Raw genomic sequence first — 55,789 nt, 5'->3', positions numbered from 1 at the left:
CCCGACTCGCTGTTGACCTTCATCAGCTTGTTGCCGGGTGTGACCAGCCGGAGCCACATGATCTGGCCGTATTTTGCATTGGTGAACTCGGTGAGGACATTGGGGCCAACCTCCGGGTTCATGGCTTCCCCCGAGAAACCGAGCCGGAACGTGGTTCCTTCATCCACCTTGTTGAGAATCACATCGTATTCCAGCGTGAACGGCTGCTTCTCGTAGCCCTTGACAAGCGTATAAGCATAGGCACCGGTACTGGGCTCGATAGCAAAATGGTACATCTGGAGCCCGGGGTCCCAGTAATCAAGGGACGGGTTGTTGGTCACCCATTTTGGATTACTCGAGAACGAGTTCTGGTACAGGACGGTAACCGGGCCGCCGGTCGCTCCCTGCGCAGGAACGCATACAAGGGCGAGCAGGCCGGCCATCAGGATCAGTGTCAGGATTCGCAGGCGCATAGTATCTCTCCGGCGTCAGATTTTCCCGGAAACGGTTGCTCCCGGTAAACGCGGTCTTCTCTGGATAGAGTTTGTTTTCTGCGGTATTAATACGAACCCGCGGACAACCGGGATATATTTATGGTAAACTCACCCAATAATTGAGAGCAGCAATACGTGCGATAATAGTCTAGCGGTAGGACAGGAGCTTCCCAAGCTTCTAACCCGGGTTCGATCCCCGGTTATCGCATCAGTCCTATGGAGTCTGAACCCGAACGGTCGGCAATACGGATCATCGCGGAGAACCGCAGGGGCGTCCTGCGGGATATCGCAACCGTGGTAGCCAACCATGACGCAAACATCGTCATGATCAACCAGGAGGTGTTCGACACCGGCCCGTACTGCGGCATGGCCGAACTCTATTTTGAGTATGACTGCGACGATTCCCGCGACCATGCCCAGTTCTTAAAGGACTTAAACGACATCGACTCGGTCAAGGACGTCAGGGCGTACCAGCCGTTTGGTCATATCTTCGGGTCGCGTGTCATCATCATAGGCGGTGGAGCGCAGGTGGCGCAGGTTGCCCTCGGTGCCGTTAACGAGGCTGACCGGCACAACATCCGGGGCGAGCGGATCTCGGTGGACACTATTCCCCTCGTCGGGGAGCGCACCCTTGCCCTCGCCGTGGACGCAGTAGCCCGCCTGCCCCGGGCCACTATCCTCGTCCTTGCGGGATCCATCATGGGCGGTGAGATCTCGAAAGCCGTTGACCGTGTCCGCGAGGCAGGGATACCGGTCATCGCGCTCAAGATGGCGGGTACCGTACCGGAGCATGCCGACCTTGTGGTGACCGATCCCATCCAAGCGGGAGTCTTTGCCGTCATGCACGTCAGTTCCAAGGCAGTCTTCGATATCAACCGTGTCAGGGGACGGGAATTCTGAGTATGGACATCATGAAAAAGGCCGTCTCTGTCCTGATGCATGACGGCCTCGTGGTCTACCCCACCGAGACGGTATACGGCCTTGGGGCCGATGCATTCTCCGAAGAGGCAATCCGGAAAGTATACGAAGCAAAGAAACGCCCGATTGCGATGCCGGTCTCGATCGCCGTCTCCGACCGGGATATGCTGGGAGCGGTCGTCCGCACCGAATCCTGGATGGACCGCTTCTTCGATACCTTCCTTCCCGGGCCGGTGACCGTTGTCCTCCCTGCACGGAACTGCGTCCCGGACGTCCTGACCGGGGGGACCGGCAGGATAGGAATACGGATGCCGGCCCACCCGCTTGCCCTGCAGCTGATCGCTGCATTCGATGGCCCGATCACGGCGACGAGCGCCAACCTCCACGGGGCAAAGGACCCGCAGACACCGGATGAATGCACAGTCCCCCACGAGTTACTCATTGACGGGGGAAGGCTGCCCGGAACCCCAAGTACGGTGGTCGACCTGGAGAAGAGGGAGATTATCCGGAGCGGGGCGGATATCGATAGAATCGCATCGTTCCTGCGATCCCGGTGATTCTGTATGCTGCCCGTCCGCCTGCGTGATTTTATCGAAGACCGGGATGGCTGGCTTTATGCGGTCTCCACGTACGACAATACCGACCGGATCGGCTGCGTTCTTCGGTATGTCCCTGAAGAGAGCGGTGCCCGCGTCCACCCTTCCGGGCGCCGTTACACCAAGTACGACTTCGAAGAGGCATATGCCCACATCGCACAGCATAAACCGGAATACGCGGGGCTCCTCCACCGTGTCCCCTACGAAGACGTGAATCGCATCCTCAAACCCGACCAGGAGATCAACAGGATTGCCGCCGCCCACCCCCGTGTGCGAAAACTCGTCAGCCTCTTTGCCCAGCCCCCGGGGACAGTCGGGTGCACCGGTTCCCTCCTTTGCGACCTTGCCAACGAGAGTTCGGATATTGACATGGTGGTGTACGGGAAGAACTGGTTTTCTGCCCAGGCTCTGGTCCGGCAGGGGATCCTTGACGGAAAGATCGAAGGGCTCTCGGAAGCAATGTGGCGCAAGGTATACGAGAAGCGCAAACCCGAGATCCCGTACGATTCCTTCGTGCTTCACGAACAGCGGAAGTGGAACCGCGGACAGATCGAAGGCACCTACTTCGATATCCTGTACACGCGCTCCTACGATGAGATAAAGAGCGCCACCTCCGGCCGGGGGACGGTGCTGGGAAAAGCAACCATCGAAGCTAAGGTAATTGACGCCTCGCTCGCCTTTGACAATCCCGCGGTATACGAGGTGGAGCACGAATCGGTCTCGCGGGTCCTCTCCTTCACCCACACGTACAGCGGTCAGGCGCTTGCCGGGGAGATTATCGAGGCATGCGGTGTCCTCGAAGAGCACGGCAGCGAGCAGTGGCTTGTCGTGGGGACTACCCGCGAGGCACGCGGGGAATATATTGTATCAAAGACACTTCTCGAATCTTAAAAAAGGAAATACAGGGGCATGCATCTTCCAGCAGGTCTTTGTTACCCGCTTATGGCGCAACTTCCCCGAGTCTCCCGGTTCCCCGGACTCTCCCGGATACCGGCATGGTGCCAGACCTCTACCGCATCCTCGTACTGGTCCGGGAATCGCGCAGTTCCGGGAACGAACCGGAACTTCCGCAGGATATGCTGCATGACCGGGCGGGGCATGACCACGCTCACATCGTACCCACCGGTCAGCCACTGGCAGATCAGCGCCTGCGTGTTTCCCTCGTTTTTGTGCCGGGATATGATATAGTGGAGGATGAGCCGGTTGCCCGCTTCCATCTCCAGCCAGCCGGAGAATAGGTCTTCGGTGAATCCCAGTGCATCGCCTTCAGAAGTACCGGTCTCGATACGGTGTACTGTCATCTGCTTCACTTCCTTTCTTTTCAGGATCCGGAGGATTGCACCCATTCCCGATTTAAGCGTGAGGAGGGGGGAGGGTGAAAGTGACGGGCGCGGGGAGGAGGGGGGTCGGACGGTGTACTGCTTTTCCAGTATGGCACCAGCAGGACACCTGCCATACCACAGAAATCCCCGGGGTCTAATAACCCGCCAGGTTTTTTTCCGCTCGTACCCTATACCCGGGTATGACCGGGAAATCCCCCTTCAGGACAACGCTCATTGCACCCTGCGGCATGAACTGTGCCATCTGCATGGCGTTCCTGCGGAAGAAGAAGCACTGCGGCGGGTGTTCTGCTTCGGACCGTCTGTGCAGCATCAACTGCACAATCTCTTCCTGCGATCGGGTGAAAGGACGATACCACCATACCTGTAGCGACTTTCCCTGCAAACGGCTGAAGCAGCTGGACAAGCGGTACCGGGCGAAATACCACATGAGCATGATCGAGAACCTGGAGGCGATCAAAAGGGATGGCATCCGCGCATTCGTGAAAAGCGAACGGGAACGCTGGAGCTGCAAAGCCTGCGGCGGGACGATTGATATCCACCACTTCCGCTGTTCAGTATGTAGCAGGGAACCGGAATAACCGTCCTTACAACAATTCCGACAGCCGCTTCCCCACGCTGCTTTCGCACTTCTCCTGGTGCCTGCAACGGTTGCAGGGCGCGTTGAGCGGGTGCTGTGGCATGGCACCCTCGCGTATTTCCCGTAATTTCCTTAGGGTGGCGATAACCTGCCGACGGTCACGGGGCTGGACCTCGTGGAAACGGGAGACGCCATCGGGGATGTATTCGATATTCCCGCCCTTCACTTCCGATCCGGTCATCTCTTCAAGGCAGAGCGCGATGGCAGCAACCCGGAGGCGGTCGGCGGCATAGGCACCAAACGGCATGGCACCCGATGCCCGGATGATGGAGAACGTCCCCTCGCCGTCAATGCGATCAATCATGCCGGCCAGTTTCTGGATATCGGAGACTACCCGGACATCGGTCTCCGATGCAGGCTTCCACGCAGTATTTTTGCAGGCCGTAATGCAGATGTCCAGAAATTCCTTCAGGGACGGGTCGATACCCGGGCGGACTGCCTTGACCTCCTGCCAGATAGCTTCGGCATCAAGCGGTGTTCCAAGGTGGTAGGATAACTGTTTGCAGACCGCGTAGCGGTCCGATTCCGCGAGAGTCTCGTGCCGCTCGTAATAATACCGGACCGGGCAGGCATGCACCCGTACCAGGTCGGAGATTGTGTAGTAGTCCGTGTGGGCAGCCAGGGCAATTCCTCTTACTAGCATGTGGGAACGGGAGAAGAAGATAGTTGCGGGACATCCAGACAGGAAAAGACGGATAATCTTTCAGGGAAAACACTAATTGCATGGCATCCCAGGAAATATCTGTCAATATCCCGCCCACGCTCGACCCCGTATACAGCAACATGATCCAGGTTGCGTACAAGGACGATGAGTTCACCTTCCTCTTCCTCCACCAGCTCCCGCAGGTGAACCAGGCGCGGGCAAAGGCCATCGTCTCCATCACACCCTCGCACGCGAAGAACCTCGTTGCGGTCCTCTCAAAGAGCGTTGCCGATTACGAGTCCAAGTTCGGCACCATCGCGCCCAAGGAGCAGCCGGCACAGCAGAACGTCACGACACTCTCCGGTTACTCGTAATCCACACATATTTTTATTAACGCAAAAGCCGATATTGTGAGGTATTGCGCCGCCGTGGCTTAGCGGTATAGCGGCTGATTCGTAATCAGCAGGTCGAGGGTTCAAGTCCCTCCGGCGGCTTCGTTCTTTTCCTGCAGTTTTCCTTTACCCACGCAGGTTTTTCGTCCCCACAATCTGCGCCCCGCCGGGTTTCATTTCCGGCCACGGCAGAGAGCACCGAGGATCATGAACAGGGGAATCCCCCACAGGATATGCGACAATAAAGAACGCCCCGACTGCCCGGAGGATTGGACCGGACCACGGGGTTTCGCTGCCCGGTGTGGTCATGAGCCCACAGGAGAAAACAAGGGCAGAGAGGAGCAGGTACAGGACAAGCCCGAGAAGCGCCCCCTTCCCATAATCCAGAACCAGCCGCCCGGCCTTTGAGTGCAGGGAGATCACCTCCTGCTGCATACGAACGATCTCAGGCCAGCTTCCGTTCCGAGAGATCGCGGATCGTGCTCATGACGGCAGGCATCCCGAAATACTCGGTGACACGGCTGCTGATCTCGACTTTCATCGCGCTGCCATCCTTCTTTCTGAGCTCCGACTCAAAGAGAATATGGCCCCGTGCCGTGAACTGTTTTACCTCGTCAGAAGGGAACATAGTGCCGGGAACAACGGCGAGATCGTAGAGGCTTTTGTTCATGAACTCCTTCTTCGTGTACCCGAGGTAGCGGCTTGCGATGACATTGGCCTCGAAAATCTTCCCGTCAATGTCATGAAGGATGATCGCGTCGCTTGCCCCGTCAAAAAGGGTGCGGTAGCGGAGCTCGGACTCGATCAGCTCGTCCTTCATCCGCTTGCCTTCCGTGATGTCCATGAACGAGAGCACGGTAAATCCCTCCTTGCTGACGGCTGCCGAGACAAGCACCCAGATCACGGTCCGGTCCTTCTTCCGCAGCGCGACCTCCATCTCCGCTATCGTCCCTTCGTCGCGGATCTTCTTGATGGCAGCAACCTCCTGTTTGGAGTCGAACCAGAGATCGCCAAAGTCGAGTCCCGAAAGTTCGTCACTTGCGTATCCTAGGATGGACGCGGCCTTCCGGTTGGCTGCCAGGATCTTCCGCGTCTCGCGGCTGATCGTCAGGATGCCGGCCTGCGAGGTCTCGAAGATCTCGCGGTATTTCCTCTCCTGCACGACCTGCGTTGAGAAGGCGGCAAGCACCACACCAAGCGAGACGAAGATATAGAAGAATGCCATGCTTGCTGCGTAGAGCTGGATGCTGGCCGGGCCGTACAGATAGACAATGCCGAGGAATACCCAGCCGAGGACAACGGTGAAATACACTGCATAGCGGGGGCAGCACCAGGCGATCATCAGGATGGGGAGGATGTAGAAGTACGGGAAGATGTCGGTAAAGCCATTTTTTAAAGAGTATATCGATATGAGGATGATCCCCAGGGTCAAAAGCCCCGTAACGGAGAGCCAGAGAGTGTTTCGCGGTGACACGGCATTCATATCGCTTCGGACCTGCACATTAATCTTCTGTTGAAGATGGAGTGCGGAATTTCTTATAAGTTGCCCCCGTTTTCGGATCCACCTCCCGGAACTACCCGGGGGATCCGTTCTCCGGGCCGGATCACACTTTTGTACGGAGGACAAGCCACTCTCTTTCCCCTGCTTTCTTAAACCGGATGAGAACGTATTTTCCGGTATACCGGCTGCCGCTTAAGTGAACTTCGATGCGCCCGGGCCCCCATTCGAGAGGTTCGTACGTCCCGGTATCGGCGATCTTCACTTCTCCTGCCCCGTAGTCCCCTTCCGGGATCGTTCCCTCAAAGCCGATATAGTCGAGGGGATGGTCTTCGACTGCGATCGCCAGCCGCCGTTCGCCGGCCTTCTCCGGCAGCCCTTTGGGCACTGCCCAGCTGGCAAGCACGCCGTCGTGCTCCAGCCGGAAGTCGAAGTGGTGGTGCCGGGCAAAATGCTCGTGCAGGACAAAACGCGGCGTGGTACCGCCCGTCATGGCGTTCCTCCCCGTGCGCGTTTCGATGCGGCAATGATCGCAGAAAGCCTGCGTGCCGCTGCCGTGATATCAGGCTGCGAGACAACCGCGGAGATGACCGCGATCCCGTCCGCTCCTGCTCCAATGACGTCAGCAGCATTGGCCGGTCCGATGCCGCCGATGCCGATGACCAATATGCTGACGGCAGACCGGATATCCTTCAGGGTGGCGAGCCCGTATCCCGGGCCTGCATCGGCTTTTGAGCCGGTGGGGAAGACCGGGCTGACTGCCACATAGTCGGCACCCTGCTGTTCTGCGGCAAGGGCTTCGTCAACGGACCCCACCGATATACCGATGATAAATCCGGCCGGGGAGAGCTGGCGGGCCGTGCCGCACCCCATATCATCCTGGCCGAGATGGACGCCGTCAGCCCCGCAGGTAAGAGCAATGTCCAGCCGGTCGTTGACGATGAAGAGCGTTCCGGCCTTCCGCGTAATTTCCCCTATCTCGCGGCCAACCCGCACCATCTCGCGGGAGGTGAGGGTCTTGTCCCGGAACTGGATGACGTCAGCACCACCAAGAACCGCCCGCCGGGCGATCTCGCTGTGCGGCAGGCCGCCTGCAAGGCCTTCGTCAGTGATAACGTACAGGTCAAGTTTCATGGGATTGCTATACGGTTTTCATCCTTGCTGCCCGGGCAAGGTCTTCCGGGGAGAGGGTGGCAAGCTCATCGAAGAGCCCTTTCTTGAAACTGCCGGGTCCCCGCGCCGATGCCGCTGACCGTTCGCCGGCAATGCCGAACGCGGCAAAGGCTGCAGCTGCTGCAAGGACCGGATCTTTTGATTCAGCCACAAAAACTCCGGTGACGGATGCTGCCATGCAGCCTGTTCCGGAGATGCTGCCCATCATCGGGTGGCCATTCTCCACGAGCAGCGTATGCTTCCCGTCGGTGATTACATCCGTTGCACCGCTGATGGCAACAGTCAGGCCGGCTGCCTCCGCATACTCCTGTGCAATGCAGACCGGGTCGCCGGACAATCCATGGGAGTCGACACCCCTGACGTTTGCTTCGGCACCGGCCAGCACACCGATCTCGCCGGCATTGCCCTTGAGGACCGTAATATCGAGCCGGTCCATGAGCCGCTGTGCGGTCTTTGTCCGGTACTGCGTTGCACCGACCCCCACCGGATCGAGGATGACCGGGATCTTCTGTTCGTTCGCCATGCTGCCGGCAAGTTCCATGGACTCGATCTGTACCCTGTTGAGTGTCCCGATGTTGAGGACAAGTGCGTTTGCTATCGCTGCCATCTCCACTGCTTCCTCCACGGCATCGGCCATGACCGGGGCACCGCCGGCACAGAGCGTGATGTTGGCACAGTCATTGACTGTCACGTAATTCGTGATATGGTGGACAAGCGGGCGTTTCTCCCTCACACGGGAGAAAATGTCAGCAATCTGCTGTTTCTTCATGGGCTATCACATCCGGATGGGCCGCATGGCCCGGTTGCGTGAAGATGTTTGGTGATTCCTACATATTAAATCATGATAAATAAATCCGGCACGGGAAGAACAGGAATACTCCACAAAAAAGGATGTGCAGAGCAAAAATTACCGGGTGATCTCTTCCATTGTTGCCAGGAAGAGATCCACTTCATCTATAGTATTGTACAACCCGAGGCTTGCCCGCACGGTCCCATTCGGAAGCCCGAGCCGGTCCATGAGAGGCATGCAGCAGTGGTGGCCGGACCGGACCATGATATCGGCCATCTCGTCAAGACGCTGGGCAACCTCGTGGGGGTGCAGTCCCTCGACCGTGAACGAGATCACCCCCACTCTCCTGTCAGGGGAATCGGGAACATAGACCGTAGTACGGGGCATTTTCTTGAGGCCGTCAATGACCCGCGTGGTGAGTGCCTGCTCGTGCCTCCGCACGCGCTCCATGCCGAGCCGGATGAGATAGTCAACCGCAACCCCGAGGCCAATCCCCCCTGCGATGTTACCGGTCCCGGCCTCGTATCGCTGGTACCCTTCCACCAGCGTATATCCTGACCGCGTGACGGACTCCACGATCCCTCCTCCCAGCAGGAGCGGCTCGATGACCGGCTCCTTCATCCAGAGAACGCCCGTGCCGGTGGGGCCGAGCATCTTGTGGCCGGAGAAAGCCGCAAAGTCGCAACCGAGCGCCATGATGTCAACGGGCATGTGAGGAACGCTCTGGGCCATGTCCACAAGGAGGAGGGCCCCGTGGTCGTGGCAGATCTTCGCGACCTCCTGCACGGGGGTAATGACACCCAGCACGTTCGAGGTATGGGTGATGGCGACAAGCCGCGTCCTGTCCGTGATGGCGGCCTCGAATGCTGCAAGGTCGAACGTGTAATCGTCCCTGATGTCCGCGAAGTCGACAGCAACGCCACGATCTTTCAGCCGGTACCAGGGCAGAAGGTTTGCGTGGTGCTCGAGAACAGTGGTGAGCACGCGGTCACCTGACTTCCACGCGAATCCCTGCGCCATCATGTTGATCGACTCGGTGGAGCTTTTCGTGAAGACGGTGACGCCACCTTTTGCGCCGATGAACTCCGCCACCTTCTCGTGGGCGTGCCAGTACCGCTGGGACGCGATCTGGGTGAGGCGGTGGATGCCGCGCCCCACGTTGGCACGGTAGTTACGCTCGAACTCGACAAGCGACTGGATGACCGGCTCCGGGGAGAGGCTGGTTGCTGCATTGTCGAAGTATACAACCTCGGAAACGAGCGGGAAGTCTTTCCTTATCCCGGTCAGATCGAGGTCCTCCGTAGGCTTTTCCTGCATTGCTGTCTTCATCGTTCTCTCTCTCCCGATATCAACCATTTCATCAGCCCTCTTCTTTGGCCCGGTCTGTTTCAGGGTGAAGTCCTCGTTCACTGCAATTCCCTTCTCCCGGCAGAGTTCCCGCATCTTCTTCGGGAGCGCTCTCCAGCGCCAGAGTCCCCACTGGCAGTACTCCTCCGGCAGCCCTTTCTTTGCAGCCCATCGTTCCACGAAGTCGTCCCAGCGCTTTGCGTACTCCGGGTGGGTGACCCGGATCTGCTCGTACTCGCTCTCCAGCATGGCCGGGCAGAGAAAGCAGCCGATCCGCTCGATGCCCTGTTCGTAGAGAGGGTTCATCTCTGCCTTCTGCCACCAGAGGTAGAGGAAGACCTCAAGGGCCCGCCAGTTCCGGATGGGCGAGACATTGAGCTGGAGCGGGTTGTCGGGGTTCTGGCTCGTCTCTTCGAGACTTGCCCGGTTCCAGGACTCGTACCACCGGTTGCCCTGGATTGTTACGCAGGGACCGACCTTTGCAAGGTAGAGTTTGAGCGGCCGGAGCTTCTGGAACTTGCAGCACCACCGGTTGTCCTTCCCCGGCGGCCCGGCCTTCTCCACAGCCTGCCAGAAGTCACCCGCACCCCCGACAATCTCGACTCCCTGCGACTTCACGAATGCGATTGTCTCGGGGAATTCAAGACCGGTATCGATAAAGAAGGCCTTTGTCACGCCGGCCTTCCGGGCAAGGTGGAGCACTGCCGTGCTGTCCTTGCCGCCGGAGAACGAGATATTCGCGGTGGGACGGTCGGTAATGTGGTGTTTTATCGCCCGGACCGCGTTCCGCTCCAGGTTCTTCAGATGGTACCGGTTCTTTTCGATCACCACATCCCAGTCCGGGTCCGGGCGGGTGCGGGGCTCAACGGCGGCAAGCTCCTTTACCTTGATCGACCCGTCATTTACCACGCCTGTCCCGTATTTTCCCTTGTATTTCACGATCACGGACCCGTTCGGGACCGGCCTTGTCAGGACAAGGCGTTTCCCGCCAACCCTCCCCTGTCCTTTTCTGATATCCGTTATAGCTTCCAGATCCAGCACACCCCGGGTTGCATACCGGATAATGAACGGGAGCACTTCGGGAGCGAGATCGAAGGCAAAACTCCGCTTCACCGGGTCGAACGTGAGCCAGCCGAACCGCTCCCCGTGCATGAGCACGAGGTCTGCCCGGTCGACACCCCCGGTCTTGTTCAGGAGGAGGACCTTTGCCACGGGAACATCGCCGAACTGCTCCTGCACAAGCCGCCGGATCAGTGCATGGTCCGCGGAGAGGGCGGGGCGGAGCTCGTAGGGCTGGAGGAGCTCGATCCTCTTTCCCTCGCGGCCACAGGCACAGCTCTTCGCGACCAGCGGGACGTTGCACTCGTCGCACCAGTACAGCACCTTCTTGACCGGTGGCTCCAGCATCACACTCAACAGTGGAACGCATCAGGAGATAAGGGAAACGATGGCAGGTGGCGTCGTGAAAAACGGATCAGGCATACTGCTCCACCGCACCCGACAGGCAGGTGACAACGCCCCGTATCCCGGACACCGTGAGCGTCATGAGGATGGCGTCCACGACCTCCTCTTTTGTCGCCCCGGCAGCCTTCGCCATGGGGACGTGGGCCCGGACCGCCATCGGATTTGCCTGCATGGTTATCACTCCACCGGTCTTGCTCCGGCAGCATATCAACCTGTGGCAGGCAGGGTGCAGGTGCGGGCCGGCCCTGTGCCGGATATAATGCACAAAGTATATGATTTTGCGAATCCTTGGGAAAATCTGGTGAGAGCACCATGGTGAAGCTGAACGCAGACATGAAAGAAGCATTCCCGAAGATGAAGGTCTTCCCGGTGGCAACGGCATCGAAGGACGGGACCCCAAACGTGGTCCCCCTTGCGATGGTCTCCCTCCACGATGACGAGACCATCTGGATCACGGACAACTTCATGAACAAGAGCATGACCAACATCCGCACCAACCCGAAGGTTGCCATTTATATCTGGGGGCCGGAGATCAAGGGTTGTTTCCAGATCAAGGGAGTCGCCTCGATCAAGAACAGCGGTAAGGAGTATGAGGAGATGAAGGCCGAGATCAACCGGAAGAGACCCGAACTTCCTGCACGGTCGCTGGTCATCGTGAAGATCACGGAAGTCTTCGAGTGCAAGCCCGGACCAACAGCGGGATCGAAGCTGATCTGATCTTTTTTTAAACTGATCATTCCGGTGTATATCGGGAGTGTGTGAAAAAAGTTATTTTGCACCAGGCTTCGATCCCGGGGCGGCTGCAACAACGTTCAGCGCCTCGACAAGTTCGGGCAAAATCTCGGCCGGAATGCCCATTACCATCTCCCCGTCCTCGATCCCGGAGAACTTCCGTGAACCATCGCACCCGAGCGAGAAGTTGACCTTCCCGTTCAGGTAGGTCTGGGCACATGCATCGGCGCAGACCGACTGAATGCCTGCGAATTCCGCATGGATCCTCCCGCCTACGCGGAACATAGTGCTCTGCGAAAGCTTAAGCATGGCCCACGGGCTTGCGACAATGATGACGACCTGCGGGTCGAACGGAGCCTTTTCGAGCGGAGCGTACATTGTCGCGTAGGTTTCACCGGGGTTTAAGTGGGCGACCCGGTCGATGGTCCGCTTGCAGGCAGCCGAACTCTCGAACTTGCCCAGCTTAAAGTAGAAATCGCCGGTCTTTAAGGTCTCGGTGAGCTCCTTCAAGCCCAGCGACCAGGCACCGCCATTGCATTCGTGGTTTTCCACCGTGGAATAGAAGATCTTCCCTTCATTCCTGGCAAGCCCGACCATGGAGCAGTGCCGGATCGTCTTGTCGAGCTTCTCCATGCCAGCAGGGATGTCCTCTTTCTTTGTCGCGAACCGGAACGCAACCGGGGAGCCTTTCAGCTTCAGGAGTTTCCTGAGCGATTCGGCCGCCTGTGCATAATTGATGGGTATCTTGACACCTGTTGCCATGATCATGACCTCCATCCATCAGGGGATGGCGTTATCTACACCATATCGGTGCTATCAGATAAATCCAGCGATAGTGTAGTGAGAAATTGGCGATCGTGATGATCCACCCTATTCCGGCTGTTCCTTCTGTTCGTGCATGAGGTCGTCGTTGTTCCCGAAATCATCCTTTTTCTTATTGAAGGTACAGAACTCCCCGCAGCGGTTGCACTTGCCTTCGCTGCATGGCTCGATATGGATCGTGACAGTTGAACGGGGATATTCGAGCATGAGATCATTTTCCAGGTGATCGGCAAAATCGTGCGACTCGATGACGGTGATCTCCCCGGACATCACAAGGTGGAACTCGATAAAGATCTCAGGGCCGGATCTGCGGGTTTTCAGGTCGTGGAACCCCGCGTAATCGCTTGCATGTTCGCAAATGATCTGCCGGATCCGCTGCTCATCCTTTTCAGGTATGCTGTGGTCGATGAGATCCGAGAAGGACCGTTTTGTCAGGTCGAATGCGGCTTTCATGATGATAACGGCAACCCCCAGCGCAAAGAGCGGATCGAAGAGGGGAATACCCGTCAGCCTGATGAGGATAAGCCCGGCCATGACTCCGAGGGAGGTATACACATCAGTCCGCAGGTGCCAGGCATCGCTCTCAAGCGCAATAGACTCTGTCTGCTTTGCGACTTTCATGAGCCGGCTTGAAACGTACCAGTTCACAAGGCCAGAGATGCCCATGATCGCAATACCGAGGATGAGCAGGTCGGGAGTGAAGTGCTCGGTAGGTTCGCCCAGCAGTTTCTTTACTGCCTCGATGATGATGAGAAACGCTGCAATGAAGATGAGGATGGCTTCAACAAGGCCGGAGATATCCTCGAACTTGCCGTGCCCGAAGGCATGGCCGGCATCCGGGGGTTCCGATGATTTTTTCACCGAGAAGAACGCGATGACCGCGGCAATGAGGTCCATCGATGAGTGGATCGCCTCGGAGATGATACTGACAGAGCCAATGGCAAACCCGATGACGAACTTCATCACGACAAGGATGGAGTTGGAGATGACCGAGAGGCGTGCGGTCTTCTGCTTGATGCGATCGGCCGATACCTTGTCCATGGGCTCGCTCATGGTGTTCTCTAGTACCCATCGGTGCCCGGGTTTCTTGAAGGTATGGGAAATTCATGGAGTATTGCGGAGGACACTCCAAATGAGTGGTTCTCCCCAAAGTCGGGTTATACTATGAGATAAAAAAGCCGGAACCGGAGAGGGGGGATCATTCTGGTGATCCCTTCCCTCCGGGCGTATCAGCCCGGAGTCACGATTCGTATCGCGCTGCGTTAGTGGACCCGGACCCGCGACCCGTTTTTGACCGGGTGGACCGTGCTGTTTGCCGTGTACCCGAGTCCCCCGGCGAATTCAGCATATCCTGCCGTCATCGTGATATCCGCATGGGCCGGAATGATGTGCTCGGGATTCAGGATCTGGAGAAACTCGTAATGGTCCTCCCGGTACGCATGGCCGCTGACATGCAGGTCCTCAAAAACCCGGGCGCCGGCGAATTTCAGCCGGTGCGTGAGGGCATACCGGCTCCCGATGTTCATCGGGTTCGGGATGATATTTGCCGAGAAGATCACCTTGTCTCCCTTCGAGATCTGGAAGGGCGTCTCCCCGAGTGCCATCCGCGTCAGTGTGGAGCCGGGTTCTCCCTGATGGCCGGTAACGATCGGCAGGAACTTGTCCTTTCCTTCCTTCATCATCTGGCGCATCATACGGTCAACGGTCTTCCGGTTCCCGTACACGCTCGCCGTTTTCGGGAACGAGACGAACTTCATCTGCTCAGCAGTGACAGAATACTTCTCCATCGACCGCCCGAGAAATACCGGTTTCCTGCCGATCTCGTGGGCGCATTCCGCGATGGTCTTTAAGCGGGAGATGTGGGACGAGAAGGTCGAGACCACGATGCCGTTTTTGTCATCCTCGAAACTGGTGATGACATCCCGGACAAGATCGCGGGCAATCCGCTCGCTCGGGCACCGGCCGGGACGGTGGATGTACGTGCTTTCCACGATAAGCGCGAGAACCCCCTCCTTTCCTATCTGCCGCATCCGTGCAAAATCCGGTGGTTCGCCGATGACCGGTGTCCGGTCGAACTTGAAGTCGCAGGCATACACCACGGCGCCGTGAGGGGTGTGGAGGACCGGGGTCACCGTATCGATGATCGAGTGCTGGGTGCGCACGAATTCCAGGACAAGGGTCGGGGAGATCGTGAATTTCTGGCCTGCCCGGAGCGCGACAAGGCGGTTGGCCACGCCGAATTTCTTCTCCCCCTCGATCTGCTGGCGGATCAGTTCCGTGGCATACGGGGTAGAGATGATCGGGGCCTTGTACCGGTGGGCGAGTTTCGGGATCGCCCCGATATGGTCGAGATGCCCGTGCGAGCAGACGATGGCTTTTACGGCCCCTTCGACTTTCTGGAGGACGGTGTCGTCCGGTATTGCCCGGATCTTGATCAGGTCGAGGGAATGCATCTCATCGACCTCGGCATCTTCGTGGATCATCAGCTGGTCCAGGCGAAGGCCCATGTCGAAGATGACAATGTCCTTGCCACAGCGGACCGCGGTCATGTTCCGTCCGACCTCGTCGTATCCGCCAACGGCTATGATTTCTATTTCCATGGTTGCTGTATCTCCTGATGGGACAATTTTCCGGGTTTCCTTGTGTATCTGTCCCGCTGATTATAGACTGGGACTGCTCTGCCCTACAGGCTGAAAAACAGCCTTTCACAGGGCAGGAGGGGAAAACCTTGCAGGCCCGTTACGGCGTACCGCTGAACATCTCTCGTCGTTTGTGCAGGACAATAGTCCTCGTACGGCAAAGGGCAGCAGGGGCCGTCACCACGTGACGGTGGATCATCGGGACTCCCGCCAGTTCTGCCGGGCCGGTTTCCGGCCCGGGATTATCGATATGTGTATTGTGTCCGTTTTATCCCTGGACGCCGTGATGGTATGCGGCAGGGAGAACCAGGCCAGCTAATCGGTACCCGGAATGGTGTTGGCATCTATTTGTGCCCATGACACATCAACTTATGTCTCGTGCTGGTCTTCCGGGATCGCGGGATCCACGCCCTTCTGCTGCAAGACGTAGGTATCCTGCAGGACGGACAGCTCTTTTAGGTGGAGGAATTTCCGCAGCAGGAGCCGTCTTCCCCGCCGCAGCTGCACTCCGTGTCCATGTCCTTTCCCCGGAGGGCTGCACCGATCATCGCCCAGGCACAGCCAACGCCGCTCTGCACCTCGATCGCCTGCACCGGACAGTTCTTCGCACAGGCACCGCATTCCATACAGGCCGCGGGCCGGGACAGGATGACATGCTCCCTGCCTTCGGTAAAGACCGCATGCGGGCACACCTGCATACAACGTTTGCAGTTGATGCAGCGATCGGCATGCAGTTCCAGGGATGTTTCAGTATACGAGTTGAACATGTCAGATCACCCCGAGGAGCCGGCTCACGCCAAGGATGATTGCCGCAAGCGATCCGGCTGCCGCCATCACTGCCATGACCGGCACGTACCGGAAGATCTCCTTCTTCACTCCGGTTCGTGACGTGAACGTAGTACTGCCCGTGAAGTTGAGGGCAAGGTATGCCGTGACCGCTGGCATGACGAGGACTGCTGCGAGAGCACCCGCAGCATTCGCCCAGGCCGGTACGCCGGCAGCAGTGCCGAAAGCGTACGCGAAGGGGATGGCGATGATAACGCCCAGCATCAGCCCCTTTGATGAGAAGTCGTGCGTGGGAATGAACGGGAGCAGGGCAGGGAAGAGAACGGTCCCGGCAAGGACAGCGGCAATGATCGCGAGCGCTGCAACCGGCCCGGCAAGGAACCAGAGGGCTGCCGCGAGAGCGGCTGTCGGGAGTATCGCGTGCATGAACTCTACCGGTGTCAGGACGAGCCGGTCAATGAACGGGAATTCAACCCGGCGCATGGCCGGCGTTGCCGCGTGCGTCTTCAGGTACTCCGGCAGGTCGCGGGCCCGGACCGGGCCGTATTCGACCAGGAACTTCGTCCTTCTCATAACCTCCGGCCAGGATATTCCCGGGGCCCCGAGCTGCGGGACAATGACCTTCCGGTGGCTGACAATACCGGCAAGGCCGGTGGACTCAATGCGCCGCACCAGTTCATCCGTCCCGAACGTCCCTTTTCCCGCAGCGCACCAGACATTGATCCCCTTTGTATCCAGCACAAGGATCCATGCATCTGTCCCGGCAAGTGCCGAGCGGAGGGCATCGAAGCTGAGCGTGTAGTTGGCCGATGCAAAGACCGGCGATTCCGTACCCGGGTTCCCGAGCCGGTACAGGCCGGGCTCCACCCGGTGCGCCTCCCGCTTCCAGCTCCAGCGGGCAAGGAAGTGGTCGAACCGGTTTGCGAAGGTGATCGTGCTATCAGTGGTCCGTATCCCTGCAGGCTTCAGAGCGGATTCCTGGCAGCCACATGACCGGGTCTGTAGTTCTGGCATGCAGGTGCATGGGTTTTTGGATTGTTCCATATCATTTCCCCCTTTCATACCAGCGGCGGCGAGAATGTCGCAAGCAGCAGGAGTCCGTTGTCTCCGGCAATCACCCGGTGGACGGTATCGGCAGGCATAATACCCATAACACCAGGGCTGTACGGGATCTCCCTTCCGGCCAGTATGCATCTCCCTTCGCCTGAGATGACATCATGGATCTCTACCTGTCCTGCATGGGCATGGTCGCCAATCTCACAACCCGGGTAGACGCGGACATGGTGGAGGCTCATCCGGCCACCGGTATCCCTCCCGGTTACGAGATGCCGTAAGAACACCCCGGAGAATTTCGGATGGGGATTCCATGGGAGGTCCTCCACCCTGCGCTTTTCTGCTTCCGTGGCAACGGTATCCTGCCCGGCTGGTGTATCAGTGTCAATGCAGCTCATGGTACCCTGTATTTCAAATTTTGTTGAATCATTGTGGACAGGGCAAGATTATATATTTTTTCATTTCAGATTATTTTGAAATGAGGCGCGTGACACACTCCTGCTGTAAAAAGACAGCCGGATGCAAACCGGAGGGAAAGGTACCGGATATTCCCGAGCAGATCCAGCAGGAGCTTGACAGGCTCGGCGGTCTGGATGCTCTCTTGGAGCGAATGCCCCCGGAAGATGAACTCGAAGAAACGAGCCGGGTCTACCACGCGCTCTCTGATCCCCTGCGGCTCTCGGTTCTCTACCTTATCCGCGACCAGCCGCTCTGTGTCTGCATCATCAACCGGTTCACGCGTCTCTCCGGTTCGAAACTATCCTACCACCTCAATATCCTGAAAGAAAGTGGTCTCATCGAGGGGGAGTACCACGGTAACTGGATCATCTACTCACTGACAGAGAAAGGGCAACAGTTCGTTGCCGAACCGAAATAAAAAAAGTAGTAACAGGTGAGCCCCACACCCCTCGCCGATCCAGATCTCTTCCTTATTCTTCGGGAATTGCTCCGTCCAGCGAAAGCCCTATGAGCTCACAACCCGATATCCGTAAAACCATGAGCAGTACGGGCCTCCCACCCACACTCTTCTCTTCTGGCCGGTGCGGGACCATTCTTGTTTTTTACTGCCTGAAATCCCGGGAGGTCTCCTGTGCCATCTCTTGACATCAGCGGGATCACGGGTCTTACAGCATCCTTTGCAGAAGAGCAGCTGAAAACAGAGGGATATAATGAACTTCCCTCCGGGTCGCACCGGGGCATCCTCCGCATCGTCCTCGAAGTAATCCATGAGCCGATGTTTCTCCTGCTCGTGGCAGCCGGCCTCATCTATTTCGTGCTCGGCGACCTTTCCGAAGGCCTGATGCTGATGAGTTTTGTTGTGCTCGTCATCGGCATCACAGTATACCAGGAGCGGAAGACCGAGAGGGCTCTTGAGGCACTCCGTAACCTGGCGAGCCCGCGGGCACTCGTGATCCGTGACGGCGTACAACAGCGCATCCCCGGAAGGGAGGTCGTAGCCGGCGACATGGTTATCCTGTGCGAGGGCGATCGCGTCCCTGCTGACGGCACCCTGATGATGGCAAACAATGTCCTGGTGGATGAATCCCTCCTGACAGGGGAATCTGTTCCGGTCCGGAAGATCGCAGATACCGGAGAGAGGGCGGCGGCAGCAGGGCGACCGGGTGGTGATGACCAGCCCTTCGTCTACTCGGGAACGCTCGTTGTCTCCGGGCAGGGGCTTGTACAGGTCCGTGCTACCGGTGCCCGGACCGAGATGGGAAAGATCGGGCTGGTGCTCCGGACCGTAGAGCGCTCCGAGACCCGGCTGAGGCGCGAGATCGACCGGATCGTCCGGGTCATTGCCCTTGCCGGCACAGCACTCTGCGCCGTCATTGTCATCGTGTACGGCCTGACGCGGGGCAACTGGATCGAGGGCTTCCTTGCGGGGATCACGCTCGCCATGGCCATCCTCCCCGAGGAATTCCCGGTGATCCTTACCGTCTTCCTCGCTCTCGGGGCATGGCGGATCTCCCGGCGATCGGTGCTGACCCGGCAGATCCCGGCAATCGAGACGCTGGGTTCCGCAACCGTGCTCTGCGTTGACAAGACCGGCACGCTCACCGAGAACCGTATGTCGGTTGCCCAGTTGTATGCCAACGGGGAACTCTGCGATTATAACCCGTCAGACCACCGCATGCTCACGGAGAGCTGCCATGAAGTAGCGGAGTACGCGATCCTGGCCTGCAAGAAGGATCCCTTCGACCCGATGGAGAAGGCCCTGCTCCAGCTGAAAGACGGGGCATTCGGGAAGACCGAGCACATCCATGCGGACTGGATCCTGGTGCAGGAATACCCGCTCTCGCCCGGTCTCCTTGCCATGTCCAATGTCTGGCGCTCGCCGGATGGCGACCGTTTCGTCATCGCGGCAAAGGGGGCGCCGGAGGCGATCGCCGACCTCTGCCATCTCGACACTACCGCGATACAGGAACTTGCCGGACGGGTAGATGGCATGGCATCATCCGGCCTCCGGGTGCTGGGGGTTGCGCGTGCATCGTTCTCGCTTGCCGGCCTCCCGACCCAGCAGCATGACTTCGCGTTCTCCTTTATCGGGCTCATCGGGTTTGCCGACCCGGTCCGTCCGCAGGTGCCTGATGCGGTCCGGGAATGTGAAGCTGCCGGTATCCGCGTCATCATGATCACCGGTGACTATCCGCAGACTGCAGCAAACATCGCCCGACAGATAGGCCTTAAAGATAGAGCAGGATGCATTACCGGCCCTGAGATCGACGTGATGGACGACAAAACGCTTCAGGCCCGGATACGCTCGGCCAGCGTCTTTGCCCGCGTTGTCCCCGAGCAGAAACTCCGGATCGTGAATGCCCTGAAAACAACCGGCGAAGTAGTGGCCATGACCGGTGACGGTGTGAACGATGCCCCGGCCCTGAAATCCGCGGACATCGGGATCGCCATGGGAGGCAGGGGGACAGACGTTGCCCGCGAGGCATCCTCGCTTGTCCTGCTTGACGACAACTTCATCTCGATTGTCGCAGCGGTCCGGCTGGGCCGGCGGATCTTCGACAACCTCAAGAAGGCGATGGCGTACGTCATCTCCGTTCACGCACCCATCGCCGGCATGTCGCTCATCCCTGTACTCTTCGGTTTGCCGCTTGTCCTCCTGCCGGTCCACATCGTCTTCCTTGAACTGATCATCGACCCGACCTGCTCGATCGTCTTCGAGTCCGAGAAAGAGGAGCCCGATATTATGAACCGCCCGCCCCGCCACCGTGACAAGGGACTCTTTACCCGGCGGACACTCGTGCTCAGCCTGCTGCAGGGCTTTGTTGTACTGGCTGTTGTTTTTGCGATCTACCTGGGTGCCCTCTCCCGCGGGCTTGCCGAATCCGAGGTCCGGGCCATAACCTTCACCACGATTGTCGTTGCCAACCTCTGCCTGATTTTAACCAACCGTTCGTGGACCGAGACCATCTGGGTATCACTGCGATCCCCGAACCGGGCGTTGGCAGTCGTCTTTGTACTGACCGCGATCTGCCTGTTGCTTGTGCTTTTCGTCCCTGCCTTACAGGAGTTGTTCCGGTTCTCCCCCCTCTCCCTGGCAGATATGGGCATCTGTGTGGCAGGTGGAATCATCAGCGTGCTCTGGTTCGAACTTCTGAAGTATGCCGGCAGGGCACTGCCTCCGGAACTGAGGTAAGACGGAGGACCACGGAACTGTTGTGGCCACCACTTCGAAGAACCCTCACGGGTTCTTCTCATCCTCACGGTCTTCGACATCTTGGAAAATCGAAGAACTCTCACGGGTTCTTCTCATCCTCACGGTCTTCGACATCTTGGAAAATCGAAGAACCCTCACGGGTTCTTCTCATCCTCACGGTCTTCGACCGTTCGGATCCCACAGATATCCAGGGCATTTCCTGCAATGAGGTCCGCAAGCCCCTTGATCTTCCGGTTCTCGAAGACCACAGCACCGCAGTAGGTAATGATCAGGATCCGGTGGTAAGGGATCTGCTTTTCTCCGGCAGGAGTCCGTATATTCAGATAGTAGGATTCGAGGCAGATAGCCGGTCCGTCAGCCACGGACCGGTCCTCCGGCGCCCCCCGGTCGATATACCAGACCCGCACCTGCCGGATATCATAGCGCGCATCATGCCAGTACTGCTGGAGGATCCGGTGGCTGGTCAGCATACACACCAGCCTGTCACCGGAACACCAGGTACTCGAGCGCTATGGCAACGACAAGGATTGCGATACCGGCAAGCGCAATCGGCAGCGTGTAGTTCTTCACCACCGTGTTGATGTCATCGCCCGTGGTCCGCTGGACGAGCCAGAAGTACGGGTCGGTGACGTATGAAACAATACAGGAGCCGGCACTGATCAGGAGGATAAGCGGGATGGGATGGATGGCCCCGACTACTGCGGATCCGGCCAACACTTCCGCTGTGATCACCGCAGTCACCACCCGCGACCCCTGCGCCGTCTCGATCACAGCAGCGAGAATGAAGGGGACAAGGATGACCGGGATCAGGAAGATCAGCTGCCCGAGCACTCCTTCAGTGAAGCCGCTCTTTACGATCACGTAACCGAGTGCACCGGCACCGCAGATATCGAAGATGATCATGCCGGCGTGTTTTGCGCTCTTTGTCAGGCCCGTTGCGCGTATCCCATTCGGCGCAAGGGCGATGGCAGTGACAGCACCCACAAGCATGATGAAGTTGATGATCCCGACATGCGAGAGACCGAGCAGGAAAAACGAGACCGGGATCGCAACAAGGATCGCAATGAACGGCGCCCACGCCCGCCAGTGAATGCCGTAACCTGAATCCTGCCGGATATCCCCGGGTTGCAATGGATTCGCGGCAAAAGACACCTCTGGACGGGCCCACCGGTAAAAGAGAATGGCTCCTGCAAGCACGGTAAGAGAGAGCGGGATCGCCACCGCATTGTACACCAGTGCGCTGGTTCCCGTTCCAAATGCTGTGAAGAGAGGAATGACAACAGGTGTCGGGAAGATCAGGGCATACGAGATGATGCTCCCGACCGCGGCAAGGTAAAGAAGGACATTCCGCCGGAGCTTGTCCGTCTCCAGGCAGTCGAGGATCGGCTGGAGCATGACGTATGCCGTAACGCAGCAGGTGATGGGGACTGCAAGGAGATACCCCGAGAAGCCAGCAAGGGCCGGCGGGTTCTTCACGATGCGCTGGATATCGGAAACAATCTCTTCAGCCTGGCGCTGCTCCTGCAACAGGATCGCAATCACGGCACCGCAGAGGATGATGAGGCCGAACGAGGCAAAGACCTTGCCAAGGCCGGACACAATCCCTTCGAGTGTGGCATCAAGGGTCATTCCCGAAAGGAGCCCGAAAAGGATCGCCCCGCCGACCAGTGTGAAGAACGGCGAGATCCGGTACCAGAGGCTGACTGCGGTGATGAGGGCGAGCGTGATGACAAAGGCGATGAGAAGATCCATTGCATCCTGTTCCACAGAAAACGAGAAAATACTTCCTTATCGTTTTCCCGATACTGTACTCTTGGGGATTGAGGAGGAAAACAGCATCCTCTTTTTTTCCGGGGAGTCCCTCACAATCCCGGACATCATGTGCCATGCATGTCATCACAAAAATATAGGATCACATAATAATGTACTGTGCATGGCTGAAGGATTGCGGGTTCTCTATGTCGATGACGAGCCCGAACTCCTCGAAATGGCAAAAATTTTCCTGGAAATGAACGGCGAGTTTCAGGTCGGCATTTCCACTTCAGCAAAAGAGGTTATCAGTCTCCCCCTTACCCGGTCTTACGATGCCATTGTCTCCGATTACGAGATGCCGGTGATGAACGGGATCGCATTTTTGAAACATGTCCGTGAGCAGTTCGGTGATATCCCGTTCATCCTCTTCACCGGCAGGGGCCGCGAGGAGGTTGTGATCGATGCCATCAACAATGGCGCCGACTTCTACCTCCAGAAAGGCGGCTCGGCGCAGGCGCAGTTTGCCGAACTTGCCCATAAGATCCGGCAGGCGGTTGTGAAACGGAGGGCGCAGGCCGAACTCCAAGAAGCGTACAACCGGATCACCGCTTCTGAAGAGGAACTGGCCCGGAGCGAGCAGCAGCTGCAGGAGAGCGAGGGCAAGTTCCGCGACTTTGCCGACCACCTGCCCCAGATAGTCTTCGAGACGGACATGGACCTCCGGATTACGTACGTGAACAAATACACTGTTGCCTCGTACGGTTTCCCTGCTGAAGTCGTGGGCAGCGGTCTGAGCATCCTCACCTTCATCCACCCCTCCCAGCACGCCACGTTCATGGTGAACGTCCACCACCTGCGATATGGCATCCCGTTCGAGCCCAGGGAGTACACCGCGTTCAACAAGGACGGGACACCATTCCCAGTCATCGTGTACTCCTCTCCCATCTTCCGGAACAAGCAGATGGTCGGGTTCCGCGGGGTGGTTGCAGACATCTCGGCAAGGAAGCAGGCTGAGGCGGCCCTGCGCGAAAGCGAGGAGAAGCACCGGACGTTTGCCGAGCTCCTGCCCCAGATCGTTTTCGAGACGGACTGTTCACTTGTACTCTCTTTTGTAAATAACCAGGCCTTAACCCAGCTCGGGTATACTCCTCAAGAGGTGGCATCGGGCTTCAACGCCCTTACCATCATTGACCCCTCCCAGCATGACCGCCTCAGGAAGAATATCGTAAGCTTTATGCGTGGCGAACCCTACACCCACGAGGAGTATACCCTGATCCGAAAGAATGGCACTACGTTCCCCGGGCTCATTTACGCGGATGTGGTCTATCGGAACGGACAGATGGCCGGCTTCAGGGGGATCATCATTGACATTTCTGAACAGAAGCAGGCCGAACAGGCGCTGCGTGAGAGTGAGCAGAAATACCGGACCCTTGTCGAGGTAATCCAGGATATTGTCTATTATCTGGATCCCCAAGGCACGATCGTCTACATAAGCCCCCAGGTCATGGATCAGCTGGGATACCATCCTGATGAGATCCTGGGAAAAAATTTTTCTGAATTCATCCACCAGGACGACGCCAGGGTGTTAACCAGTCATATCCGGACCAGCCGCCCGATTGGAACCCCTCTGCCGCAGGACCAGTTCCGGGTGCGAAGGAACGATGGAACATACCGTTGGTATGAGGATAAATCCATCCGGATTCTCAATGCAACGGGAGAGCAGGTTACTATCGGGACAATCAGGGATATTACAGAGAAAAAAATTGCTGAAGAGGCTGTGTTCCAGTCACAACAGATGCTCCAGACCGTGCTCGACACCATCCCGCAGAGAGTGTTCTGGAAGGACAGGAGCTCGGTCTTTTTAGGATGCAACAAGCCCCTCGCACAGGATGTCGGTTATTCCGATCCCGCTGACATGATCGGGAAGACCGATTATGACCATTCATCGGCTGCAACCGCTGAGCACTTCCAGGAGGATGACCGGGAGGTGATGGAGACCGGCCAGCCAAAGATCCATTTCGAAGAGCAGCAAATCCGGCCCAATGGCAGTACGTCATGGCTCCGCACCAGTAAAGTCCCTCTCCGCAATCGGGAGGGGGAGATCATCGGCGTGCTGGGAACCTACGAGGATATCACGGAGCAGAAGAAGGCACATGAAGCACTCCTTGAGAGCGAGGCACGGTTCCGCGACCTGACCGACCGCCTGCCCCAGATGGTCTTTGAAACTGACAGGGAGCTGCGGATCACCTACGCGAACCGGCATGCCGCATCGGTCACCGGTTTCTCCGTGAAGGAGCTCACCGAGGGAAAACCGGTCCTCTCCCTGATCAAACCTGCCCAGCACGCACGATTCATGGAGAGTGTGAAGAGCATCCTGGCCAATATCCCCTATGAGCCAAAGGAATACACTGCAATAAGGAAAGACGGGAGCACGTTCCCGGTGGTTGTCTATTCGTCCCTGGTCTACAGGAACCAGGAGATCATCGGTTTCCGCGGGGTCGCCATCGACATCTCCGGCCTGCGGAAGATGGAGGAGGGCATCCGCGAGAGCGAGGAGAAGTTCCGATCTCTTGTCGAGAACGCAAGCGACATCGTCTTCTCGCTGGACCCTGCGGGAAATTTCACCTACGTCTCGCCGCAATGGTCGGAGATTTTAGGGCACGACACCCGTGGACTCATCGGGTCACCGTCAGCGGCCCTGATCCATCCCGATGACCTGCCGGGGAATGTCCGGGCGTTCCACTCGGTCATGGAGAAGGGCACCCGGGTCCACGGTATCGAATACCGTGTCCTGCACAGGGACGGGACCTGGCGCTGGCACTCCCAGAGCGCTGCCCCTCTCCGGAACGCTTCAGGTGAGATTATCAGCTACATGGGGATCTGCCGGGACATCACGGACCAGAGAACGGCAGAAGAGGCGCTGCATGAGAGCGAGGTGCGCCTCCGTCTCCTTACGGACAATGTGAAGGACGTTATCTGGACCGCGGACATGGATATGCACCTCACGTACGTCACCCCGTCTGTCCATGAACTCCGGGGCATGATGCCGGAAGAGGCGATTGGCGAGCCCGTTGAAGAGGCACTGACCCCGGAATCGCTTGCCATTATCCGGGAACATTACCGCCATGCGACCAGCGACCTGCAGGAAGGGAAGATCATGCCGGCACCCCGTCCCCTGGAACTGGAGTTCCGGCGAAAGGACGGTTCCACGGTCTGGACCGAGGTGATCATCACCCCGATGCTGGGAACGGGCGGTATTCCCACCGGGGTCATCGGCCTTACCCGGGATATCAGCCAGCGGAGGGCGTCAGAAACGGCATTGCGGGAGTCCGAGAAGATGTTTTCCACGATCTTCCGGACCAGCCTCGTTGCCCTCACGCTGCTCTCCGTGAAAGACAATACCTTCTATGCCGTCAACGACGCGTTCATCAAAAACAGCGGGTACTCACGCGAAGAGGTGCTCGGGAAGACCCCATGGGAGATCGGGCTCCTTGTCGACAGGGAGATCGGGGAGCGTATCGCCACGGTTCTCAAAAAAGAGCGGCACATCGAGGCAGAGGAAGTCCCGTTCCGCGCAAAGGACGGGACAGTCCGTGTTTGCCTGTACTCGGCCACGCTGATAACCATGCAGGAGGAACTCTACCTTCTTTCAAGTGTCATCGATATCTCCGGCCGGAAGAACATGGAAGAGGCGCTGCGGCAGGCCAACCACAAGCTCAACATCCTCTCGGGCATAACGAGGCACGATATCAACAACCAGCTCCAGGCACTGGGCGGATATGTCGAACTGCTCCGTCGCAAGGTCCCCGAAACTGCGCATGCCGACGACTTTTCCCGCATCAGCCGGACGATCGAACAGATCTCGAACCTGATCCAGTTCACGAAGGAGTACGAGATGATCGGCGTGCACGAACCGGCCTGGCAGAACCTTCACGGGCTTGTCGCTGCTGCCGAAAAAGCTGCGCTGCCAAAGGCCATCCGGTGCGAGAACCTGCTTCCGGGCGACCTGGATATTTTCGCCGACCCCCTCATCTCCAAGGTCTTCTTCAACCTCCTGGACAATGCAAAGCGCCACGGGGGATCGATCCAACAGGTCCGGTTCACGCTGGAGGAGAATGACGGCGCCCGGATCGTTGTCTGCTCCGATGACGGAGTCGGCGTCCCTCCTGCCGACAAGGAACGGATCTTCGCGCCGGGCGTGGGTAAGAACACCGGGTTTGGCCTTGCCATATCCCGCGAGATCCTCGACATCACGGGCATCACGATCCGGGAGACCGGCACAAACGGGAACGGAGCACGATTCGAGATAACTGTGCCGGCCGGAAAGCACCGCATGGGCGTTTCGCAATAACGTTGGTTGCAAAGCTATGCGTGCCGGCCCATAATCCTGAATGCGGTGGCGAGGGCAACTCCGTGCCCTGTGCTGCGGGAAGATACCGGGGACAAAACCGCCTAAGCCCGGTGGCGCTGCGATGCCCCGCCACGGGTCCGTCTATGGAGGATCCTGCGGGTGCTCTGGTACTCGAGCATCGCAAGGCGCTGTTCGATCCTACCCAGAACATAGATATGCAGGAAGAGGACAGCGAGCACGACTGCCCAGAGGAGCCAGGATGCGATAGCCGATGCAATTGCCGCCACGATGACACCGCAGGCAAGGAGCAGGGTTGCCTTCTGGTTCTCCGTTTCCGGTGAGGTCATGTCAATACAGTAAAACGCGATGGCAAAGATCGACACGATGACTGCCATGAAAAGCCCGAAATAGAACTGCATCGTGACAACAGCAAAGAGGATGATGAGGGCATAGATGATCGTCAGTCCGATGGTATATCTCTGCTTCAGGGCCGTATCAAAAATATTTTCCATGATATATCTCCATCAAATGACACGTTATTCTCCTGAGGATAAAAACCGCGGGATCCTTTTCTCCCACACTGAACATACCCTCCCGGCTGCCACAACAAAACCAGAAACGAATTAAGCCGGGTGCAGATATCTGAGTCCTGAGTGCATAGACCACAGCCGTACAACCAGCAAGGATCGTGCAGAATGGCCCTGCCGTTATCTGATCACGGCCCGGCCAGCTGCCGGAAGAAGATACCGTGGGATCCCGTGACTCATGGAACTGGGAAGATATCAGGAGCGGCGCCCGGCGAACCATCATCGGCGCCAGGAAAAATATCGAAGACCCTTCACTCTTCCATAAGATCGCGCTCTTCCCCCTCCTTGCCTGGATAGGCCTTGGGGCCGACGGGGTCTCTTCATCGTCCTACGGTCCACCTGAAGCGTTCATCGCCCTTGGACCCTACACCTATCTTGCTGTTTTTCTTGCAATCGGAACCGCACTGACGGTCTTCATCATCTCGTATGCCTACACCCGCATCATCGAGCATTTCCCGGGTGGCGGCGGTGGCTATATCGTTGCTACCCACACCATCAGCGAACGGGCGGGAGTCGTTTCCGGCAGCGCCCTTCTCATTGACTACATGCTGACCATCACGGTTTCGATTGCCGCCTGCGGGGAGGCCGTCTTCTCGTTCCTGCCGTTGTCGTGGCAGCCCTGGAAGCTCCCGTTCGCCTGCCTCCTTATCCTCATCCTGATCGTCATCAATTTGCGGGGTGTCCGGGAATCCGTTCTCATTCTTGCCCCGATCTTCCTCGTATTCATCGCAGCCCACGCCATTCTGCTCGGGTACGGCCTCCTCGCCCACGCCCCGCAGATCGTCCCGGTTGCCGCGACGATCCAGTCCGGCTTCTCCCGCGACCTCGCTGCCATCGGCCTGGTCGGGATCCTGGCAGTCTTCTTCAGGGCCTACTCGCTCGGCGGCGGAACCTATACCGGGATCGAGGCAGTGGCAAACGGGATGCAGATCATGCGCGAGCCCCGGGTGAAGACCGGCAAGCGGACAATGCTGTACATGGCACTCTCACTGACGGCCCTCTCCGCAGGACTCTTTGCCTGCTACCTCCTCTGGGACATACGGCCGGTGGCGGGGCAGACACTGAACGCGGTCCTTGCCGGCAGCGTGTTTGCCGGCTGGCCTCTCGGGGGCCTTCTCGCCCTGATTACCATTTTTTCAGAAGCCGCCCTGCTCTGCGTGGCCGCCCAGACGGGGTTCATCGACGGGCCGCGGGTCATGGCAAACATGGCCATCGACTCCTGGCTCCCCCGCTCCTTTGCGCTGCTCTCGGAGCGCCTCACGATGACAAACGGCATCCTCCTGATGGGTGGCGCGGCGCTCCTTCTCATGCTTTTCACGCATGGTTCTGTTATGATCCTGATCACCATGTATGCCATCAACGTCTTCCTCACCTTCTCCATCTCCGAGTACGGCATGTCCCGGTTCTTCTACAAGAACCGGGTAACCGAGAAAGACTGGAAACAGCATATCCCGATCCACCTCATCGGGCTCGTGCTCTGCAGTACGATCCTCACCATCACCATCTTCGAGAAGCTGGGCGAGGGGGGCTGGCTCACGATCTTCCTGACATCGGCCCTTGTCGGGCTCTGTTTCCTGATCCACCGGCATTACCAGAAGGTCACGCGGGGCCTGCGGAAACTGGATTCCCTGCTTGATGTCATGCCCGTGGCCGGCACGAAGAACATCGATCCGGTAAATCCCCATAAGATGACCGCAGTCCAGCTGGTTACCGGTTTCCACGGCTTTGGTGTCAATACCTTTTACTCCGTGATCAAGAACTTCCCGGGGATCTACGAGAACTTCATCTTCGTCTCGATCGCGGTTGTCGACTCCGGCACGTTCAAGGGAGCAGCGGAACTGAAGGCGCTCTCGGAATCGACGAAGAAAGGGCTGGAAAAATATGTCGACCTGGCACGGGAGATGGGTTTTTCCGCGGACTACCGCATGGATATTGGCACCGATGTCGTGGATACAGCCGTACCGGTCTGCCGGGAGATTGCACGGGAGTTCCAGAATTCCACGTTCTTTACCGGGCAACTGGTGTTCCGGCATGAGAACCCGTTCCACAAGTACCTGCACAACGAGACGGCGTTTGCCATCCAGCGCCGGCTGCAGTACAGCGGCATCACCACCGTGATCATGCCGATCCGGGCAGAAAAGTAAGAGACCGTCCTGACTGGTGAACGGACAAGAGTCCGATGATGAACTATTGCCGGCAGGCTTTGTGTTTCAGCCGCGGTACCGGAAATATCTCTGCTGCGGGATATCCCGGATATAGACCGAATCACTGAACGCATCATATGTCCAGTTGGTGATCCCGCCGCTAGTCGATTGTGCGGAATAGAAGCCCCGCTCAATTTTTGTCCATGTCCCATATTCAGTGATCGCACCGCGGTTGAGGAAATAATTCTGCGTGAGATAGGAACGGTTCTCGTAAAAGACGATATGCATCTCTGACTGAGGAGGTTCGCCACTGATCCACTGGCCGATGACGGGATCGGGCGTATCACTGATGATGTGGTAGCCCGGCAACATGGTGCATCCTGAGGCGAGGAGAGCACTGATGAGCAGCATGCAGACGAGAGAGATCGTTTGCATACAGGAAACTGACTGTGTCCGATCTCTTTAAGGTATGCCTGGTCGGGTCAGAAACGAAGTGATGATCCTGTTGCGGGTTGCGCATTGCCAAAAGAAAAATGAGGGAGACTAATGAATTGCCTGAACCTTTGTGAAAGCGCCGGGCAGCGTTCTTGAAAGGGGAACAACGGCACCAACTGCCGGCTGCAGGTTGATTGTTCCTTTGGTATTCGGCGTTGCCGTCGGGGGCATACCGATGGAGAGGATCCAGATCTCGTTGGGCTCGAGCAGGTTGTTCGGAGACTCGGGGTTCAAATCGTTGAACTTCGCGGAAACACACCACCTCATATCTTCCACCGTAGCCGCATTGGTAAACACATCAGCGCAGGAATTTACGTCGGTGTTGTTGGCAATGCTGGGATTCCTGCCGCCATTGCTGTCAGAGCATGATATGACCATCTGGGTAAGATCCATAGGAGTGCCTCCGGCAGTAAGGGCAACCGAGGTATTGATGTAGGAAAGCCGTGCCGGATCAGCCCCCTCCGCTATCGCCATGATATCTCCGACGATCTCAAGGCTTGAACTTGCCTGGACAACCCCGTTATGCACGGTCTCCTGTGCTGTCTGGGTGGTGTAGAACCCTGCACCAAGCAATACATACGAGAACACCGCGGCAACAACGACAAAAGCAATCAGGACGATAGCCGCCTCAAGGCCGGTGAACGCATCATCTGCAGAAAATTGTTTCATCCTTCTCATCTTCTTCAGTAACGACAAGTGATGAATAGAATGCAGGGTACCCTAAAGGTTTCCCTCATTTAACCAGATTTATATATAAATATATCTGATTGAGAGAAATCTCACAATATCAGAATCTCTAAAAAAATCGTTTGAAAGGACCACAATTTCTCTATTCCCGGCAAATTTTTCAATACTGTGAGAAGACCCAGCCGGTGCGCGTGCAACAGAATACCGGCACAAGGAAAAACGAAGAAATCGTGATGGCCAGGCCAAAACCGCGGGTATGAACAGGCCCGGGATTCTTACAATTCCACGATCTCTGCGACCCGCTTCTCCGTGTCCACGATCGCTACCGTGCTCTTCCCGGTCAGGTGCCCGTACACTTCGCCGGGGTTGACGATGAGCAGGGAGCCGGTTCTCCGGACTTCGGGCTTGTGAGTATGGCCGTACACGAGCAGGTCAAGATTCCCGCACCCTGCAAGCGTCTCGAAGAGGACGCGGTCATTACCGTGCAGGAGTCCGATCCGCATCCCGCCTGCCTCGAGCCGTGCAAATGTCCCGGCAATAGTAAGCCCGGGCACAGACGAAAACTTCTCTGCGATCAGCGAACGGTCGCCATCATTGTTGCCAAACACCCCGGTAAGCGGCGATTTGAGTTCCCGGAGCGGCTCCCGCATGAACGGCGAGACGAAATCGCCGGCATGCAGCACATGCCCCACGCCCTCGCGGTTGAACAGGGCAACGGCTCGCGTTGTCCGTTCGATCTCGTCATGGGTATCGGACATAATCCCAATCAGCACAACATCCACCACGGTTCAATTTTGCAGGCTGAATGATAATCGTTTTCCCGGCGCGGTGTCCGGGAGCCTTCCGGCGTCGCAAGGTTGATATCCTAGCACCCGAGAGTATCCCGCGTAGGGATCTGCATGCGATCGGAATTCGGATGGGTCGAGATCGGCGGCACCCGCTACGAACATGATGTCATCATCCATACCGACGGCTCGGTCTCAAAACGGAAGAAGAAACTTTCAAAGCCCTGGGCAAGTGAGTTCGGGCACACGCCGCTCTCGGCTGAAGAACTCGCCTTCCTAAACGAAGAGACCCCAGAGGTCGTTTACATTGGCACCGGCCAGTACGGGGACCTCCCCGTGACACCGAATGCCGCAAAACTGCTCGCGGAGTATGAACACATTGTCCGGCCCGTGCCGGATATCATCCCGCTGATCGCAAAGGAGCAGCGGAAGTATGCTGCTGTGCTGCACGTGACGTGCTGAACGGATAGCGCACGACATGGGGATTGGTACTATCCCAATAGTAAAATACATTTTCCGGAATACTAATTCCCATGCCAAACATCGCCTATTTCGAGATCCCGGCCAACAATGTCGACCGCGCAAAGCACTTCTACAAGAACCTCCTCGGCTGGATGATCGAACCGATCAAAACCCCGACGATGGACCTCAAAAGCATGGAGGCAATCCAGTACAACGAGATCACGCTTGGCGAGCCAACGCTCGGGACCATCAACATGGGCGGGCTGTACAAGCGGCAGGGAGACGAGACTATCAAGAATTACGTGATGGTCGACGACATTGACAAGGTTGTTGCGAAGGTTGAGAAACTCGGCGGGAAGATCGTCATGCCAAAGTTCATGATCAAGGGAGTCGGGCTCGTTGCGGTCCTCCAGGACACTGAGGGGAACGGCTTCGGGGTCTGGACGCCGAAGATGTGAGCGGGACAGTCCCGCACCCCCGCTCCGTTTCTCATCCCTTCAAGATAACCGGTCTGTCGTTTCCAAGAGAGCGACGGAAATGACATTCCCGCTCTCCTTGCAGTACGCCTCCACCCGTTCCGTAACCCGACCCACCATGCTCCCATTCGTGAGGATGAGCGAGTCCTTCCCTCGCAAGGCACGGAGGATGCACTTGTCGATGACCCCGTAGGTGAACTCCAGCGCAACCTGCTCCATTGCAGCGCACTGCTTGGCCCGCGTGCCCATGGCGCCAACGGCGATGCCGGGATGGGCCTGTACCCAGAGAGGGGTGGTACCTGGGGCAATCGTATCAACATTACAGACCGTGATCGTGCCCGGCGCCGGGTGGCAGCAGGATCCACGAGCCTGGCTCTCGATGATGTGAACCATATCAAGCACACTCCGGGGCTTTCGCCCGGGAATGAAAAAACCGCGCTTCTCCAGTTCCGCCGAGAGTTCGAGCAGGGTTGGGACAGAGAGATGAGCCATGCGGACGAACTTCGTGTTCCCGAACGCCACGTCCGGGATGTCCTCCTTGATGATCTGACCGTCTGCGAGGAGGATGACCCGATCCGCCCACGGGTACGCGAGCTCGACATCGTGCGTGGAGATGACAATGGTCTTGCCCTCGTGGTTCAGCTCGTCAAGGAGTTCCATGAGGTCTTCCGAGCCGGACGGGTCGAGGCCGCTCGTGGGTTCGTCGAAAACCAGCACGTCCGGGTCCATTGCGAGCACGCCGGCGATGGCGACCCGTTTCTTCTCCCCGCCCGAGAGCTGGTGGGGCGGGCGGCGCTCGAAGCCGGCAAGGCCCACGTGCCGGAGGGCGGTCGTGACGGACTCCCTCACCTCTGCTTCGGAATACCCGAGGTTTGTCGGCCCGAAGGCAACGTCCTGGTATACGGTCGGGGCAATGATCTGCCGGTCCGGGTTCTGGAGCACGAACCCGACTTTCCGCCGTAGTTCACGGAGCGATGCCCGGTCGTATTCCATCGGCCTGTTGTCGAAGAGCATCATCCCGGAATCCGGGCGGATCATGCCGTTGAACATCTGGAGGAGCGTGGACTTGCCGGCGCCGTTCGGGCCGACCAGCGCGATCTTCTCGCCCCGGCGGAAGTGGAAGCTGATCCCCCTGATCGCCTCCTGCCCCCGCGGGTAGCGGTATCGGATATCACGTGCTTCTAGGACAATGCTGCTCATGGTTCTCTCCTACAGTAAGGTCATACCCTGCGTTGCGACAACGGCTGCCGATGCCGCGATCAGGAAGAGGGCGAGGGCGGCAAGCGGCCGGAGTTCAACCGGGCGGTTCTCTCCGAGAAGCGCGAACTTCCCGTCATAGCACCGGGCGTCCATGGCCCGCACCAGGTCGTCGCCCGCGTCCCAGCTCGCAATGAACGCCGACCCGCAGAGCACCGAGAAGGTGTGGACCGACTCCTTCCAGCCCGAGTAGCCGAGACGCATCACCTGCGCATGGTAGATCTGCCGCACCTGATCCAAAAGGAAGAAGATGGTCCGGTAGATGATCATCGCAAGGTCGATGACAAAATCCGGGACGCGGGCCTTCCGCATGACCACGAAGAGGTCGGTCATGGGCGTTGTCAGCGCGATGAAGAGGAGGGCGGACATGCCGCCGATCACCCGGCAGAGGACAAAGAACCCGGTGTTGATGCTCTCGCGGGTGACCGAGAGCGAGAGGAACGGCAGGGGGTCCCAGTTCCAGAACACGTGCTCCCCACCGGAGATGAGGACAATGACTGCCACGCTCATCAGGGCAAACCAGAGCGGGACGAGGAAGAGTTCCGCGTAAGTCCGCAGGTCAACGCGGGCGAGGGTGAGGATTGCCGCGGAGAGGACAAGCGCGATGAAGAGCGGGGCCGCGTAGCCGGTCGAGAGGAGACAGAGGACAATGGCGGAGAGGCCTGCCGCAAGCTTGAGCCACGTGCTCGTTTCGCGCAGCCCATTTGTCTGGGCAACGTCCTCCAGCAGCTCCTCAAACATAGCTTACTGGTTCACCTTTGCATCACTCAAACCTTTCCGCTGGCCAAGCCAGTACCCGAAGACCCCGCCAACGAAGATTCCGCCGATGGCTGCCTGGAGGGCGAAGAGGCACGACTCGATCTCACCGCTTGGCGGTTCCCACTGGGGGATGAGCGGCGTGAAACTCTCAACGTCCTTCCCCGAGAGCTCCGCGATCAAGCCCGATCCCACGTTGTCGGAACCGGCGAACTCGGCGCCGGTCATGGTCGAGCTTGTGTAGAGGAAGACTGCACAGAAACCAAGGATCGCAACGACCGCAAGGATCTCGAGAGTGTAATTCTTCGCCATTATGCCTCACCCCGTGCTGCCGTGATTTGTGCTTCGGAAAATATCTTCATCCGGATGAGGATGTCGGGCTTGAGGGCGACGATGTACTTGAACACGAGGGCAAGCACAACTCCTTCGACAATCGCAAGCGGCACCTGCGTGACGGCAAAGATCGCCATGAACATGACAAACGAACTGGCAAACCCGCCCACCTCAGCGGGATAGGCAAGCGCAAGTTCAAGCGAGGTAGTCACGTAGGTGAACATGTCCGCGAGCGCCGTTGCAAGGAAGACTGTCAGGTAGATATTGACCGACGTATCCTTTAAGAGCCGGTAGATGGCGTACCCGACAAGGGGGCCGACAATACCCATAGAGACGATGTTTGCCCCCAGAACGGAGAGGCCGCCGTGGGCGAGGAAGAGGCTCTGGAAGAGGAGAACGATAGCGCAGATCACGGCGGTGATCCACGGGCCAAAACAGATAGCCGAGAGACCGGTGCCGGTCGGGTGCGAACAGCTCCCCGTGACGGACGGGAGCTTCAGGGACGAGAGGATGAAGATAAACCCGCCTGTAACGCCAAGCAGAGGCAGCGCCTCGCGGTCTGCGTTGATGACCTTTTTGAGCTGCCAGATACCGAGCATGAGGCAGGGGAGGGCGACAAGCCACCAGATTACGCACCACTGCCAGGGTAAGAATCCTTCCATGATGTGCATGATGATACAGGATCAATTTTACTTGCATTAAGTAAATAAAACTTGCTTAATTGGTGCACCATCTCTCATGAACAACATTGCACAAGGGACTTTTCCGGGGCATCATGCACGATGGGTGGGGCTCCGGGAGACGAATCCTCTCATTATATTTTCCGGGCGTGCGAACCGGATCGGCATGCAGAACAAGAGAGCCGGAACGGGGAAGGGTAAGGCCCCCTTCTTTACCACCCACCCGTCCCGGGCCGACACGTTCACTGAATCCGTTATCCGGGAGATGACCCGGCTCGCCCTGAAGCACAACGCGATCAACCTTGCCCAGGGATTCCCCGACTTTCCCTGTCCTCCCGGACTGAAGACCGCGGCCTGCGAAGCCGTCAAGGATGATATTAACCAATACGCGATTACCTGGGGAGCAAAAGACCTCCGCGAGGCGCTCGCACGGCGGGTGAAGACGTTCAACAGGATGACCTTCAATCCCGAGACGGAGATCACGGTCACCTGCGGCTCGACAGAAGCGATGATGGCCTCGATGCTTGCCATCATCCAGCCGGGCGACGAGGTGGTTGTGCCGGAACCCTTCTACGAGAACTATGGCCCGGATGCACAGATCTCGGGCGCTGCCCCGCGCTATGTCCCCCTTACAGACGACCTCTCCATCGATGAGGAGAAATGGAAGTCCGTGTTTTCAAAGAAGACCCGGGCCATCATCATCAACACGCCCAACAACCCGACCGGCAAGGTATTTTCCAAGCAGGAACTCTCGTTCATCGCCGACCTCTGCATCGAGCACAATGCGGTTGCCATCACGGACGAGATCTACGAACACATCGTGTATGACGGGCATAAACACGTTTCGATCGGGTCACTCCCCGGCATGGAGGACCGGACGATCACCATCGGCAGTTTCTCGAAGACCTACAGCGTGACCGGGTGGCGGGTCGGCTATGCTCTTGCGGATGCTGCGCTTACGGACCGGATCCGGAAGATCCACGATTTCCTGACCGTCGGCGCCCCCGCACCCCTCCAGCGGGCCTGCGTTGCCGCCCTCGACCTGCCGGAATCGTACTACAAGGAACTTGCCATGGAGTACGACCGCAAGCGGCAGATCCTCTATAAAGGCCTGAAGAAGGCCGGGTTCGCCTGCGAACTCCCCGAGGGTGCGTATTACCTGTACACCGACATCAGCTCCTTTGGCATGAGCGACACGGACTTTGCCCGCCACCTGGTGGAGACGGCAGGAGTTGCGGCCGTGCCGGGAAGCTCGTTCTATGCGAACGGTGGCGAAACGAAGCTCAGGTTTACGTTCTCGAAGAAGGATGAGACGCTCCAGGAAGCATGCAAAAGGTTAGAGACCCTTTAAGGTTCATATACGAGAAGAATCCGAAGGATTCTTCGCTGTGTCGGGATCTGCACCGGGGGATCCCCAGCCTGCCTGAATCGGGTAACAGAATGTTACCAAGTAACACTTTTCCCAGCTTTTTTTTCAAAATGTTGAAGAACTATCAGCAATCATACAATCATCACTGATCACTATGGCCATGGAAGACGATCTCTCCCGCATCGGCATCTCGCTGCCGAAGAACCTTCTTGACCGTTTCGATGAGATCCTGAACTACCGCGGGTATTCGTCGCGATCGGAAGGGATCCGCGACGCCATCCGCACCTACATCACGTATTACAAGTGGATGTCGGATGTCAAGGGCGAACGGGAAGGCGTCATCACGATGGTGTACGACCACGAGCAGCGGAACCTCCTCTCGGCTATCACGGAGATCGAGCACGAGTATCACGGCATCATCAAGGCCTCGCTCCACTCCCACGTCACCCATGAGCGGTGCCTTGAGGTCATCCTGGTCCACGGCGATGGCAGCCAGCTCAAGGCGCTTGCCGAGAAGCTGATGTCCCACAAGGGCGTCGAGTCGGTCAAGCTCACGACAATTGCAATCGAGAGCTGATCAATCCCTGTTTTTAAGAGATTCTTCCCTTACATGGGACGGGGCGCGGGAATCCCTTGCCTTCACTTCCCGACGCTGTCAATCTCCGGTGAATACGGCTTGATGTCCAGCACCGGTGTGCCATCAAACGCATCGAGCCCGCGCACGGTTAGGATGCCCTCTTCGCAGCGGATGAGATCGACGAGTGACAGCGCAACAGGATTGGGCCGGTTCGGGGACCGGGTTGCAAACACGCCGTGCTCGATGCCCTCATGCGGGGGCGTTGCCACGAGAACGCTGCGGTCCGCCCGGTCAAACCACAAGAGGACAAAGAGATGAGACTTCTTCCCGATATCCTTCAGTCCTTCGCGGTACTTGTCAGCGATGACGATCTCCGAGACCATGGCGGACAACCGTCCCTGCCGCGGTGCGTCGCCCTTCACCTTGTAGGGGGATCGTACGAACCCGATCGGCCTGAGTGTCAGATCCATAGCGGTCTTCCCACAATCATTTCTTTGCCGGGTGCGTTCCTTCAGCGCACGGGATGCAGACGCGCTTCCCGTCTACGACTCTTGTCTTTGCATCGGCCACCGGTTCCCCGCAGCATTCGCAGGTTATTGAGGCGAAGATCCGGGCCTTCTTCGGGGCATCCATGGTGATCTTTTCGATCTTCAGGACTTTCTCCGCAGGGGCATGCAGGAGGTCCACGGTGGCCTTGTGCATGAGAGCATGGAACCGCTCCGATTCCTCTTCTGTTGCGGTGCCGCCGAATACCTTCTTGCGCAGCTCCATCATTTCCGGGCTCTCTGACGTATCATTGCGACAGAACGTGATCCGGACTGCCTTGCCGTCCTTGCGGTTATAGAACGTGAAGGCATGCTTGCCATAGTCATGGATGATGAGGTTGCCCTTGCCGGCCGTTGTCCCGGCAATGACCTGGATGGCATCGACCCCGCAGGCATCGGTCTCGCAGATGGCGACAAGATCCTCGTCCTCGGGACGGGAGACACCGAGAGCTTCCATGGCCGCGGTTGCCGCACGGTAGCCGGACGCAAGGCCCGGGCAGGAATGGCCGTGGAAGCGGATGCAGTCTTCAAACGTTACTGTCTGCGGCGCACCGTGGTTGTGATGGTGGTGCCCGTGATCGTGGTCGCCTTTGCTGTCATGATGGTGATCGTGGTCGTGCATGGTCTCACTCCATTGGTTCTCTCTTATATTGTTTTACAGGCACCGGGGATCACGCACCGGATTCCGCCCAGTTCGCCGATCATGACCGGAAGACCGTACACATCTTCGATGACCGAGGGGGTGACGATATCGTGGCTGCCGTGGATATGTACTCTCCCGTTCTTGATGAAGATGAACGTGTCGGCGAACCGCAGGGCCTGGTTCAGGTCGTGCATGGTCATGATAGCCGCAATGCCGTGATCACGGACAACCTCGCGGATGGTGGTCAGGATATCGACCTGGTTCTTCAGATCAAGGTTGCTCGTGGGCTCATCGAGAAGGAGCACACGCGGCTCCTGGACGAGCGCCCTGGCGATAGCAACTTTCTGGAGCTCGCCGCCGCTCATCTCGTCGATGTACGAGAGGCGGAGCGCCTCCATGCCCAGTTTTCTGAAGATCGCATCAACGATAGCAAGATCGCGGGGAACAACATCCCAGCCGATGTGCGGCCGGCGGCCGAGGAGGACAGCATCAAACGCGGTCAGCCGCCCGGTCTCGACCCGCTGCGGCACGTAGCCGACCCTGCGGGCAATCTCCATGGTTCCGAGGTCGAGCAGGTTCTCCTCGTCAAGCATCACAGTGCCTTCCCGGGGTTTCAGGATGCGGTTTAAGCATTTTAAGAGCGTAGTCTTCCCCACGCCGTTTGGGCCGAGCACCGCGATAACCTGCCCCTGCTCGATCGAGAAACCAATCTGCTGCAGGACATCCCGGTTCCGGTACATGAATTTCAGTTCATTTACAGTCAGCATCTTTGTCATCGTTTATACCCTCTGAATAACAGGTAGATGAATACGGGCGCTCCCAAGAAAGCCGTCAGGACGGCAACCGGGAGGATATACGGCGCAACAATGATCCGGGCCACGGTGTCCGAGGCAAGGAGCAGGACTGCCCCGGCAATAGCCGAACCCGGGATGAGATAACGCTGGTCATCGCCAACAAGCCTCCTCATCATGTGCGGGCAGACCAGGCCGACAAACCCGATAACCCCGAGCAGGGCAACGATCACTGCCGATATGACCGCGGCAACCGTCATCCCGGCAAGCCGGACCCTTGTTACGTTCACGCCAAGCCCCCGGGCCGTCTCATCGCCGGCATCGATGGCATTGTAGTTCCAGCGGTTGGCAATGAAATAGAGTGTCCCGGCCCCCACGACAACAACCATCAGCGGCAGCATGTCCCACGTGGCCCTGCCGACATCGCCAAACGTCCAGAAGACGACAGCGGCAAGCTGGGCATCGTTGGAGAAATACTGGAGGAACATGACACCCGCAGAGAAGAGCGAGGAGAGGGCGACCCCGGTGAGGACCATGACTTCCGGGGACGCCCCCTTAATGTGGGAGATCGCAAGGATGACACCAGTCGCGATCATGCAGAAGATGAAGGCAACGGTGGTAGTGAGGTAGGGATTGGAGATCGCAACCGGGCTTGCCACCGTTGACTGCATGGTCCCGGCGCCCAGCACGATCACGGATACAGCGGCACCGAATGCACCTGCGCTCGATATGCCCAGCGTGAAGGGAGAGGCGATCGGGTTCCGCAGGATGGATTGCATGGCAACCCCGGCAATGGCAAGGCCGATCCCTGCGACAACGGCCGCGATTGCCTGGGGCAGCCTGACGTTCCAGACGATTCTGTCCCACTTATCGGAAGACGAGATGCCCAGCAGTGACTGGACAACGTCGAGAGGGGGGATCGCTACCGCCCCTACGGATATGGCAAGGACAAAGAAGACGAAGACAAGGATGAGCCCGAGGAGGATCCACCGGACCTTGCGGTTCAGGTAGGCACGGTAATCCTCCGGAACCGTTCCCTGATTCAGGTGCATGGCTGCCCCCGCTCATGACGTAAGGTTTATCCTCGTGAACCCGAGCTCCCTGTATTGCGCGTTAAGGGGAGCAAATGCGGGTTTCCCGACAAACTTCGTGTAAATCTCGTCTGCTTTTACCTGCGGGTCGACATCCGAGAACCGGTCCGGGTACAGGGTCTTTCCGATGAAATAGGCATCGGCAAGGACGGTCTCGTAGTTGACACTGTAGAAGTTGTAGGGCAGGACACCATACACGTTCCCGCTCTTCACCGCGGCAAGGCCGGCATAGGCCGGGTTGGTCTTCAGTTCACCAATGGCCCCTTCGTTGTCGATCTGGATTGTTCCCACGTCAATGAACAAGAACTCCGGGTCACCACTCACAATGACCTCTTTTGAGATGTCGGCATGCTGGGTGTCAGACCCGGCGGCAATGTTCTTTGCATGCACCCAGATGAAGGGCGGGTATGCCGGCTCGGTCGAGATAATTCCATGCGCCCCTGCGGAGCTGACACCGCCGATGTACACGCTCTTCTGCTGATCCACTGGGATATCCTTTGTTCGTTTCTCAAGGTCTGCTGTCACTTCTTCGACATAGGTGATCAGTTCCTCGGCACGGGCATCTTTTCCGAGTGTCTTCCCCATCAGCCGCAGGGCAGCATAGAACTCTGCTTTTTCTGCATCTGTCCTGAGGGAGCCGTACGGGAAGGCTACCACCGGTATACCGGTCTTGTTCTGGAGTGTGTCTGCTTCAGGGCCGCTGGTCGCATAGGTGGTGCCGGTCGAGCCGGTCTTGAAGACGATCTGAGGGCTGATACCAATAATTTTCTCCGGATCGTCCTTACCCCTCATCTCCCCGCTCAGGGGCAGGTTCTTGAACTGGGGGTTTGCAAGCGCATATGCCCGGCCTTCCTGTACCTGGGCTTTCTTTTCCTGGCTGTCCACACCGACAACCATGTCCTGCGCCCCGAGATAAACAACATACCGGAGGCAGCCGGAGCCCGAGCAGACGATCTGCGTGGGATGTGCCGGGACCGTTACGGTCCTCCTGAAGCCGTCCGTGATAGTGGCTGTCCCGGATGCTGAAGAAGATCCCAGGGCAGTCGTTGTGGTACCAGCCGAAGGGGAGGCAGTTCCCGTACAGCCGGCAAACGCGATGCACGCCCCGATCAGGATGGCGGCAATCATGATAACTGCACACGATTTTTTCATACGAACCTTAAGAATATTAAGATCAGATGTTATTAATGTATGATCATATGATATTTTGGTATGCTGAATAAGAAGAAATGTAAAATCCCGTATGATGTTTTCCCGGGCATATATCACTCAGTCCTTTCGTTTTGCGGGACTGGTGCCAGGGAGAGATAATCCTTTTTCCCGGATCCGTACGAAAACCGGGATGCCGGTTATTCAAGAGATGACAGGGGAGCATTAAGGGTCACAAAAAACCGAAGAAGAACAACGTTCTTCGACTTGCTCCCCGGTCTTTTTTGTCTATGGCACGAGACCCGCGAGAATCTCCTCCATCTTCTGCGCCGTTACCGGATCGACCATCTGTACCGGCACGAAGCCGGCGGTGGCGAGGAAGAGGGTCCAGAAGACCTTCTTTGTCTGTTCGTTCTTGCCGAATGTTTCCAGATCCGAAGAATTGCGCGAAGTGCAATTTGAGGATGAGAAGAATTTGCAAGAATTCTTCGAAACTGCGTCCGTGTCCGCTTTCATGGCGTACCGGATGAACCGGGGCACAATTCGAAGAACGCTGTCGCATTCTTCTCATCCTTCGGGGTCTGAAGAACCCTCAGGAAGATGAAGAGCGGCGGGAAGAGCATGCCGGCGCCGATGAACGCAAGCGACAGTTCCGTCCGCCCGGCAAACCACACCCCCGCAGGGACCGCGATGGTCCCTGCAAGGAGGCAGGCTATGAAGACCTCGCCGAGGCAGAACCAGGTCCGGTACCCGGCCGGGTCAGCCAGCATGTCTTCATCCATCAGCTGCTCCGCGGGGTCGAACATGCCGATCGCGTGAAGTACACCTCAGCAGAAGGTGTGGAGGGGTTAGAGAGGGGTGGTGACATTACCACCCTCCAGAGAGATGACCGGAAACGGGAGGGATTTAAGAAATATCTCTCCCGCGGTCATCTGCCCCCAGTGTTCAGGCTAAGGCCGTCACGCCGTCGGCCCAGGTTTCGATCTTCGTGCGGATGGCATCGTCCTCGTAACTGGAGATGGTCACCTGCTGGCGGGAGAAGTTCACCTGGTAGAGTTCTCCGTTGGGATCGTGGCACTTCAGGGTTGCCGAGAAGTTGTCGGAGGGCGAATCGTGAACCGGTGTGCCGGCATGCGCCGTGTTATTGGCGGTGTTTGCGAGCACAGCAGCGATCCCGGCATTGTAGCCAGCCATCGTATTGTAGCTCTCCGAGCCTTTCCCCACCGACCGTGCATCGTTGTCCTGGTACACGAACCGTGCCGTGTAGGACTCCTTTGTCTTCTCAACGGGCGGGTGGTTCATCCCCCCGCTCATGTACGATACACACCCGAACGGGTTGTTCGAGATTACGTTCTGGACGATCGTGTTGAATGCGTCCACATCAGCGATCGGTGCCGCAAGTCTGCGGGCCGCGCTCTTTACGTTGGTGTTCTGTACGAAATCTGCCATTTGTTGGTTCCTCCTTTTTGTTTTCTGACTGGTTCGAAGAACCAGGAAGAGGAGAAGAAACCGTAAGGGTTCTTCGACCTGTTCGAGGCTCATCTGTTTTCTGTGTCGCCGGGGCCCCTTTGACAATTCGAAGGTCGGCTGATGCCTCCCTTCTCATGTCTTCGGAGTTCTCCGAACTCCTCCGACAAATAGCATTGAAGCTGGGGATATAACCGATAATTTGGGGGGTATCGATCCGGGGCGATTGTGAGGGGGAAACTGGAATTTGGGCAGCCCGGCGCGGATTGGCATTGATCCGACATCAATCAGGCATTTTTTGGAGAAAATAACGGAGATTTGACGTTCTTGGGAGTGTCGAAGGTCATCAGACCTGATACAGGAGAAGAGCCGAAGGCTCTTCGATTCTTCGCTTCGAAGAACTCTATCGAGTTCTTCTCATCCTTCTGGTTCTGATGAACCAGTCGGACCCCGCCGCGTGGGCATCCCCCGCGTGGCGATGACTCGGCATTACCTGTTAAAATCGAAGGGGATTTGCATGGAGGTAATACGGAGGAATCATCAGCGCCCACGAGTCGAAGAACGCTTCCGCATTCTTCTCCTGCTTCGGGTCTTATGACCCTCAGCACCCCCGGGGGGCGGGCTGGCGCAAGGGGGGCGTTAGATAAGAGTCCCAAAAAAGGAGGAAGATTATTCTATGGACTTCGGGAAGTCCAGATCGAACCGCAGACCACCAGGGTACACAATGTAATACCTCCAGCCGCAGGCTGGGGAGTATACCCAGATCATGATCCGGTCCTTCACCCTCCCCGCCATGCTGCGGAGGTAATCCACCTTATCCGTATAGATCTCGCGGAGCCGTGCAGCGCTCGGTACAGGCAGACGTGACCGCAGGGCAAGGATCAGCAGCGAGCCATTCTGCTTCATCCCGATGATATTGATCGGAATCGAGGGCTCGCTCAACCGTACCGGCTCATACCCGTACGTCCTGAGCAGATCCATCGCCTCGTACACGATCGGATACTTCCGCATCCGGCCCGGTTGTGCATTCTCTACTGTCACATCCATAGGGGGATGGACGATCACCTCGGGCTCTTTCTTTTTCTGTACGATCTCTTGGGGCTTCCGGTGCTGTACCTGCAGAGTAGGCTTCTGTCCGGCCTTCTTCCCTCTCACGGAGGGGATCCTTGTTTTTCCTGCGCGGGAGACACTGCGTGGTCTCCCTTCGGTCTTTTTTGTTGTGCTTATTTGTACCACTCCTGATTTTCATTCCATCGCATCCCCTGCAAGTCCCCGGTCCAGAATACATCCTTATGATCCCGTCATGGGGATCTTCCCGGAGACTCCTGCCTCGATGGTTGCTTTCCCACAATACCCGGAGAAGCACAACACGGACACCAGTCAATGCCACATCCAAACACCATGACGCAGATGGTGAAATTCATCCCGTCAAATCGGCTCTTGTCAGTATGCAGACTTCGTGCGGTACTTGTGATTATTTTCTTTTATCCAGTAAACTGTATATATAATACTAGGATGGTGGAGGTTAGATGGTTTTTATCCGGCAACCTGAGAGCTGATATCTTTGCGCCAGGCTGGAGAAGGAACGACGCACGGAGAAAGGGGAAATTATGATTTTTTTCAGCAGGGTTTTCAGTGCGGTGAGCCCCTTTGGAAACCGGAACAGCAGGATGGGTACCTGACCCGGGATGAGGCAGGGGGGTATGATCGGTTTGAATCGCAACAAAAGGGGGGCAGGGAAGTGACGAACAGGTCCCCCACCGTAAATCTGTCACAATGCGACGTACACCCAGCCGGGAGTGTCGTGACACATTTTTGGAGCACATCGCATCGCGACACGATACATTGTCAGATGGGACATATAGAGTTTCTAACGCAATCATCTACCGGTCGTGATGGCCCGTTCATGCAAGATTTTTCCCTGGCTCATCAAGTCCATGGGAATGTCCAACTGGGGAGTGTCAGGTATACCCCCCCTGACCCCGGGTGGGGGATATGATCGATCCGGAACGCAAAAGGGGGAGGGGTGTCCGACAGACCCCTCTTTTCGTTCTGCCCCCCAAGATCCTGCCAGGAGGACCAGTGGCACTGTCCCAACAGTAAAAAAAGAGTTGCCGGAGTACACCCCAGCATACCAAACATTGCCTATTCTGATATTCCGTCTGACAATGTCGACCGCGCAAAATACTTTTAAAAAATCTCCCCTGCTGGAGAAGACTGCCTGCCCGTCACAATGCCACAGATAACACCTGCGAGAACGCACAGGATATGACCATTCTGATCATGGCTTTCCCATGAACACCAGACATCCTGGCACAGGATACGTTCGATTGTCCCGATTGCATCCGTCTCACGTATCAGGCCCCAGGCTGCCTCATCAACGATATGCAGGACTGCGGCAATCCCGGCAATTGCGGCAGGATTTCCTGACCATGACACCAGTGCAAGACGAAACGATTCCCGTTTTCCGGGATCCCACAGACTGCAGCGTTTTGCATGCTCCCAGAGACATTCTTCCGTCACGCCAAACCGTGACAACCGTACCAGCACATCCCGCTGCGATTCGGCCGAGAGCCCGGTCTCCTTCTCCAGTGCTTCAGTCGTTGCCCGGATAACCGTCCTGCCGATCAATTCGCCGAGTTTCGCGTGCTTCCCGGCATCGGTGAGATGGAACCGGGATCCGGGATCGGACACGATGGCGATCATGTCGGTACCGGAGCCGGTGGCGATCCCGCAGGAGTACAGGCTCCGGGCCATCAGCTGCTGGAGGGCCGCAGCCTTTGCCTCCGATGCTGTCATCAGGGCCCGGGCCATCGCGTGCTCCGGCAGATCTGCACCGATGACGAGGATGGTGTTGATGGTCCCGCCGACCAGCTCAAATGAGTCCCCGTCCTCGTAATACGATGCAGGATCACCTGCCCGGCCGCCGTTCTTGTCGATGCCTGCCGTCACGATGGCAGTGACCGCGAGGTCCCGAAACTGTTCTGTCATAATTGCGGTATTCCTCATCTCCGCCCGGGTGACCAGGCCGGTGACTGTCTCCGGGTCGAACCCGAGACCGCGGGCAACCCCTTCGAGGTATTCCCGCACGCTCCCGCCATTATGGCAGGACTCGCATGCCTCAAGCAGGATCTGGTGATTGAAGACTGCGTGGAGATCCGTGCGGTAACCGCCATTCAGCCATGATGTGGAAAGAACCGAACGCGGCCCTGTGAACCTGACCACCAGAGAAGCCCCGTAGTTTTTAACCTGCTCGTTGCCCGGCAACACGGCCATCATAGTTTCCGGCAGGCCGACCCTGTCAGCTCCCATTCACGGGTTCCTCCGGAACACTTCAGCTGCCGCAACAAACTGTTCGCAGAAGGAGTCGCTGAAATAGGCATGAGTGTACGCCCCTACCGTGTTCTGTTCGGTCAGCCCGTCGTTCCCGTCACGGATCCCGGTCCCCTGCTTTAAGTGCAGGGTAAACCGGGCGTCCCGGTCGCATTCCGTCCGGGAGAAATGGAACTCATGGCCAAGGACACGGGAGCCACCGGCCCAGAAACCGACGGGATTGGAAAAGGTTCCTTTCACATATCCCAGGGCCTGGATCCGCGGGGTCAGTTCCGTACAGGCCGGAAGAATACCGGCCATCTGATACTCACGATCGGTGGTGATGGACCTGCCCAGATACATCAGGCCGCCGCACTCGCCGTACACCGGCATGCCCTGATCAGCAAGCCTGCAGATGGCATGCCTGCAGGGAGAAGCTTCGAGCCTGTCTGCAAACAGCTCCGGATATCCCCCGCCGAGATAGAGAGCATCCATCTCCGGTAACGCATCGTCCATGGGCGAGAAGAACCGTAGCTCTGCACCGGCACGGACGAGTCGGTCAAGGTTGTTCTGGTAGTAAAAGCAGAACGTATTGTCGCGGGCAACACCGATGACAGCGCGTTTTTCTCCTTTTGGACGCATGGCAAAACCCGGATCTGCAAGCGGCGGAGCACCGCGGGCAATAGCAAGGATTGCATCAAGGTCGCACGATTCCCGCACAACCTGCCCGTACGACTGCATCGCGTCTGATTCGTGAGCCATAACAAGGCCGAGGTGGCGGCTCTGCACCCCGGGCCCCTCCTGCCGGGAGATATAGCCAAGGGCAGGGACGAACTCTTCTGCCGCGATCATATCGCGATGCTTTGTCGTAGCGAGCCGGTTGAAGATGACCCCGACAATCCTGACCCGGGGATCGAAGTCGCGGAATCCGCGGACAACGGCGTGGATACTCCGGGCGGAAGCAGCGGCGCTGACAACCAGCACGACCGGGGCAGTGAGGATCCGCGCCACGTGAGCCGTACTGCTGAAGTCAGAACCATCGATCCCGTCAAAGAGGCCCATTGCCCCCTCAACAACCGCGATATCCGCGCCCGCAGATGCGATTACAAAGGTCTTGAAGACCCCCTCCTCTCCCATCATGAACGGGTCGAGGTTCCGCGATGTCCTGCCGCAGATCCGGGTATGATGGGTGGGATCGATGAAGTCCGGGCCGGTCTTGAACGGCTGGACGACAAGGCCGCGCTCACGGAGTGCACTCATCAGGCCGCTTGCAAGGGAAGTCTTGCCACAGCCGCTCTCCGTTCCGGCAATGACGAGCCGGGGGATTTCGGTATTGATGCCGTCCTCACCAAAATCCCTGAACGCCGTATCCATGTTACCGTCTCCATTGTATCAGGCACACGAACGCGGCGATGAGCAGGACCGTACCTGCTGCACAGAACCCCGGCGTTCTGGTGGTCGGGACCGCCCCTGCCGTTCCGCCTGTCCCGGTTCGGGTCATCTCCCGAATATCGGCTGCCACCTGTTCGGTCGCGTCCACGATCCGCGGGCCTGCCCGGCTGATAGCATCGGCGTTCACGGCATATACCCGGTGGTTCTTCACCGCAGAGAGCGAGGCATACTGCGGGCGGGTCATGAAATCGTCGAGAATTACATCCCGGGTCGAATTATCCATGCCGCCGCCCCCGCTGACGATTATGATATCCGGGTTCGTTACAAGGAACTCCTCAAGGGTGACGGTGCCCCACCCGGATATGCCGGCAAAAGCATTCTTCCCACCCGCATGTTCGATCACATCGTTCTGGAGGGTATTGTTCCCGCTCACGTACAGCGGGTTATTCCATACCACGTGCGCAATGGCCGGGCGGGTGCCTGCCGGCCGCTCTGCAGTCCCCACGGCCGCGAGGCGCAACGAGAGGTTCGCAGCCAGCCGCTCTGCCTCCGCATCCGTGCCGGTCAGGGCCCCGACCATTCGGATATCCCGGATCATGTCATCGATGTTCCGGGGCGCAACGACCACCACGTTCAGGCCGAGCGCCCGAAGCCGGGCTGTCGTCTCTGCCGGGGTGATGTCCGATGCGATGACCAGGTCGGGCCTTGCAGCCGAGACCTTCTCGGTGCTGATGGAGGAATACCCCCCGATGCGAGGAACGGTGTTCACTTCAGGGGGATAGTTGCAGACATCTGTTATGCCCACGAGGCGGCCGGTCAGGTCGAGGGCTGCAAGGATCTCGGTGTTGGAAGGGGCAAGCGAAACGATCCGCTGGGGCGTTGCATTGAGCGTGACAGTGGTCCCGGCATCGTCGGTCACTGCAACAGCCGATACCGGCAGGACACAGCAGGAAACGAGCAGCAGGGCAGCAAGCAGAGCTGCCCGCGGGTTTTTGAAGGGTGAAGTTCGTGGCATCATGACAGGGTTCCGTTTTTGCATGAGGAAAGGTACGTGAGGCTGCGGTCCGCGGCAACCAGTTCGCGGGTCTCAACAACAAGGGTTGCATGGGATGGGACCAAATTGAGGAGGGAGGGAAAGTCGATCGTGCCGCTGCCGCATGCATCATGGTCATCGTTCGTTCCGCCATTGTCGTGAAGGTGGACATGGCAGCACTGTCTGGTGGCAAGGAACGCATCGAGGTTCCCATTCAGCCGGGCATGGCCGCAGTCGAGAGCAAAACCCAGGCCGCGCGAATCCAGTTCGGGGAGGAGGGTGGGAGTCCGGAAATGGCAGCATTCCCACGAGCCCATGTTCTCGACACAGGCACGGACCCCGTGCTCCTCCTGGAGGTGGGAGAGATCGTCAAGCGAACGAAGCAGGGAGGTAAACGACCGGTCACGGACCTGTTCATACACGGCATATCCCGGGTGGACAACAAGGTGCCGGGCGCCGATAGCAGCACAGGCTGCCATCACGTCGCCGAGAACGGCAACCGAGAATTTCCGCATACGTTCGCTGACCGAGGCGATGTTGATCTCGCTTGTGGGCGCGTGGACGGAATATGAGCAGGTATAGCAGCTGCATACTCCGGGATCCGCGAGAATATCGTGGGGCCCGTCCGCTACGATCTCGACATGGCCCGTGCGGGGGGCGAGAGTTTCAAGCGCTGCGTCCAGCGGACGGTCCATGCAGCAGAATGTTGAGAGAAAGAACGGGCTTGTCATGGTGTATTCCCCGAAGATCGCGGGGGGTTACCGATATTCCCTTCCAGGATTACAAGGATCCCGTCACAGGTCCCGGTGCAGGATGCCCCGGCAGTACAGAGTGCAGCATAGGCGGCAGCCGCCTTTCCCCGGGTAAAGTCGTACGACGAGAACTCCCTGCCATCCGGAAGGTGGATAACGAGGCGCCCGGGTTCCATGCTCTGGAGAATTTCGAGGACCGGGTAATTACCGGCACCGACAGGATGCACAGAAAGGACAATGCGATCGGCCTGTACCACCAGCCGTTTGAGTTTTTCCAGGGCATGCGCCGGGATCTGCGAGAAGGGGAGGACGGGGATACAGGGGATCTCCAGCGCTTTTACAACAGCATAGTCCGAATCGGTTGTTGCGAGGATGCCGGCCGAAACGGCGTACCCGTTGTGGCAGAGGACCCGGAGGAGATCGCCCCCGCTTCCCCCGCCGGAGATGACAAGTACCTTTTGTTTCTCCAGAGAACCGTCACCATTATTCCGGGTATCGAGCGGTACGAGGATGGTCCGGCCTGTTGCCGGGTGCGAAGTGGTGACCACTTCGGCCCCGTAGACTTCCCGCACATTTTCCGGTGTCAGGACATCCCCCGGTGCCCCGTCAGCAACAATATGCCCGCCCTGGATCATCAGGAGCCGGTCGCAGTACTGCAGGGCGAGGTTGAGGTCGTGGAATACGCCGACAACGGTCCTCCCGGAACGGGCAAGGTCCCGGACGAGCGTGAGGATACCAACCTGGTGCGCGAGGTCCAGGTGGGACGTGGGCTCGTCCAGCAGGATCACCGGTGTGTCCTGCGCAAGGGCCCGGGCAATGAGCACCCGCTGCCACTCGCCCCCGGAGAGGGCGCGGATCGACCGGTCCTTCAGGTGAGTGATGCCAGTCCGGTCAAGGGCACGGTAACACCGGGCATAATCGTTGGGAGAGAGTGAGGCAAACCTGCTCACCCGTGCATACCGCGACATCAGGACAACCTGCATGACCGTGTACGCGAACGGCCGGTCCTCGTCCTGCGGGACAAAACCGAGCGCCACGCCCAGCTCGGCCGGGGTATACCCGCTGACCGGCCTGCCGTCCAGTTCAAGGATCCCGCTAGAGGGAATAACGCGGCTGATCGCGCGGAGGAGGGTAGTCTTTCCCGACCCATTCGGTCCGATAATACCGATGAAGGTGCCCTTTGCAAACGAACAGGTGACGGAACTGACGATCTCCTTTCCATTATAGCCGGCAGCGAGGTTCTCTGCATTCACCGGAACGTGGCTGTTCATGATACCTCCCCCCGCCGGTAGATGAGCCAGATGAAGAACGGGGCGCCGATGAATGCGGTGATGATCCCGACCGGCAGGTCGGAGAAGAATGTCCGCACGATCGTATCCGATATCACCAGCAGGATCCCGCCGCCAAGAATGCTTGCGGGGATCACGACGCGGTTGTCCGGGCCGAGCAGCAACCGTATGATGTGGGGGGTGACGAGCCCGATGAAACCGATAGAACCGGCAATGGATACTGCACCTGCGACAAGCAGTGCGCTGCCACCAAGCACGGTCCAGCGGGCGCGGGCTGCATCGATCCCGAGATGTGCGGCGGTCTCCTCGCCCAAGGAGAGCGCGTTAAGGTCGCGGCCCATGACGAACAGGAGGAGCCCGGCCGACACAAGGAGACCAGCTGCAAGAATGGCATCGGACGACGATGCATTCCAGAATCCTCCCATGAGCCAGAAGACGATCTGGTGGACATTCTGGCCGGCAACAGCAATCATGAACGAGAGGACGGCGGCGAGGAAGTACGAGACCGCGATGCCGGTCAACAGGAGCGTCTCTGTTGCGATAACCCCTTTGCGGCCGGCAATTCCCCAGACGATCAGGATCGCGATGATCGCCCCGGCAAAGGCAAAGACCGGTACGAAGAATCCGCCAAAGAAGACGATGGCAAGGGCGGCCCCGAGCGCTCCTCCGGAGGATGTGCCGAGGATATAGGGATCGGCCATCGGGTTTTTGAAGAGTGCCTGCATAGCCGCGCCTGCGACTGCCAGACTTCCCCCGACAAAAAAAGCAGCAAGAACGCGGGGGAGCCGGATGCCCCCGACGATGTTTGCGGCTCCCGGTGCGGTTGTGACAAAGCCGAAACCGGCGGGGCCGGTGAACGTGCAGACAATGATGGTCAGCGCTGCTGCGATGATGAGGCCGGTGATGACCGGAATTGTCCGGGTCACGGGAGATGATCACTCCCGGTCCCGGAATGGTGCCCCGCCATCATGCGGCACGCCCGGCAAGCGAGCGCTCCTGTAAAAGGACATAGCGGATGAATGCATTTTCATCCGGGATTGTCCCTGCGTCCAGCACTTTTTCTGCTGCAGCATTGGAACGGAACACCTGGATCCGGCCAGCATCCTGCGGCTTTGCCGAATACCGCACTTCAAGCGGGTTCTCGTGCCCGTGCAATCCGGGATGCCGGGTATAATTATACGCAAACGCGACTGCCCAGCGATCTTCCTGCATGTCCACGTACACAGTCCCCAGCAGCTGCTGGTTGTTGTAACGGATCAGGACTTCGTCTTCGAACTTCTTGATGAGTTTTTGTGTTTCCGATTGCGGTTTGATTCCAAAAAAATTTGACATATGGCTGCTCCATCTGGTGAGATCACACATCGGTGTCAAAAAAGCGATAACCGGGATATACCCGGCTTACGGCAGTACATTCGTCCGGACCATTGCAATCACTTTTCCGCTTCCCGAGTCATAGATTTCAACGTTGACTGGTTCATCGACACCAGGAGCCATTAGCCCATACTTGGAAGTGGCAAAGGCATCCGGCCAGTTGATCTTAATCTTGTCCCCGGGCTTGATTACCTGGGAACTGTATGTTCCCTTCACGGCATCTCCCGTTTCCAGGTTGATTGCCTTTAAAAGATCCACCCCATAACTCATGTCCTTGTACGTGCCTGACGGGATGTAGGTCTTGATTGTTATCGATGCCGGGTCAAGAGAGTCTCCGCCATCATGGCTGATGAGAACGTATGAGCTGTTCCGGACTTCTGCCCCGATGGTTACCTGCGGTGTTTTGACCGCTCCCTGAGAAAACCCTCCGGCATAAGCGCTGACAACTGCCGCGATGATGATCGTAACAACGAGCATGAGCATAACGCCTATTACTGGCGAAACTGCATCGGAATTCCTGATAATTCGATCCATGATTCACCTCTCCACCAGGATATCTTTTTCATAGATCGTTGAACCGGATTTCACGTCGATCAGTTTGACATTGACATAATCATTGCGTGTCAGGAGTTGGGCATCCTTGATAATCGGTGTTGCCTGGTTCTGGTAGTTCGCTGTTCCGGATACGGTATTATCCGTGTTTGCCTGGATGACATCCCCGGCACGGAAAACATAGTTGCCAAACCAGAGTACCGTATCGTTATTGGCAAATCCTGTTCCGGTCGGATAGCTCCCGGGAACAGCAAGGTAGGGGGCATTGTAGTATAACGAGGCTCCGGATGTTGATGTATAATGGGTGTTCAGAGAGGAGAGCGTATAATTGCTGGTCCCCGGTGAGCGTGCGGTGGTATAGGTCTCCTGTCCCGTCCCCCACACCGGGGCCACCGTGGACTGGATATGATAAATTCCCGTGGCATTCGCCCAGCTGGTTACGAGTTTTGTGTTTTTTGTATTGATGGGATCTCCCCCGATGTGCCTCAGCGTGAACAAGGGACCCGGGACACCGGACATCGCCCCGTTGTCCCATTTGATATGGCATTCTAAGGAGGACTGGGGGGTCTTCTCTTTCTGTGTTCCCATTCCTGCAGCAAAGGCAGAAACGACTGCGGCAATGATGATCGTCACGACGAGCATCAGCATGACACCGACAACCGGTGAGACTGCACATTCATCTGAAGTGGGTTTGGATCTTTCCATTATCTGCCTCACATCGTTCAGGTCCAGGAAAGACACACAGTATCCGGTCATCACCGGGAAATCGCGTGCCCCTCACTATTGACGCAAGTACGCTTGCTTTAAAACTATTTTAATTGATCATTATTGTGTCTCACAACGTATCATCAAATAGCAAAAAATCTAAAAATAGTAATAACAAGAATGGGAAAAACACATCCCATGTATCAAGAGCCAACCAACAGAATACCGGTAAAAAGAGAATTACTGTTCGGGAGGAATCACGGTAAGGTTCACCGACCGGACACCCTTCTTTGCTTTCAGCTGCTCAAGGAGAGAAGCGCACTGGTCATCCTGCCCCTTAAGGAGCATAACTACCATGCCAAGGTTCTCGGTCATCTGCGACCGGACCGAGGCCCGGATGATCCCGCTGTACCGGTGCTGGACGTGTTCCAGTGTCAGCCACACACTCTTCTGGCTGTAATCATAGATCACCGTCATCGCACCCCTCTGTTCCTGTTGTACCTTCATCGCATTACACCCACCATCTTTCCATTGGTTCAACCGGTTTCCCATTCATAAACATTCTTGGAGGATGTTTGAGAAATGCTTCGATTCCCTGTCATCGTTACACAGCTTGAACGAGGAATTTTTTATTCCAGTCAAAACATCCATCCGGATATTAAAACAATTTTGTTTGTCTTAACTAAAAATTTTTTGTCCAATACGACTCAGCGAAAATTTTCAACAATCAGGAAAAATAAAAGCCTTTTTACTCCATGCGAGAATTCCTGCACCGGTAAGACTTTCCAGAACAATCTGCGAGAGAGACAAAAACATACGCACTACATTGGAGTATCATCGAAGTTTTCTGCATGAGCTTTGGCTGCAGCGTTGAACCTGATGAGAAAAACCGTGTTTCACTAAAAGAAATGTTCCCATCAATACATTCCAAACCCGCAACCATTATTCATGGCGCTATTAGATCATGGATTACGTACACGAGTTCCCTGCCCTCCAGCCGCTTGACGAAGTCCGCAAACTCCTCGTCCACAATAACGATTGCACAATCGATGCCATGGAACGCCGCCTCGATCACGCCTTCCCGTGCGCCAAAGAACAGGTCCGGATCCCGGCCAACGGACTTCAGCGCGGCACGGGCCTCCACCCCGACTGCTGCCACCATTGCGGTGGTTGCAATGATCTCCTTCAGCTGGTCTTTTTGTACTCTGCGTGACCCGCCCTGCTGGATCCGGGGTACCTTGCAGACGTGGATCGTCCCCTCGTGGTGATCGATGATGCCGTTCAGCCTGGCTATCCCGACGTCCGTCCCCCTCTTTGCATCCGCCACAACGGTTCCCCGTGCGGCAGACTGCTGCTTTCCGGCATACAGGAACCCGTCTTTCATGAACACACCGGCATCTTCTCCTGCCCTGAGGTCTTCAGCCGCGATCGCAGTCCAGAAGGCGACCTGCTGGATAAGGTCCTGCCGGATGTGGCGGGCATAGGATTCAAGGACTTCGGCATTTTCAAGGATCCATTCAATGCCGGCCTTTGTCACTTCGTAATTTCCGCGACGGTTCGCGGAGACCATCCCCTCGTCGGCAAGCTCCCGGATGTATTCGGAAACGGCCTGCGGCGTCACGCCCAGTTTCGTGGCGATCTCCTGCTGGCGGATGCCCGGCTGGTGTTCGGTGATCTCGACGAGGATCTGAAACCGTGAAACATCGCGTTTGCTCCGCAGGATCGACATAGGCAGGTCTCGTGTATCCGGTGTCATGCAGGTGCGTCCTTCTTTTTCATACCTTCGTCTCGGTATCGTGCATTGATATGCGGTCTGATACGGGAGATATTAGAACAATTATACTTGCTTTAACAAAATATAAATTTTCTAAGCCAGGGAGCTGTTCATTAACTAGGGAATACTGCCAAAAACCATCCTTCCATTTCTGCTTAATAGGGAGTGACCACTCCGTTCCCGCCATTTCCCTGCCCGCCCCACCTCTGCCATGGGGGGTCTCCCGCATACCC

60 protein-coding genes and 2 tRNA genes (1 of these 62 running past the window's edge) are annotated in these 55,789 nt (G+C 57.6%); 16 read left to right on the top strand and 46 right to left on the bottom strand.

The window, feature by feature from the left end; genetic code table 11:
- Positions 1 to 452: the 5' portion of a hypothetical protein gene (locus METFOR_RS04850; protein ID WP_015284989.1), read on the bottom strand. Its footprint begins 490 nt before the window's first position; only the first 452 of its 942 coding nucleotides appear in the window; its start codon is at positions 450 to 452; its stop codon lies off the left edge, out of view.
- Between the two features lie 158 nt (positions 453 to 610).
- On the opposite strand from METFOR_RS04850, the gene METFOR_RS04845 reads away from it, so the two are divergent.
- The 4 genes from METFOR_RS04845 to METFOR_RS04830 all read left to right on the top strand — a co-directional run bounded on the left by METFOR_RS04845 (position 611) and on the right by METFOR_RS04830 (position 2,878).
- Positions 611 to 681 (top strand) — tRNA-Gly (locus METFOR_RS04845).
- Positions 682 to 689: 8 nt separating this feature from the next.
- Complete coding sequence (locus METFOR_RS04840) at positions 690 to 1,373, top strand: DUF5612 domain-containing protein (RefSeq protein WP_015284988.1); 684 nt, start codon at positions 690 to 692, stop codon at positions 1,371 to 1,373.
- A 2-nt stretch (positions 1,374 to 1,375) separates the two neighbouring features.
- A complete protein-coding gene (locus METFOR_RS04835; RefSeq protein WP_015284987.1) occupies positions 1,376 to 1,948 on the top strand; it encodes an L-threonylcarbamoyladenylate synthase in 573 nt (190 codons plus the stop codon).
- 6 nt (positions 1,949 to 1,954) lie between these two features.
- Complete coding sequence (locus METFOR_RS04830) at positions 1,955 to 2,878, top strand: nucleotidyltransferase domain-containing protein (protein WP_015284986.1); 924 nt, start codon at positions 1,955 to 1,957, stop codon at positions 2,876 to 2,878.
- A gap of 41 nt (positions 2,879 to 2,919) precedes the next feature.
- Here METFOR_RS04830 and METFOR_RS04825 read toward each other — a convergent pair whose 3' ends face one another.
- Positions 2,920 to 3,333, bottom strand: coding sequence for a hypothetical protein (locus tag METFOR_RS04825; protein WP_015284985.1), 414 nt, complete (start codon positions 3,331 to 3,333; stop codon positions 2,920 to 2,922).
- Between the two features lie 176 nt (positions 3,334 to 3,509).
- Between METFOR_RS04825 and METFOR_RS04820 the strand changes: the two genes are divergently transcribed.
- Positions 3,510 to 3,908 carry a DUF3795 domain-containing protein gene (locus METFOR_RS04820; protein ID WP_015284984.1) on the top strand — a complete coding sequence of 133 codons (399 nt, stop codon included), beginning with the start codon at positions 3,510 to 3,512 and terminating at the stop codon, positions 3,906 to 3,908.
- A gap of 6 nt (positions 3,909 to 3,914) precedes the next feature.
- Here the strand turns inward: METFOR_RS04820 and METFOR_RS04815 are convergent, their stop codons facing one another.
- Positions 3,915 to 4,610: a CRISPR-associated protein Cas4 gene (locus METFOR_RS04815; protein ID WP_015284983.1), complete on the bottom strand. Its 696-nt coding sequence runs from the start codon at positions 4,608 to 4,610 to the stop codon at positions 3,915 to 3,917.
- A gap of 80 nt (positions 4,611 to 4,690) precedes the next feature.
- Here METFOR_RS04815 and METFOR_RS04810 point away from each other — a divergent pair, with 80 nt between their 5' ends.
- Both METFOR_RS04810 and METFOR_RS04805 read left to right on the top strand, forming a co-directional pair.
- Positions 4,691 to 4,984 carry a DUF3467 domain-containing protein gene (locus METFOR_RS04810; protein WP_015284982.1) on the top strand — a complete coding sequence of 98 codons (294 nt, stop codon included), beginning with the start codon at positions 4,691 to 4,693 and terminating at the stop codon, positions 4,982 to 4,984.
- 48 nt (positions 4,985 to 5,032) lie between these two features.
- A tRNA-Thr gene (locus tag METFOR_RS04805) sits at positions 5,033 to 5,104 on the top strand.
- Between the two features lie 24 nt (positions 5,105 to 5,128).
- Here the strand turns inward: METFOR_RS04805 and METFOR_RS04800 are convergent.
- From METFOR_RS04800 to METFOR_RS15790, 7 genes are all read right to left on the bottom strand, one after another.
- Positions 5,129 to 5,437, bottom strand: a complete 309-nt coding sequence (locus METFOR_RS04800; RefSeq protein WP_015284981.1) for a hypothetical protein — start codon at positions 5,435 to 5,437, stop codon at positions 5,129 to 5,131.
- 10 nt (positions 5,438 to 5,447) lie between these two features.
- The gene (locus METFOR_RS04795) at positions 5,448 to 6,476 is read right to left on the bottom strand and encodes a PAS domain-containing protein (RefSeq protein ID WP_158491351.1); all 1,029 of its coding nucleotides are present in this window, start codon (positions 6,474 to 6,476) and stop codon (positions 5,448 to 5,450) included.
- Positions 6,477 to 6,606: 130 nt separating this feature from the next.
- Positions 6,607 to 6,993, bottom strand: a complete 387-nt coding sequence (locus tag METFOR_RS04790; protein ID WP_015284979.1) for a DNA polymerase ligase N-terminal domain-containing protein — start codon at positions 6,991 to 6,993, stop codon at positions 6,607 to 6,609.
- Positions 6,990 to 7,634: a thiamine phosphate synthase gene (gene thiE, locus METFOR_RS04785; protein ID WP_015284978.1), complete on the bottom strand. Its 645-nt coding sequence runs from the start codon at positions 7,632 to 7,634 to the stop codon at positions 6,990 to 6,992. Before thiE ends, METFOR_RS04790 begins: the two co-directional genes overlap by 4 nt.
- Before the next feature lie 7 nt (positions 7,635 to 7,641).
- Entirely contained in the window at positions 7,642 to 8,442 is an 801-nt protein-coding gene (gene thiM / locus METFOR_RS04780; protein ID WP_015284977.1) for a hydroxyethylthiazole kinase, read from the bottom strand.
- 138 nt (positions 8,443 to 8,580) lie between these two features.
- Complete coding sequence (locus METFOR_RS04775; protein WP_015284976.1) at positions 8,581 to 11,217, bottom strand: aminotransferase class V-fold PLP-dependent enzyme; 2,637 nt, start codon at positions 11,215 to 11,217, stop codon at positions 8,581 to 8,583.
- 67 nt (positions 11,218 to 11,284) lie between these two features.
- Entirely contained in the window at positions 11,285 to 11,446 is a 162-nt protein-coding gene (locus METFOR_RS15790) for a hypothetical protein (protein ID WP_233504454.1), read from the bottom strand.
- Between the two features lie 140 nt (positions 11,447 to 11,586).
- On the opposite strand from METFOR_RS15790, the gene METFOR_RS04765 reads away from it, so the two are divergent.
- A complete protein-coding gene (locus tag METFOR_RS04765) occupies positions 11,587 to 11,991 on the top strand; it encodes a pyridoxamine 5'-phosphate oxidase family protein (protein ID WP_015284975.1) in 405 nt (134 codons plus the stop codon).
- A 51-nt stretch (positions 11,992 to 12,042) separates the two neighbouring features.
- Here METFOR_RS04765 and METFOR_RS04760 read toward each other — a convergent pair whose 3' ends face one another.
- The 6 genes from METFOR_RS04760 to METFOR_RS04735 all read right to left on the bottom strand — a co-directional run bounded on the left by METFOR_RS04760 (position 12,043) and on the right by METFOR_RS04735 (position 17,704).
- A complete protein-coding gene (locus tag METFOR_RS04760; RefSeq protein ID WP_015284974.1) occupies positions 12,043 to 12,768 on the bottom strand; it encodes a DUF169 domain-containing protein in 726 nt (241 codons plus the stop codon).
- A gap of 108 nt (positions 12,769 to 12,876) precedes the next feature.
- Positions 12,877 to 13,869 carry a cation diffusion facilitator family transporter gene (locus tag METFOR_RS04755; protein WP_233504452.1) on the bottom strand — a complete coding sequence of 331 codons (993 nt, stop codon included), beginning with the start codon at positions 13,867 to 13,869 and terminating at the stop codon, positions 12,877 to 12,879.
- Positions 13,870 to 14,090: 221 nt separating this feature from the next.
- Positions 14,091 to 15,428 carry an RNase J family beta-CASP ribonuclease gene (locus METFOR_RS04750; protein ID WP_015284972.1) on the bottom strand — a complete coding sequence of 446 codons (1,338 nt, stop codon included), beginning with the start codon at positions 15,426 to 15,428 and terminating at the stop codon, positions 14,091 to 14,093.
- A 494-nt stretch (positions 15,429 to 15,922) separates the two neighbouring features.
- On the bottom strand, positions 15,923 to 16,234 hold the full coding sequence (gene hgcB, locus METFOR_RS04745; protein WP_015284971.1) for a mercury methylation ferredoxin HgcB: 312 nt from the start codon (positions 16,232 to 16,234) through the stop codon (positions 15,923 to 15,925).
- Position 16,235: 1 nt separating this feature from the next.
- A complete protein-coding gene (gene hgcA, locus METFOR_RS04740) occupies positions 16,236 to 17,297 on the bottom strand; it encodes a mercury methylation corrinoid protein HgcA (RefSeq protein ID WP_394295927.1) in 1,062 nt (353 codons plus the stop codon).
- Between the two features lie 14 nt (positions 17,298 to 17,311).
- Complete coding sequence (locus METFOR_RS04735) at positions 17,312 to 17,704, bottom strand: cupin domain-containing protein (RefSeq protein WP_015284969.1); 393 nt, start codon at positions 17,702 to 17,704, stop codon at positions 17,312 to 17,314.
- An 80-nt stretch (positions 17,705 to 17,784) separates the two neighbouring features.
- Between METFOR_RS04735 and METFOR_RS04730 the strand changes: the two genes are divergently transcribed.
- Both METFOR_RS04730 and METFOR_RS04725 read left to right on the top strand, forming a co-directional pair.
- Positions 17,785 to 18,183, top strand: coding sequence for an ArsR/SmtB family transcription factor (locus METFOR_RS04730; RefSeq protein WP_015284968.1), 399 nt, complete (start codon positions 17,785 to 17,787; stop codon positions 18,181 to 18,183).
- Between the two features lie 213 nt (positions 18,184 to 18,396).
- Entirely contained in the window at positions 18,397 to 20,958 is a 2,562-nt protein-coding gene (locus METFOR_RS04725; RefSeq protein WP_015284967.1) for a cation-translocating P-type ATPase, read from the top strand.
- A 155-nt stretch (positions 20,959 to 21,113) separates the two neighbouring features.
- On the opposite strand, the gene METFOR_RS04720 is transcribed toward METFOR_RS04725, so the two are convergent.
- Entirely contained in the window at positions 21,114 to 21,449 is a 336-nt protein-coding gene (locus METFOR_RS04720; protein ID WP_015284966.1) for an RNA repair domain-containing protein, read from the bottom strand.
- A gap of 13 nt (positions 21,450 to 21,462) precedes the next feature.
- On the bottom strand, positions 21,463 to 22,731 hold the full coding sequence (locus tag METFOR_RS15260; RefSeq protein ID WP_015284965.1) for a GntP family permease: 1,269 nt from the start codon (positions 22,729 to 22,731) through the stop codon (positions 21,463 to 21,465).
- A gap of 181 nt (positions 22,732 to 22,912) precedes the next feature.
- Here METFOR_RS15260 and METFOR_RS04710 point away from each other — a divergent pair, with 181 nt between their 5' ends.
- Positions 22,913 to 27,082: a PAS domain S-box protein gene (locus tag METFOR_RS04710; RefSeq protein WP_015284964.1), complete on the top strand. Its 4,170-nt coding sequence runs from the start codon at positions 22,913 to 22,915 to the stop codon at positions 27,080 to 27,082.
- A 101-nt stretch (positions 27,083 to 27,183) separates the two neighbouring features.
- On the opposite strand, the gene METFOR_RS04705 is transcribed toward METFOR_RS04710, so the two are convergent.
- A complete protein-coding gene (locus METFOR_RS04705; RefSeq protein ID WP_015284963.1) occupies positions 27,184 to 27,594 on the bottom strand; it encodes a hypothetical protein in 411 nt (136 codons plus the stop codon).
- 236 nt (positions 27,595 to 27,830) lie between these two features.
- Here METFOR_RS04705 and METFOR_RS04700 point away from each other — a divergent pair, with 236 nt between their 5' ends.
- Entirely contained in the window at positions 27,831 to 29,813 is a 1,983-nt protein-coding gene (locus METFOR_RS04700; RefSeq protein ID WP_015284962.1) for an APC family permease, read from the top strand.
- A 66-nt stretch (positions 29,814 to 29,879) separates the two neighbouring features.
- Here the strand turns inward: METFOR_RS04700 and METFOR_RS04695 are convergent, their stop codons facing one another.
- The 3 genes from METFOR_RS04695 to METFOR_RS04685 form a co-directional block, all read right to left on the bottom strand.
- A complete protein-coding gene (locus METFOR_RS04695; protein ID WP_015284961.1) occupies positions 29,880 to 30,248 on the bottom strand; it encodes a hypothetical protein in 369 nt (122 codons plus the stop codon).
- A 108-nt stretch (positions 30,249 to 30,356) separates the two neighbouring features.
- Positions 30,357 to 30,977 carry an archaellin/type IV pilin N-terminal domain-containing protein gene (locus METFOR_RS04690; protein WP_015284960.1) on the bottom strand — a complete coding sequence of 207 codons (621 nt, stop codon included), beginning with the start codon at positions 30,975 to 30,977 and terminating at the stop codon, positions 30,357 to 30,359.
- 293 nt (positions 30,978 to 31,270) lie between these two features.
- The gene (locus METFOR_RS04685) at positions 31,271 to 31,780 is read right to left on the bottom strand and encodes a metallophosphoesterase (protein WP_233504450.1); all 510 of its coding nucleotides are present in this window, start codon (positions 31,778 to 31,780) and stop codon (positions 31,271 to 31,273) included.
- A gap of 114 nt (positions 31,781 to 31,894) precedes the next feature.
- Here METFOR_RS04685 and METFOR_RS04680 point away from each other — a divergent pair, with 114 nt between their 5' ends.
- Together METFOR_RS04680 and METFOR_RS04675 are read left to right on the top strand one after the other, a co-directional pair.
- The gene (locus tag METFOR_RS04680; protein ID WP_015284958.1) at positions 31,895 to 32,242 is read left to right on the top strand and encodes an MTH938/NDUFAF3 family protein; all 348 of its coding nucleotides are present in this window, start codon (positions 31,895 to 31,897) and stop codon (positions 32,240 to 32,242) included.
- Positions 32,243 to 32,313: 71 nt separating this feature from the next.
- The gene (locus METFOR_RS04675; RefSeq protein ID WP_015284957.1) at positions 32,314 to 32,700 is read left to right on the top strand and encodes a VOC family protein; all 387 of its coding nucleotides are present in this window, start codon (positions 32,314 to 32,316) and stop codon (positions 32,698 to 32,700) included.
- Positions 32,701 to 32,739: 39 nt separating this feature from the next.
- Here the strand turns inward: METFOR_RS04675 and METFOR_RS04670 are convergent, their stop codons facing one another.
- The 4 genes from METFOR_RS04670 to METFOR_RS04655 are packed head-to-tail and all read right to left on the bottom strand — an operon-like array spanning position 32,740 to position 35,735.
- Complete coding sequence (locus tag METFOR_RS04670; RefSeq protein WP_015284956.1) at positions 32,740 to 33,918, bottom strand: energy-coupling factor ABC transporter ATP-binding protein; 1,179 nt, start codon at positions 33,916 to 33,918, stop codon at positions 32,740 to 32,742.
- Positions 33,919 to 33,927: 9 nt separating this feature from the next.
- Entirely contained in the window at positions 33,928 to 34,716 is a 789-nt protein-coding gene (gene cbiQ, locus METFOR_RS04665; RefSeq protein WP_015284955.1) for a cobalt ECF transporter T component CbiQ, read from the bottom strand.
- Between the two features lie 3 nt (positions 34,717 to 34,719).
- Positions 34,720 to 35,043 carry an energy-coupling factor ABC transporter substrate-binding protein gene (locus METFOR_RS04660; protein WP_015284954.1) on the bottom strand — a complete coding sequence of 108 codons (324 nt, stop codon included), beginning with the start codon at positions 35,041 to 35,043 and terminating at the stop codon, positions 34,720 to 34,722.
- A complete protein-coding gene (locus tag METFOR_RS04655) occupies positions 35,043 to 35,735 on the bottom strand; it encodes an energy-coupling factor ABC transporter permease (protein ID WP_015284953.1) in 693 nt (230 codons plus the stop codon). The genes METFOR_RS04660 and METFOR_RS04655 overlap by 1 nt, the downstream gene beginning before the upstream one ends.
- Positions 35,736 to 35,910: 175 nt before the next feature.
- Here METFOR_RS04655 and METFOR_RS04650 point away from each other — a divergent pair, with 175 nt between their 5' ends.
- Together METFOR_RS04650 and nikR are read left to right on the top strand one after the other, a co-directional pair.
- A complete protein-coding gene (locus METFOR_RS04650) occupies positions 35,911 to 37,095 on the top strand; it encodes a pyridoxal phosphate-dependent aminotransferase (protein ID WP_148277597.1) in 1,185 nt (394 codons plus the stop codon).
- A 172-nt stretch (positions 37,096 to 37,267) separates the two neighbouring features.
- On the top strand, positions 37,268 to 37,690 hold the full coding sequence (gene nikR, locus METFOR_RS04645) for a nickel-responsive transcriptional regulator NikR (RefSeq protein WP_015284951.1): 423 nt from the start codon (positions 37,268 to 37,270) through the stop codon (positions 37,688 to 37,690).
- A gap of 62 nt (positions 37,691 to 37,752) precedes the next feature.
- Here the strand turns inward: nikR and tsaA are convergent, their stop codons facing one another.
- The 20 genes from tsaA to METFOR_RS04550 all read right to left on the bottom strand — a co-directional run bounded on the left by tsaA (position 37,753) and on the right by METFOR_RS04550 (position 55,538).
- Entirely contained in the window at positions 37,753 to 38,160 is a 408-nt protein-coding gene (tsaA, locus tag METFOR_RS04640) for a tRNA (N6-threonylcarbamoyladenosine(37)-N6)-methyltransferase TrmO (protein WP_015284950.1), read from the bottom strand.
- Between the two features lie 16 nt (positions 38,161 to 38,176).
- Positions 38,177 to 38,857, bottom strand: a complete 681-nt coding sequence (locus tag METFOR_RS04635) for an FmdE family protein (protein WP_015284949.1) — start codon at positions 38,855 to 38,857, stop codon at positions 38,177 to 38,179.
- A gap of 23 nt (positions 38,858 to 38,880) precedes the next feature.
- Positions 38,881 to 39,654 (bottom strand): ABC transporter ATP-binding protein, encoded by a 774-nt coding sequence (locus METFOR_RS04630; protein ID WP_015284948.1) that lies wholly within the window; start codon positions 39,652 to 39,654, stop codon positions 38,881 to 38,883.
- Entirely contained in the window at positions 39,651 to 40,721 is a 1,071-nt protein-coding gene (locus tag METFOR_RS04625) for a FecCD family ABC transporter permease (protein ID WP_015284947.1), read from the bottom strand. Before METFOR_RS04625 ends, METFOR_RS04630 begins: the two co-directional genes overlap by 4 nt.
- Before the next feature lie 12 nt (positions 40,722 to 40,733).
- On the bottom strand, positions 40,734 to 41,912 hold the full coding sequence (locus METFOR_RS04620; protein WP_015284946.1) for an iron ABC transporter substrate-binding protein: 1,179 nt from the start codon (positions 41,910 to 41,912) through the stop codon (positions 40,734 to 40,736).
- 285 nt (positions 41,913 to 42,197) lie between these two features.
- Positions 42,198 to 42,425: a hypothetical protein gene (locus METFOR_RS14480; protein WP_052310761.1), complete on the bottom strand. Its 228-nt coding sequence runs from the start codon at positions 42,423 to 42,425 to the stop codon at positions 42,198 to 42,200.
- A complete protein-coding gene (locus tag METFOR_RS14475; protein WP_233504448.1) occupies positions 42,422 to 42,691 on the bottom strand; it encodes a hypothetical protein in 270 nt (89 codons plus the stop codon). The genes METFOR_RS14480 and METFOR_RS14475 overlap by 4 nt, the downstream gene beginning before the upstream one ends.
- Positions 42,692 to 42,854: 163 nt before the next feature.
- A complete protein-coding gene (locus METFOR_RS04610) occupies positions 42,855 to 43,358 on the bottom strand; it encodes a hypothetical protein (RefSeq protein WP_015284943.1) in 504 nt (167 codons plus the stop codon).
- Positions 43,359 to 44,045: 687 nt separating this feature from the next.
- Complete coding sequence (locus tag METFOR_RS04605; RefSeq protein WP_015284942.1) at positions 44,046 to 44,531, bottom strand: hypothetical protein; 486 nt, start codon at positions 44,529 to 44,531, stop codon at positions 44,046 to 44,048.
- 1,035 nt (positions 44,532 to 45,566) lie between these two features.
- Positions 45,567 to 46,688 (bottom strand): adenosylcobinamide amidohydrolase, encoded by a 1,122-nt coding sequence (locus tag METFOR_RS04600; protein ID WP_015284941.1) that lies wholly within the window; start codon positions 46,686 to 46,688, stop codon positions 45,567 to 45,569.
- A complete protein-coding gene (locus METFOR_RS04595) occupies positions 46,689 to 48,062 on the bottom strand; it encodes a cobyrinate a,c-diamide synthase (RefSeq protein ID WP_015284940.1) in 1,374 nt (457 codons plus the stop codon).
- Position 48,063: 1 nt separating this feature from the next.
- Positions 48,064 to 49,098: an ABC transporter substrate-binding protein gene (locus METFOR_RS04590; RefSeq protein WP_015284939.1), complete on the bottom strand. Its 1,035-nt coding sequence runs from the start codon at positions 49,096 to 49,098 to the stop codon at positions 48,064 to 48,066.
- Positions 49,095 to 49,844 carry a sugar phosphate isomerase/epimerase family protein gene (locus tag METFOR_RS04585; RefSeq protein ID WP_015284938.1) on the bottom strand — a complete coding sequence of 250 codons (750 nt, stop codon included), beginning with the start codon at positions 49,842 to 49,844 and terminating at the stop codon, positions 49,095 to 49,097. Before METFOR_RS04585 ends, METFOR_RS04590 begins: the two co-directional genes overlap by 4 nt.
- Positions 49,841 to 51,136 (bottom strand): ABC transporter ATP-binding protein, encoded by a 1,296-nt coding sequence (locus METFOR_RS04580; protein WP_015284937.1) that lies wholly within the window; start codon positions 51,134 to 51,136, stop codon positions 49,841 to 49,843. Before METFOR_RS04580 ends, METFOR_RS04585 begins: the two co-directional genes overlap by 4 nt.
- Entirely contained in the window at positions 51,133 to 52,080 is a 948-nt protein-coding gene (locus METFOR_RS04575; RefSeq protein WP_015284936.1) for a FecCD family ABC transporter permease, read from the bottom strand. The genes METFOR_RS04580 and METFOR_RS04575 overlap by 4 nt, the downstream gene beginning before the upstream one ends.
- 40 nt (positions 52,081 to 52,120) lie before the next feature.
- A complete protein-coding gene (locus METFOR_RS04570; RefSeq protein WP_015284935.1) occupies positions 52,121 to 52,486 on the bottom strand; it encodes a hypothetical protein in 366 nt (121 codons plus the stop codon).
- A 66-nt stretch (positions 52,487 to 52,552) separates the two neighbouring features.
- Positions 52,553 to 53,059, bottom strand: coding sequence for a type IV pilin N-terminal domain-containing protein (locus METFOR_RS15785; RefSeq protein ID WP_015284934.1), 507 nt, complete (start codon positions 53,057 to 53,059; stop codon positions 52,553 to 52,555).
- Positions 53,060 to 53,062: 3 nt separating this feature from the next.
- Positions 53,063 to 53,782, bottom strand: coding sequence for a type IV pilin N-terminal domain-containing protein (locus METFOR_RS04560; protein ID WP_015284933.1), 720 nt, complete (start codon positions 53,780 to 53,782; stop codon positions 53,063 to 53,065).
- Between the two features lie 240 nt (positions 53,783 to 54,022).
- Positions 54,023 to 54,289 carry a hypothetical protein gene (locus METFOR_RS04555; RefSeq protein WP_158491350.1) on the bottom strand — a complete coding sequence of 89 codons (267 nt, stop codon included), beginning with the start codon at positions 54,287 to 54,289 and terminating at the stop codon, positions 54,023 to 54,025.
- Positions 54,290 to 54,728: 439 nt separating this feature from the next.
- Positions 54,729 to 55,538 carry a DUF7839 domain-containing protein gene (locus METFOR_RS04550; RefSeq protein ID WP_015284931.1) on the bottom strand — a complete coding sequence of 270 codons (810 nt, stop codon included), beginning with the start codon at positions 55,536 to 55,538 and terminating at the stop codon, positions 54,729 to 54,731.
- Between the last annotated feature and the right edge of the window lie 251 nt (positions 55,539 to 55,789).

Origin of the sequence: Methanoregula formicica SMSP, from assembly GCF_000327485.1 — an archaeon.
GTDB lineage: Archaea > Halobacteriota > Methanomicrobia > Methanomicrobiales > Methanospirillaceae > Methanoregula > Methanoregula formicica.
The sequence above is the reverse complement of the archived record's forward strand: the minus strand, read 5'-3'. Positions and strand labels throughout refer to the sequence as shown.

Bases quoted from the DNA above. Each gene is read 5' to 3' on its own strand.
- METFOR_RS15260 (WP_015284965.1), bottom strand. From the start codon at position 22,731: ATGGATCTTCTCATCGCCTTTGTCATCACGCTCGCCCTCATCACCGCA.
- METFOR_RS04570 (WP_015284935.1), bottom strand. From the start codon at position 52,486: ATGTCAAATTTTTTTGGAATCAAACCGCAATCGGAAACACAAAAACTC.
- tsaA (WP_015284950.1), bottom strand. From the start codon at position 38,160: ATGGATCTGACACTCAGGCCGATCGGGTTCGTACGATCCCCCTACAAG.
- METFOR_RS04675 (WP_015284957.1), top strand. From the start codon at position 32,314: ATGCCAAACATCGCCTATTTCGAGATCCCGGCCAACAATGTCGACCGC.
- METFOR_RS04630 (WP_015284948.1), bottom strand. From the start codon at position 39,654: ATGACAAAGATGCTGACTGTAAATGAACTGAAATTCATGTACCGGAAC.
- METFOR_RS04590 (WP_015284939.1), bottom strand. From the start codon at position 49,098: ATGATGCCACGAACTTCACCCTTCAAAAACCCGCGGGCAGCTCTGCTT.
- METFOR_RS04810 (WP_015284982.1), top strand. From the start codon at position 4,691: ATGGCATCCCAGGAAATATCTGTCAATATCCCGCCCACGCTCGACCCC.
- METFOR_RS04690 (WP_015284960.1), bottom strand. From the start codon at position 30,977: ATGAAACAATTTTCTGCAGATGATGCGTTCACCGGCCTTGAGGCGGCT.
- thiE (WP_015284978.1), bottom strand. From the start codon at position 7,634: ATGAAACTTGACCTGTACGTTATCACTGACGAAGGCCTTGCAGGCGGC.
- METFOR_RS04560 (WP_015284933.1), bottom strand. From the start codon at position 53,782: ATGGAAAGATCCAAACCCACTTCAGATGAATGTGCAGTCTCACCGGTT.
- METFOR_RS04730 (WP_015284968.1), top strand. From the start codon at position 17,785: ATGAGGCGCGTGACACACTCCTGCTGTAAAAAGACAGCCGGATGCAAA.
- METFOR_RS04670 (WP_015284956.1), bottom strand. From the start codon at position 33,918: ATGAGCAGCATTGTCCTAGAAGCACGTGATATCCGATACCGCTACCCG.
- METFOR_RS04585 (WP_015284938.1), bottom strand. From the start codon at position 49,844: ATGACAAGCCCGTTCTTTCTCTCAACATTCTGCTGCATGGACCGTCCG.
- METFOR_RS04705 (WP_015284963.1), bottom strand. From the start codon at position 27,594: ATGGAAAATATTTTTGATACGGCCCTGAAGCAGAGATATACCATCGGA.
- METFOR_RS04775 (WP_015284976.1), bottom strand. From the start codon at position 11,217: ATGCTGGAGCCACCGGTCAAGAAGGTGCTGTACTGGTGCGACGAGTGC.
- METFOR_RS04835 (WP_015284987.1), top strand. From the start codon at position 1,376: ATGGACATCATGAAAAAGGCCGTCTCTGTCCTGATGCATGACGGCCTC.
- METFOR_RS04595 (WP_015284940.1), bottom strand. From the start codon at position 48,062: ATGGATACGGCGTTCAGGGATTTTGGTGAGGACGGCATCAATACCGAA.
- METFOR_RS04735 (WP_015284969.1), bottom strand. From the start codon at position 17,704: ATGAGCTGCATTGACACTGATACACCAGCCGGGCAGGATACCGTTGCC.
- METFOR_RS04620 (WP_015284946.1), bottom strand. From the start codon at position 41,912: ATGAAAAAATCGTGTGCAGTTATCATGATTGCCGCCATCCTGATCGGG.
- METFOR_RS04765 (WP_015284975.1), top strand. From the start codon at position 11,587: ATGGTGAAGCTGAACGCAGACATGAAAGAAGCATTCCCGAAGATGAAG.
- METFOR_RS04830 (WP_015284986.1), top strand. From the start codon at position 1,955: ATGCTGCCCGTCCGCCTGCGTGATTTTATCGAAGACCGGGATGGCTGG.
- METFOR_RS04655 (WP_015284953.1), bottom strand. From the start codon at position 35,735: ATGCACATCATGGAAGGATTCTTACCCTGGCAGTGGTGCGTAATCTGG.
- METFOR_RS15785 (WP_015284934.1), bottom strand. From the start codon at position 53,059: ATGGATCGAATTATCAGGAATTCCGATGCAGTTTCGCCAGTAATAGGC.
- METFOR_RS04660 (WP_015284954.1), bottom strand. From the start codon at position 35,043: ATGGCGAAGAATTACACTCTCGAGATCCTTGCGGTCGTTGCGATCCTT.
- METFOR_RS04610 (WP_015284943.1), bottom strand. From the start codon at position 43,358: ATGGCAGATTTCGTACAGAACACCAACGTAAAGAGCGCGGCCCGCAGA.
- METFOR_RS04800 (WP_015284981.1), bottom strand. From the start codon at position 5,437: ATGCAGCAGGAGGTGATCTCCCTGCACTCAAAGGCCGGGCGGCTGGTT.
- METFOR_RS04825 (WP_015284985.1), bottom strand. From the start codon at position 3,333: ATGGGTGCAATCCTCCGGATCCTGAAAAGAAAGGAAGTGAAGCAGATG.
- cbiQ (WP_015284955.1), bottom strand. From the start codon at position 34,716: ATGTTTGAGGAGCTGCTGGAGGACGTTGCCCAGACAAATGGGCTGCGC.
- METFOR_RS04820 (WP_015284984.1), top strand. From the start codon at position 3,510: ATGACCGGGAAATCCCCCTTCAGGACAACGCTCATTGCACCCTGCGGC.
- METFOR_RS04720 (WP_015284966.1), bottom strand. From the start codon at position 21,449: ATGCTGACCAGCCACCGGATCCTCCAGCAGTACTGGCATGATGCGCGC.
- METFOR_RS04815 (WP_015284983.1), bottom strand. From the start codon at position 4,610: ATGCTAGTAAGAGGAATTGCCCTGGCTGCCCACACGGACTACTACACA.
- METFOR_RS04750 (WP_015284972.1), bottom strand. From the start codon at position 15,428: ATGGAAATAGAAATCATAGCCGTTGGCGGATACGACGAGGTCGGACGG.
- METFOR_RS04710 (WP_015284964.1), top strand. From the start codon at position 22,913: ATGGCTGAAGGATTGCGGGTTCTCTATGTCGATGACGAGCCCGAACTC.
- METFOR_RS15790 (WP_233504454.1), bottom strand. From the start codon at position 11,446: ATGCAGGCAAATCCGATGGCGGTCCGGGCCCACGTCCCCATGGCGAAG.
- METFOR_RS04695 (WP_015284961.1), bottom strand. From the start codon at position 30,248: ATGCAAACGATCTCTCTCGTCTGCATGCTGCTCATCAGTGCTCTCCTC.
- thiM (WP_015284977.1), bottom strand. From the start codon at position 8,442: ATGAAGAAACAGCAGATTGCTGACATTTTCTCCCGTGTGAGGGAGAAA.
- nikR (WP_015284951.1), top strand. From the start codon at position 37,268: ATGGCCATGGAAGACGATCTCTCCCGCATCGGCATCTCGCTGCCGAAG.
- METFOR_RS04635 (WP_015284949.1), bottom strand. From the start codon at position 38,857: ATGCACGACCACGATCACCATCATGACAGCAAAGGCGACCACGATCAC.
- METFOR_RS14480 (WP_052310761.1), bottom strand. From the start codon at position 42,425: ATGAAAGCGGACACGGACGCAGTTTCGAAGAATTCTTGCAAATTCTTC.
- METFOR_RS04625 (WP_015284947.1), bottom strand. From the start codon at position 40,721: ATGCACCTGAATCAGGGAACGGTTCCGGAGGATTACCGTGCCTACCTG.
- METFOR_RS04680 (WP_015284958.1), top strand. From the start codon at position 31,895: ATGCGATCGGAATTCGGATGGGTCGAGATCGGCGGCACCCGCTACGAA.
- METFOR_RS04760 (WP_015284974.1), bottom strand. From the start codon at position 12,768: ATGGCAACAGGTGTCAAGATACCCATCAATTATGCACAGGCGGCCGAA.
- hgcA (WP_394295927.1), bottom strand. From the start codon at position 17,297: ATGGAACAATCCAAAAACCCATGCACCTGCATGCCAGAACTACAGACC.
- METFOR_RS04580 (WP_015284937.1), bottom strand. From the start codon at position 51,136: ATGAACAGCCACGTTCCGGTGAATGCAGAGAACCTCGCTGCCGGCTAT.
- METFOR_RS04600 (WP_015284941.1), bottom strand. From the start codon at position 46,688: ATGGGAGCTGACAGGGTCGGCCTGCCGGAAACTATGATGGCCGTGTTG.
- METFOR_RS04840 (WP_015284988.1), top strand. From the start codon at position 690: ATGGAGTCTGAACCCGAACGGTCGGCAATACGGATCATCGCGGAGAAC.
- METFOR_RS04650 (WP_148277597.1), top strand. From the start codon at position 35,911: ATGCAGAACAAGAGAGCCGGAACGGGGAAGGGTAAGGCCCCCTTCTTT.
- hgcB (WP_015284971.1), bottom strand. From the start codon at position 16,234: ATGTTCAACTCGTATACTGAAACATCCCTGGAACTGCATGCCGATCGC.
- METFOR_RS04755 (WP_233504452.1), bottom strand. From the start codon at position 13,869: ATGGACAAGGTATCGGCCGATCGCATCAAGCAGAAGACCGCACGCCTC.
- METFOR_RS04790 (WP_015284979.1), bottom strand. From the start codon at position 6,993: ATGACGGGCGGTACCACGCCGCGTTTTGTCCTGCACGAGCATTTTGCC.
- METFOR_RS04555 (WP_158491350.1), bottom strand. From the start codon at position 54,289: ATGAAGGTACAACAGGAACAGAGGGGTGCGATGACGGTGATCTATGAT.
- METFOR_RS14475 (WP_233504448.1), bottom strand. From the start codon at position 42,691: ATGGATGAAGACATGCTGGCTGACCCGGCCGGGTACCGGACCTGGTTC.
- METFOR_RS04550 (WP_015284931.1), bottom strand. From the start codon at position 55,538: ATGACACCGGATACACGAGACCTGCCTATGTCGATCCTGCGGAGCAAA.